Genomic DNA, 47,170 nt, shown 5'->3' with positions numbered 1-47,170 from the left:
AAGTACCTCCTCTGCTATTTTAATTAAGGGTCGTTAAGGGTCGACTTCAGTGACGACACCTCGTATATTAGCAGGAGGTACTTTTTTTATCATTCTTCATTTAAATTCATTACAGGAATGCTTCCTTTATAATCTATTCTTCTATATTTTAACACAAAGTCAAAAAAGACATTAAAACTTCTTTCAGTAAGGAAATAACCTTAACATAAAGAAAAGGAGGGCATTTAGGCCACTCCTTTTAAAAACTCTCTTAATTCTTCACCAGAAATTTTTTCACGTTCTAATAAATTATCTTTAAGATTTGGTACGATGTTACTATATGAGCTAAGAATTTGTTCAATTTGTTCTTCACTATCTATAGTCAGTTTTTGAGTTGTTTGATTAATTTCGTCTTGAGATAAGTTATCATAATTAACTATACCTAATGGTGACATTCCTGACTTAATTATTTCACGTGCAATTTGAAAAGCTTTATTCAAATCATCTTTGTTCCCTGTACTCCTATATCCTAAAAAATATTCTTCAAACTTACTACCTGCCAGTAAAAATGACAACTCTTGTTTTAAAGACTTACTCGTTTTTAAATAACTATCTTCCTGAGGACTTCTTCTAGTATAGCCTAAAGCTTTTCCCCTACTTGTAATAGCAATCTTTGAAACAGCATGTGGATTTAAAACCTCTATAACTAAGGCATGTCCAATTTCATGGTAAGCAATTCTTTCTAAATCTTGTTTTTTGGGCTTACGAGGTAATTCTTCACCCATTATAACCTTTTCGATAGAATCATAGAAATCATTCATTTTTAAAACATTTTGCTTTCGTCGCATAGCTAATATAGCAGCTTCATTAACCAAATTTTCAAGATGTGCTCCTGAAAACCCAAACGTTTCTGACGCAATGATACTTAGATCAACCTCTGATGAAAGTGGTTTATTTTGACAATGGATTTTTAGTATATGAAGTCGTCCTTCTTTATCAGGAGGTTCAACAGATACTATCCTATCAAACCTACCAGGTCGAGTCAGAGCATTATCTAAACTCTCTAATCTATTAGTTGCACCCATTATTAAAATATCTATATTATCTATTTCAGAATCAAGTCCATCCATTTCAACAAGCAATTGGTTTAAGGTTTGTTCATACTCCATATGGTTTCCATTTGAACCTCTTTTAGCACCTATAACATCTAATTCATCAATAAAAATAACAGCACTTGTTTTATTATTCTTGTGAGCTCTTTTCCTAGCATTTTTAAACATTTTTCTTACACGTTGTGCTCCAACTCCTGCATACATTTCAATAAATTCACTACCGGAAGTAGACATAAAAACAGAGTCAGTATATTTAGAAGCAGCTTTCGCAATTAATGTTTTACCATTTCCCGGAGGGCCTGATAATAACAACCCTTTTATAGGCCTAATACCTAGCTCTTTAGAGCTTTTCTTATCAAGCAAAAATTCTAACGCTTCTTTTACTTCATTGATTGCAGTTTTTTGACCACCTATTTCTTCGAATGTTACTTCTGGAATTGATTTATTTACAACTTTTCCAGGACTACTGCTACCAGACCCCTTCTTTGAATGGATCCATAAAAAGAAAGCAAAAATTACTCCAACAAAAATCAAAGGTTTTGGTGTTATACCTATTACTAATAAACTAATTATTACCGCTAAATAAATCCCTACACTAATTTCTAGTATCATTAGTACCATCACCTCCACCAGACGTAAGAGGTCGATCATAAACTTCAATCAACTCTGAATCATTATCCTTCATTTGAATAAAAAAGCCTTCATCTAATACAAAAACTTGTAAATGATCAAGAGAATGTTCTTGTTTTATTTTACTCAAATTATCTAACATATCATCATATTCATTACTTTGATAGTGATGCCATAAAATAAATTGTAATTCATAATAAGCTTCTTTTAATGAATTATTTCTTTCATCTTCAATTATGATTTTATAGTCTGTACTAACAGTTTTTTGTATCTCGTTAGTAATCTCGTGATAAGGATCAATTAAAAACGGTTCATAATCAAATTGTAAATAAATTTCTAAGTCATTTCCATCATCTTTAATTTTATATTCTTCAACTTGTTCATGATTATTTAAATAATCTTCTAATGGACCAATTACCTGTTGTTGTTTCCACAGAAAATATGCACCCAAAATTATAACTACACTTATAACAAAGGTTAAAATAACTATTAAAATTCGTTTTTTATTCAATTTAGGCATAATTATCACCTTTCTAGTTTACATAAAACAATTATAGCACATAGAAAAACCCTTATCAATTGATAAGGGTTCAGATTGTAGACAAATGGCCTTCTAATTTACTGTTAGGAGGCCATTTTCTTTCTGATGTTAGCTTTATTTTGCTTAAAAAATAAAAAAACGAACTGCCACTTTACTTTTCCCACGAAGTGTGGTCCATCGCAAACCATGCTTCTCTTTTAAATCACCAAATACTCTTTCAATTGATTTACGCTTTTCATAAATTTGTTTGTTGCAATATGTGTGTCTTAGGTGTTCTGCTTCATCTAAAGAATCTTGCCAGATATGTCTGGATATTACTATTAAAACCACTGGATCTATGTTTGGACGACTTGTATCTTTCGAATAATAATCTTCAACTAAATCATAGATGAAATCAAAATCAATAGTTTCATCTATTTTTCTCACCAAGTGATCTTTAGGCACCAAGTGATCTTTAGGCACCAAATCGTCAGCATTACTATTTCTGCTGCTTTACGTTTTTCTCTTTCTTGCTCGTTTAGCACCTTTATCACCTCGGATTATTTTTTTCGAAATTACTATTCTATAAAAAAAGCTTGTCGACCTGCCTATTTAATAGACTTTGTCGACAAGCTAAAACCTTATCAATTGATAAAGGTTTAGTTTCCTAATTTAATTAATTTATGGTTTTTGTAGAAATAATCCACTCCGGAAACTATCGTTATAATCACTGCTAAAGATAAACTAATAGTAACTAACGGTCCTAATGGAATATTTAGTAGTGGTATCCTGTCTAATCCAACTTGTAGCATTAAAGCCACTATAGCAACTATTTGTGTAATTGTCTTATATTTACCTAACTTACTTGCAGAAATCACAACACCTTCCGCTGCAGCAACAACTCGTAAACCAGTTACAGCAAATTCTCGACTTATTATAATAAAAGCTATCATTGCATGTAGTTTACCCATTCCTACTAATGTAATTAAAGCAGCTGTTATTAATAATTTATCAGCTAGGGGATCCAAAAATTTACCAAAGTTGGTAATCTGTTTACGAGTACGTGCAATATATCCATCTAATGCATCAGTAACTGATGCAATTATAAATATAGCACTTGCAATAAACTCTCCATATGGTATCCTAACTAGCAAAAAAACCATAAAAACAGGTGCTAATATTATTCGTCCTATAGTTATTTTATTCGCTAAGTTCATTTGTCATTTCCCCAATAAGATCATAGTCTAAAGCATGTATCACTTCAATATCAACAAACTCCCCAACTGACGCATTACAATTAGGTACGATAATACTCCCATCCACTTCAGGAGCATGCATTTTACCTCTTGCTACACTAGTAGTAGGTTCATCATCTAGTTTTTCATCAATCAGTACTTTTAAAAACTTACCTACTTTTTCTTCATTCTTTTGTCTAGTTATGCTTTGTTGAAGCTCCATAGTTCTCATATATCTATCCTCTTTTATCTCTTCAGAAACTTCTTGTTTCATTTCATAAGCTTTAGTATCTTCTTCTTTAGAATATCTAAAAACTCCTACATGGTCAAACTCCACTTCTTCTATAAAAGACAATAGTTTATTAAAGTCGTCTTCTGTTTCACCAGGAAATCCAACTATAAATGAAGTTCTTAAAGTTAAATTAGGAATTTGATCTCTTAGTTTATACACTAAGTCTCTTATCTGATTTTCATTTCCTCCTCGATTCATTCCTTTTAAGACATTATCACTTACATGTTGTAAAGGTATATCAAGATAAGAACATATTTTATCGTGTTTGTTAATTACCTCAATTAATTCATCTGTGATTCTAGTTGGATAACCATACAAGACTCTAACCCAAAAATCACCCTCTAGAGACGCAATCCGTTCTAATAGCTCAGCTAATTTATAAGATCCATATAAATCCTTTCCGTAATATGTGGTATCTTGAGCTATTAGATTTATTTCTTTAGCTCCTTTTTCAATAAAGCTAATTACTTCTTTTTCGATACCTTCAATGCTTCGACTCCTGTATTGACCTCTTATTATTGGAATTGCACAATAAGAACAATGATTATTACATCCTTCAGCAATCTTAACATATACACTATGAGAAAACGTATAAGGTTCTCTCGGCATTACTTTATCATTAATTTTTCTTCTTTCTAAATAACTCACAAATTCACCTTGTAAAACAGAAGAAATAACCTCTCCAATACGATCCATATTCTCTGTTCCAATTAAAGCATCAATTTCAGGGATTTCTTCTTTAATAGACTCTTGATATCTCTGTGAAAGACATCCTGCAACTATCAATGCTTTAATTTTACCTTGTGACCTTAATTTGGCAACTTCTAAAATATGATCTATTGATTCTTTTTTTGCATCATCAATAAAACCACACGTGTTTATAATAACTATATCTGCACTATAGTAGTCATCCGTCAATTGATATTTATTTTCTTTTAATACACCTTGCATTACCTCTGTATCTACCTGATTTTTAGCACAACCAAGTGATAAAATCCCTACTTCAATCAGTGTTCCCACCTCTTTCAATCTAATTTAAATAGTTGCCTTAAATAAGTATATTACATTCATATTATACTGTCAAAACATACTAGTTAATTATTTCAATTTCTACATATTCAGTCCCAGCAGTGTCTGGTACTTCTAATTCTTCATCATTAATAAAAAGTTCTACCCCAGCAGCATATCCAAATGTAAAGTTAATTTTATTTTCAAAAATTAAACTTTTTTCAGTTCCAGGAGTTAGTTCTCCATAATTCTCTAATGATTGAGTTTCTCCATCTAATATGATTTTTGTCCAACAAGTGTCAGTTATACTCAAATCTAAAGTAGCCTTCTCTGTCCCACTAATTTCATATTTAATTGGATCAGACGAAATTTTCTCAATACTTAATTCTGGCTCTATCTGCTCCTCTTTATTATTCTTTTCGTTATCTTCACTATTTTCACTGATTTCATTGTCATTTTCTGTTATTTCACCATTAGATTCATTTTCTACTTCTTCTGTACCTAAGTCAATGCCAGCTAAAAAATCATATCCACGGTATCCTCCAGAAACTAATAATCCAATTATAACTACCATAATTAAAGCCTTAGATATGTCTGGAAGTACCTTTTCAATAAAACCAGTTAACATTGTTTCTTTTACTTGACCTCCATTGTTCTCATTAAGTTGATCGTGATTTGAGGTTTCGCTTTTAGAAAAAATTGTTTCATAGTCATTCCATAACTCCTTAAAATCGTAATTAACGGTTTCAGCATAATTCTTTATCGCACCTTTAGCATAAACTTCACCAGGGAAAACAGAAAAATCGCCCTCTTCAATAGATCTAATATACTTCGATCTTAATTTTGTGATCTGCTGGATATCATAAATAGACAAACCTTGTGTTTGTCTAGCTTTTTTTAATTTATCGCCAATACCTTTTGCCGTACTTTCTATATCTTCTGTAGTTTTATCCTCATTTTCAGTCATAAAATACACCCTCCTTAACAACTGTTAAGTTTAATTGAATATACTCTAAATAAAAAATCCATGTATATTTTCAAAAAAACATAGTAGCCTTTAAAATTAGTTATTCTTTATTTATTGTAATAATCCTTCTAGAATAACAGAAAAGTAGGCATAAAGCCTACTTTAGGTTATCTAATAACTCGTTTATTTCCTGTTCACTCATAATAATTCTCCTAGGTTTACTTCCTTCATGCCCACCGATCACACCAAAAGCTTCTAGTTCATCAACTAATCTTGCAGCTCTTGTATACCCTACTCGTAAACGCCTCTGAACCAGTGAAATTGAAGCTTGTTCAGTATCTAAAACAAGTTCTACAGCTTTAGGTAACAATTCATCATAATCTTTCGTGTCATTTTGTTCAATATTATCTTGTATAAGCTCTTCTTGATATTCAGGTTGTGCTTGTGATTTAACTTCTGAAGCTAACTCATCTATCTCCTGATCAGAAATAAAAGCACCTTGTAATCTTACTGGTTTATTAGTGCCCATAGGTGTAAATAACATATCTCCTTGTCCTAAAAGTTTTTCTGCACCTCCCATATCTAATATAGTACGAGAGTCAGATTGTGATGTCACTGAAAAAGCTATTCTTGATGTTATATTTGATTTGATAACTCCTGTTATAACATCAACTGATGGTCGCTGTGTAGCCAGTACTAGATGGATACCTGCAGCTCTAGACATTTGAGCTAACCTAAAAATAGAATCTTCAACTTCTGTGGGTGCAACCATCATTAAATCAGCAAGTTCATCTATAATTACAACTATATAAGGTAATTTGTCCGGATAAGTATCATCAGGTTTTTCAGTTGCATTGTACCTAGAAATATCACGCACACCAGTTTCAGCAAATAGTTGATATCTATTTTCCATTTCAGTAACTATATTCTTTAAGGTACTTGCAGCATTTTTAGGGTTTGTCACTACAGGTGCTAACAAATGAGGTAAACCATCAAAAGATTTTAATTCAACTACCTTTGGATCAATTAATAATAGTTTAACTTCATCTGGTTTTGCTTTAAATAAAAAACTCGCTATTAATGAATTAATAGATACACTTTTCCCAGAACCGGTAGCACCTGCTATTAAAAGGTGAGGCATTTTTGCCAAATCTGCAACCACAGGTTCTCCAGCTATGTCCTTACCAATTGCTATAGAAAGTGGTGATTTACTTCCAGTAAAATTCTGACTTTCTAGTACTTCCCTCAAATAAACTGGTGATATTACGTTATTAGGAACTTCAATCCCAATGGCAGCTTTACCAGGTATTGGTGCCTCTATTCTTATTTCAGAAGCAGCTAAACTTAAAGCCAAATCATCAGATAGGTTAACTATTTTACTTACTTTGACACCTCTTTCAGGTTGTAATTCATATCTAGTAATGGTTGGTCCTCTTTGAACTTTTACTACTTTTGCTTGAACACCGAAAGATGAAAGTGTGCTTTCAAGTAAGCGAGCCTTATCAGTCAGTTCTTGTCTACTAGTCCTATCAGTTCCTTGTTGTGAAGATTTTTGTAATAAATCTAAAGAAGGAATTTTGTAGTCTTCATGAGATTTATCATTGGAATAAAAAGTATAAGAATAATCATTCTCGTTATCTTTTTTTTCAGATTCATTTTCAAATGTTGTTATTGAATTAGACTGAGGAGTTTGTGACTCTGTTGTCATAAAAGAATCAATAGCTTTTTTTTCATCTTCATTTTTATGCTGACTTTTTAGATTATCTTCGAAGTCTACTATAGGGTAGTCTACTTGTTCATCTTTTTTATTTTCCTTTTTATACTCATCAAATGATAAAACATTATTTTGTTCTTTCTCAGCATGTCCATTATCATCTTGTTCTATATTATCTGAATCAGATTCAAGTTTATCTTTTAAATTAATTAGTCTACAATATAAAGAATATATTTTTTCGTTTGTGACTAACAATAAATTCCAACACTTCATTAAAAACTTCTTAATAAAAGTTAACCCTTCAGTAAAAGTCGTATCTGTTAGTAACATAAAAGCCACTAAAGCTGATGAAATAAGTAAAATAAGCGTACCTAATTCTCCTAATATTAAAAGTGAAATCACAGAAAAAATAGCCCCTAAGAATCCACCACCAGAACCTTTAATAGCTAGATCAAAACCTAGCCTCATAATTTCCCCGCGACTCATCAGCTCTTCTTGTAAAACAAGTTCAATATGATGACCAACTATAATCAAAAATAAAACAGTACTTAACCCCCAAAATCTATTTGTTAACGGAATGTTTTTCCAATACAATAAATTACCGGCTATTATTGCAATAAAAATAGGAAGTGTCCAAGCTCTATCTCCTGCTAAATAACCAAATATGTAATTTAAAATTCTCCCTAAAAAACCAGTCTGATCAGTAAAAAATAAACTCGCTAAGGAAATCGCAGAAAAAAGTAAAAATAAGATTGCTTTAACTTCTATAACTCCATCCGTATTCTGACTTGATTTTTTCGTTTTTGTTTTGCTTGATTTTGACAACTGTATTCACCTCGATATTATTATACCAGTTAGTAAATCCGATGCCAAATTATTTTTAATTAAAAACTATCCATCTCACCAATTTTTCTATATATTTCCAAAATAACAACAATGCTATACAAGCAAATATATTAAACATAGTGTGGGCGTTAGCTACAAACCTTTCTGGAGATACTGATACATACCCAATCACGTCAAGAAAAATAGGAAATCCTACAAACAAAATTAGTGCACATAAACTATTATATACAAGTTGAAATACTGCCCCTAGTTTACCATTATTCGATAATCCTAAACTAGCAACTAATAAAGTTGTAGATGTACCAATATTTAAACCCATAACAGCTGCAGTTGCATACTCCGGTAATATAATTTGTTTACCAGTTAATAAAATTAAAATTCCAATAATTAAACTACTAGACTGACAAAATGCGGTTAAAATTGCACCTATTAAAAAGGCCTGAAATAACGAGTCAAATGTCTCAACTAATCGTACCAAATTTTCTCTATAATAAAGTGAAACACTTCCCATTATCTCTAATCCTATAAATATTAGAGAGAAAGATATCAAAGCTTTTCCGATATACTTCAATTTTCTAAGCTTAGTTGATAAAACTAGCATTATAGTTCCAAATAAAAAGCTTGGAATAATAAGTTTCTCAACGGATAATGCAAAAATTTGTCCGCTCACAGTTGTTCCAACATTACTACCAACTAAGAAAGAAGCTGCTTGTTTAAAAGATAAGAGTTCTTTATCAAGAAATATTAATATAATCACTCCTACTGCACTACTACTTTGCGTAAGTGCAGTTAATACAAAACCAATAAAACTTAATAGAACTATATTTTTAAAAGAAACATAATTAGTCCTATTCAAAGCTATAAAATGAGGGGTCATTGCTGATAATATTTTCACACCAACAAGAAAAAATAATAACCCAAAAATGGCTATAAGTATTTGCATTAACATCCCCCTACTGTTCAATATTTTAATCTATTAATATTTATATTTTACAATTTTAATATTAGTCATAAAAAAAGAGCCTAAATAGGCTCTTTTGAACTATATTCCTGCTATACTTATCATATTACCTGGTTGATACGTTGGATCTAAGAAATCGTTTGGGTCTGTACTAATTAAACGTACTACTTTTCCTTGAAAGGAATTTACCGGTTCAACAATCACAGTTCTACCTTTATGCTCAATTTCATGAAATTGTTGCTGATTATCAGATTGACCTTTGTGTACATCTTCTAATGCAACAGGAGTATACAAAATCATTACTCATCCCCCTTATCTTTTTTATTATAAAAATTTGGAGGTTGTAGTGGCTGGCCAGGATATGGCATAGGTGGATGATTTGGTGAAAATGTTGAAGGAGCATATCTACTTTGTTGGGGCACATTTGAATCAATCATTTCTCTTAATTTGCCTATTGCACTACCAATTCCTCCTACCTCACCAATAATGCCTTCTCTAACTGCATCTTCTCCGACTAAAACCGTTCCAATATCTCTGGCTAACTGACTTGAATTGAACATTAAATCTCTTAACCGTTCTGGATGAATCCTTGAATGTTCGGTTACAAAGGTCATTATTCTATCTTGCATTTTATCCAAATATTCATAAGTCTGAGGAACTCCAATAACTTGACCTGTCAATCTAATGGGATGTATTGTCATAGTTGCTGTATGGGCTATATATGAGTAATCAGTAGCAACAGAAATTGGAACACCTATACTATGACCTCCACCTAGTACCAGACTAACAGTTGGCTTTGACATAGAATCAATCATTTCAGCAATTGCAAGCCCTGCTTCTACATCACCACCAACTGTATTTAGAATCACTAATACTCCTTTTACATTAGGACTTTGTTCAGCTGCTACTAGTTGAGGTAACACATGTTCATATTTAGTTGTTTTATTTTGAGGCGGTAAGGCCATGTGTCCTTCAACTTGCCCAATGATTACTAAAGAGTGGATATCTGAATCTGGTTTAGGAATTTGTGTTTGACCATATTGTTTCACATTTTCAGCTGTTTGTTTACTAGAATCATTATTTCTTTTAGACTGTGTATTATTAGTAATATTATCATTTTGGTTTTGCATACTTTTCACTCCTTTTTAGATATTCTCTTTGTATTTTTTGTTTATTTAAGCTAATATATACAAAAAACCTCCGGTATTTTACCGAAGGTCTTTATAGTTCAAATTTTAAATTATACTTCCATAATAATCGGAAGAATCATTGGACGTCTTCTAGTTTTTTCCCATAAATATTGTCCTAGTACATCCTTAACTGAACTTTTTATAGCTTGCCACTCATTCATCTTACTCTTAGACATTTTATTTAAAGCTTTTACTACATGTTCACGTGCCTCATCTAATAATTCCTCAGATTCTCTGACATAAACAAAACCACGCGAAACTATATCTGGACCTGCGACCAACTCTTTGTTTTGCTTATCTACACTAATTACAACTATGAGAATTCCATCTTGACTCAATAATCTTCGATCACGTAAGACAATATTTCCAACATCACCTACACCTAGACCGTCAACAAGAACTTTTCCGGCAGGAACTTTTCCATTGACCCTACCGCGACCATTTTTAAATTCCATGACTTCACCATTCTCTGCTAAAAATATATTTTTACTAGGTAAACCAAGGTTTTCTGCTAAATTTTTATGGTTAACTTGCATTCTGTATTCTCCATGTATAGGTATCAAATGTTTTGGTTTTACTAGGTTTAACATTAACTTTAATTCTTCTTGACTTCCATGACCTGAGACATGTATGCCAGCAACTGATTTGTAAATTACATGGGCACCGCGTTTAAACAAGTTATCTATGCTTCTAGATACAAGTTTTTCATTACCTGGAATGGGAGTTGCTGCAATTACAACTGTATCTTGTGGCATAATTTGAACTTTTTTATGATCATCGGTTGCTATTCTGGTAAGGGCGCTCATTGGCTCCCCTTGACTTCCAGTTGTAAGTAAAACTGTTTTTTCCAAGGGAAGTTGGTTAACTTTTTCTATATCATCAATGACAACATTTTCTACATCACGTAAATACCCCAATTCAGACGCAGCCTCTATTACATTTACCATGCTGCGACCTACTACTCCTATTTTTTTACCATACTTCTTAGCTGCATTGATTACCTGTTGAATTCTGTAAATATTAGAAGCAAAGGTTGCTAAAATAATTCTTTTAGGAGCTTCGCGGAAAATTTCATCTATTGTTTCTCCAACAACTCTATCACTATTAGTATAACCAGGCTGTTCTGCATTAGTGCTATCAGACATTAAGCAAAGAACACCTTTTTTTCCAAGCTCTGCAAGTTTATGGTAGTCTGTTATCTCACCTGTCACAGGAGTATGGTCAAACTTGAAATCTCCAGAGTGAACTATTATTCCTTCTGGCGTATGTATAGCAATACCTATAGAATCAGCTATACTATGATTAGTGGAGAAAAATTCTAATTTAAAAGCTCCTAATTTCATTTGCTTACCAGGAGTTATCTGCTTTAAAGAAACAGATTTTCTAACAGGATGGTCTTTTAATTTACGCTCTGCTAAACCAATCGTTAATTTTGTTCCATAGACAGGTACGTCTATTTCTTTTAATAAGTATGGTAGCGCACCAATGTGGTCCTCGTGACCATGTGTTAAGAAAACACCCTTAATTTTGTCTCTATTTTCAAATAAATACGTCATATCAGGGATGACTATATCAACACCTAACATTTCTTCATCAGGAAATTTTAATCCAGAGTCAATTACTATCATTTCGTCTCCGTACCGGACAACAAACATATTTTTACCAATTTCACCGACTCCGCCCAATGGTATTACTTGAACTGATCCATTCGAAATTTTATTCGATTTTTGCGAAACCAATCAAACACCTCCTAATTTTTCAATATTGCAGTACCCGCTCCCTTACCATTAAACATTATTATACATTACTCGAAGGACAATAGCAAGAAAAAAGAAGCCGAAATCGGCTTCTTAAATATTTTTGACTCGAAGATACTCTTCTGTTATTATTTGCAGTTGACTCTCCTTTAATCCATATAATGGAGGTCTAAGTGGACCTACCGTCATCACATGCTTATTTACAGCTTCTTTTATTGGGATAGGATTAGTCTTCACACCTAATGCCTCAAATATTGGAAAAAGTTTTTGGAATATTTCTAATGCCTTTTTTGGATCTTTCTTATATACATTAATAAGTTCTTTAATTTCTTCACCTACTATTTGAGAAGCGACACTTACAACTCCTACTCCACCAACACTTAAAACTGGTAAAAGACTAACATCATCCCCACTATAAACTAAGAAATCATCTGGAGTTTTTTTAACGATATTGGTGATTTTATTGAAGTCTCCACTGGCTTCTTTTATACAAACAATATTATTGATTTGCGAGAGGTCAATAATAGTTTTTTCTTCTAAATCTACACCTGTTCTTTTGGGTACATTATACAGCATAATTGGTAAAGATGTTTCTTTCGCAACAGACTTGAAGTGGTTATACAGGTCTGGTTGTGTTGGTTTATTATAATAAGGAGTAACTAACATAATGCCATCTACTCCTATATCTTCAGCTTCTTTTGTTAGTTCAATGGTTTCTTTTGTATTATAAGAACCTGTTCCAGCTATTACCTTTCCCGCTCCATCTAGTCGATCTTTAACTACTTGAAACAGTGATAGTTTTTCTTCGAAACTTAATGTTGGTGATTCACCTGTAGTACCAGATACAACTAATCCGTCTGAACTCTTATTATTGACAAGTATCTCTGCTAAATCACCTGCTTTTTTTTCTGATAAACTACCATCTGTATTGAAAGGTGTCACCATAGCCGTTAATAATTCACCAAAATAATTCATACTCTACCTCCCCGTTATTAAAGATAAAACTTTTCATGTAAGAGTCTAAGAGCTCTCTCAGTATCAGACCCTTGTATAAGACATGAAATTGTAATATTAGAATCTGTTGTTTGTAAAACTTCAATCTTTTCTTTATTTAAAATATCAAGAGCTTTAGCCATAACTCCAGGTAATCCAGTCATTCCAGTACCAAATAAAGTGATTTTTGTACAATCAGTTTTTTTAGTAATGTCTCCAAAATCACCTTCTTTTAATAGTTCTATAGTACTTTTAGCATTAGCTTCTCTTACTGTAAAGGTTAATCTGTTTTCATAAACATTTATCATGTCAAGACTAATTTTAGCTTTTGCTATTTCATTAAATACAGCAACCTTTATGACTTGAGAACAATCGCTTTCAAAATCGAGGGTTATTTGGGTTACTTTTGGTAAATATCCTATACCAGTAATAATTTGACTTTTTTTAGTTTGTTTCCTAGCTACATTATGAGTTATCTTTGTGCCTTCATCATCATATGAGTTTTCAATATTTTTTATATATATAGGTACTGAATGTCTCATTGCATATTCTACTGCCCTTGGATGAATAACTTTTACCCCGTCTCTTGCCATTTGTAACACTTCATAAAATGTTATTACTTTTATTGGTTTTGCATCTGGAACAATTTTGGGATCAACAGTCATTAAACCATCTACATCTGTATAAATTTCAGCGCTATCAGCTTTAAGATGACTTGCTAGAGCAGTCGCCGTTGTATCACTTCCACCACGACCTAGTGTAACTGTTTCACCATCAGTAGAAACTCCTTGAAAACCTGCTACTACTACTATTTTATTCTGATCTAAATATTTATTAATCATAGAACAATCAATATCTAGAATTGTTCCGTTAGTGTAATTATTATCAGTCAAAATTCCTGCCTGTTTTCCTGTAAGCGCTACTGCATCATAACCATCCATGTTTAATAGAGAGGTTAGTAAAGCACTAGAGATAACCTCACCACAACTCACTGCTAAATCTAGTTCTCGATCCTTTACACCTTCACCCGCTTGCCCATTAAGAAAATCTATTAAAGAGTCTGTAGCATAAGGGTCTGGTTTTCTTCCCAAAGCACTCACTACTACTACAACTTTATTACCACTGTCTACTGATTGTTTGATGTGTTCAACTGCCTTTTCTCTTAGCTCTTTAGTCCGTAAAGACGAGCCACCAAACTTTTGAACTATAACATTATTAGTTGCCATAGGTTATTGCTCCTCTCTAGAAGTTAACAATGGCTGAATTTGTTCTCCTTCAAGAGCTTTTCTGATCGTGGGTATTATTTGATCTGTATGACTTACTACTGAATTTGGCTTATTTATTGGATTATCTTGAGTGAATGGCACGAAATAAACATACTTTGAATTTAATAAAGTACCAATATTTCTTGCATTTAAACCTAGAGCATCATTTGTAGAAATTGAAATAACAACAGGTTTTTGATTTCTTATTTGAGCTTTCGCAGCCATTGTGACAGCGGTATCTGTAATCCCATTTGCTAATTTGGCGATAGTATTACCAGTACAAGGTGCAATAACAATAACATCTATAAATCCTTGTGGTCCAATTGGTTCAGCAGAAACTATACTATTAATTATTTTATTACCAGTCATCTGTACAAGTTTTTGTTTCCACTCTATTGCTTCACCAAAACGAGTATTAGTTTTATCTACTCCCGGGGATATTATGGGATAAACTTCAACTCCTCCATCTACTAAATCCTTAATTTCCTTAAACACTGGTTCTAGGGTACAATGTGAACTCGTTACTGCAAAACCCACTTTTACACCAGCTAAACTCATAAAGTCACCCCCTTAAATGTGTTAAAAGCAGACGTGGATATACTTTACCTAAAATCTCCCCAGCTGTTTGAGGTGCAATCTTACCGGGTAGACCTGGTGCTAAAATACCTTTTATATTTTTTTCTCGACATGCTTTAAAATCTGTTCCTCCTTGACCTGAAGCTATATCAATAATTACAGCTTCAGGACTTAATTTATTGATTATATCCTCTTTTAATATTAAAGCTGGTATAGTATTAAATATAAGTTGAAAATCTTTAATATAGTTAGATAGCTCATTAATATAAATCGCACTAGCTCCTAATTCTTCAGCTCTAGCTAACTGAGCTGGTCTTCTTACAGCCACAGTAACATTTGAACTCATATTTTTTAATAATCGAGCCAAAGTAATGCCACATCTACCTAAACCTAAAACTAATGAATCGCTACTATGAATTGTTAGATTGGAATTTTTCAAAGCTTCAAAAATAGCGCCTTCGGCTGTAGGGATTGAATTGTAAATAGCTATATCATCTAAGTCTATTGTTTCAACTATACTTCCTCCACGTTTTTCTACAAGTGACTTAAAATCTTTTGACGCACTGCCAATTAAAATAAGTGGTAGTTCACTTAAATTCTTTGTTTCTTTCCAAAAATTTAATTTTTTTGTTGTATTACTAGCAGGCACATTTCCCTCTGAGTCTACACCTGCAAGCGGTAGGATAATTGCATTAATTTGTTCTTCTTCTATTTCATCCATAGTATATAGTACTGTTCCTTCAATTTTGTAGCCAACACGATCAAACCCAATAGCAAATACATCAATACCCGCTTGTTTCAAGTGTTTAATTAGGAAAATATCTCGCTCATCTCCTCCTAAAACAACTACTTTATGATTAACAGGACTTTTATTCATAGCCAGCCCTACCTCCCTTGAAAGCAGGATGATTGATTTTCAATATATGATATGAAAAAAACTACTCGGGTGTGAAAAAATAAAAACCGGACTGCCTTTTTGACAGTCCGGTAAAATGGAACTCAACTCATATTTACTTAGAATGAGCTTCTACATTATCTGCACCATATTCACTTATAATACTTTCAGCTTCATCTGCTTTTTCACTGCGTGTTTCAATTAATAATAGAACATCGCCTTCTTTTACTCTTGACTCATAATATTCTCCACGTTGTTCTGGAATACCATAGTCAATCAAACCACCAGCAACTCCGCCAGTTACTGCTCCAGTTAAAACACCTGCTATAGGTCCAGCAGCTATTATCGGGCCCAAACCTGGTATTACAAGGGCTCCGACTCCTGCCATTAAACCTGCTAAACCTCCTAAAACACCACCGGTAGCTGTTCCATCACCAAGATTTTGATTGTCATAGCTCATTGTTGTGGAACCATCACCCTGATCTGCTTCTCTGTTCTCATCCTTTGCAACTAGTGAAATTTCGTTATCTCCAAATCCTCGCTCTCTTAGACTATTAATACAGTTTTCTGCTCTGTCTGCAGAACTAAAAAGCCCTACTACTGTTTTAGACATAGTTTATATCTACCTCCTTAAACTATTTTGGAGCCTTTCTTAGCATTACCACAACAACATAAAATATTCAAAACAAAAAACCGGTGGTATATATATTGTTTACCACCGGTTATAATTCAAAACTGGTTTTAAATTCCAGTATGGCCAAAACCTTTAGTACCCCGATTAGTTTCATTTAGATCTTCAGTTAACGTAACTTCGACTTTTGTAAACTTAGAAATTACTAATTGTGCTATTCGCATCTTAGTAGTTATTTTGAATTGTTCTTTAGATAAATTAATTAAAGGAACTTTTATTTCACCTCTATAATCCGAATCTTAGTGTGACAAAACGTAAGTATAAAAATTTAATTTTAGAAAAATCGATGGGTTTGTTTCATTAAGCTATATATTGTTACTTTACACGCAAGTAGGTGTAAAGTATAATAAAACAATATTTGATAGTAGTCTTGTAGTGTAAACTAAATTTCTTTTAACTAACTAAATATGAAATTAATTTATCAATAAGGACAAGCCTAAAGGTAGATAATTTTTACTCAAATAAATAAGTTGACAGAGGTGATAAAAGTAAATGCACTATGATCTAATTGATTTAAACAAAGATAAAAATAATCCTGCTTATATGATATGCTACAAAGGAGTCCCTGTATATTTAGCAAATAGATACTTAAATAAATATATGAATCCAAAAACCATTGAAGATTATGCTCGAATTCTAATTAGGTTTTTCAATTATTTTGAGGATAAATATAACCTCCATGACTATAGAAAAATAAATCGACCTACTGCCCTAGATGATTATATGCGAGATAGGATTTACAAAAAACAGATCAAACGCAATGGTAAGATTATTTATTTGACAACTGATGAAACCAACATAACACAACAAACAGCCAAAAAAGAAATGACTGTCTTGCAAGGTTTTTTTATTTATCTCGATGCTTTATATCAATTTAACATAGATTCGATAGATCCTGAATTTATTAAAAGAGTTTTAGATACGTCTGATGCTAAAAACAAGCTTAAAAAGCACAAAGAATCTTACTATGGAGATATTTGGCGTATAAGAAAACTTAGTAAGCTCCCTTGTATAATTCAGGGTATAAAGTGGAAAGAAAAGAGCAAATATAGAAGGAGCTTTACACAGGAAGAAATCACTATACTTGAGTCTAACCTGTTTAGTATTCGGAACAAATGTATATTTTTATGTTCACTCGAAGTTGGAGCTAGAATTAGCGAAATCCTTACTGTAAAAAAGAAGGACTTTATTCAAAATAAACAAGAACACTGGGTTCTAAGAATATCAAAATCCAAATCTAATCCAAGATGGGTATTTATCCCCGAGTATCTAAGAAAGTTTATTCAGATGTATATTAATACCGAAAGAAAGCAAATCACCAATAACAGTAGCAAATATCCATATCTATTTGTAAGTACAAAAGGAAATACAAAAGGCGATAAAATTTCTTATTACACCTATAGAAACGCATTAAAAAAAAGTGCAGAAAACGGTTATCTTGATCCAAAAGATATCTGTACACACATGGCACGCGCTACTAAGTCTACTAGAATGAAAAAGGATCACAGAAGTAATGAAGAGATATTAAAGCAACTTGGTAATAAAACTGAGCTTAAGGCATATATCGATTTTGATAACCCAGATATGGTAATCCCAGTAGGCACATCTTTATATAATATAGATATTAAATAAATGAAGGGAGAATTATGTTAATGAAAGAAAAAGATGAGAATAAAAAGAAACGCGGAAACCCAAACAAAACCAATGAAAAAGAAGAAAAAGTTCATAAACTAGAGCAGATCTTGGCAGCACTAGTAAAAGCAAACCAACCTGTAGACAAAACAGCTATAGCAAAAGCTCTTGGCCTTAAAAGTAGACAGGCACTATATCAGCCCCATTACCAAGCGGTGTTTGACAAATACGGTATTGGTCAAGATGCTCAAGGAAGCAAAAAAGCTTCTCCCGAATATTTAAATAAAAAACTTAAAGAAAAGGACGTTGAAATTTCAAAACTTAATAAAAAAATTGAAAAACTACAAATAGAGTTAAATGATATGGAAGTTTACAATCAACGTCTATCGGAAGAAAAGAATTCGTATCAAAGGCTTTTGTCTAGATTCAGAATGACTTTTTACGACCAACTCGTTGTTTTTAATAACAAAAACAACTTTGAAATTCCGTTTGATATTTTTGACATTTTTGATTTCGAAACCGAGGAGAGCAAAACAATAAAGAGCGATGATACTAGTGAACAAGTTAAAAAATCAAATGTTATCCCGATAAATAAAGATCCAAATAAATATGGGAAAGAGTAATAAAGCCTTTCATTAAATATTAGAAAGATGGTTTAAAATAAATAATGATCAGAGGAGGTAGATCAAATGAGAAAATTTGAGCCAGTTTCAAAAAAGTTTATGAAACATAACGCTAAAGAAGCACAAATGCCTACAAGAGCAGATGCTAGAAGTGCTGGGTATGACTTTTATTCTCCTATAGAAACTATCATAAAGCCCAACTCTTCAATAATAATTTGGTCGAACATAAAAGCTGCTATGGAGGATGATGAAGTATTAAAAATTTATGTAAGAAGTTCAATGGGCATTAAGAAAAAAATAATGTTAGCCAATACGGTTGGTATAATAGATAGTTCATATTACGGAAATCCAAGTAATGACGGAAACATTGGAATAGCACTTTATAATTATGGTGATACTCCAGTAACCATCCAAGAAGGTGAGAGAATAGCTCAAGGGATATTCCATAAGTACCTCACCGTTGAAAACGACCACGTTATTAATAAAGAAAGAACTGGTGGTATAGGCTCAACTGAAAAATAGTGTGTTCACGTACAATAGTACTTATTCATGAAAAGGAGAAACACTTCAGAAGCGTTTCTCCTCTATTGTCAACCTTCAATCTTATCACGATTTCAGAAGCTTATATTAGTGTTCTATCTCACACTAATGCTAGTTTACACCTTGTTTACACATAGCACTCTTATCATCTTTGATGTAACTCCTACTCTTTACAGTAACCAGTATTAACTTGAACAGCAAAATGACAATGGTCACACTGATTATATTCTTCTCATTCATTTAAACTAGACACTCCAACTCTCAAATATATTTAATTTATTGTACCCTAGTCCCCTCTCGTTCTGGCTTCAAGCAATTGTTGAGTCAACTAAAAACAACAATTATATCGTTTATATTGCCTTTCCATGTTAATCTCCCTTTTCTTCTAGTGCTTCTTTCAATAACTCGATAGCACTTCCTTCTGTAGGGTCATTTGTACCTAATTCTCCCTTAAAAGCTTTAGAAAGGATTGAGTGTTTTATTAAATCACATTTTTCTTTCAAATCAATTATATTGTTCACTTTATACTCTTTATCTAAAATTACATCAAGCATTCTTACAATTTCTTCCTGTTCTTTTAAAGGGGGTAATGCGATAATATAGTTTTCTAAAAAATCCTTGGACACTCTTTGTTGTCCAACTGCACCAGTCATTACAGCTTTTGCCTTATTTCTAAAAGTTTTAGAGTGTATAAAATAATGTATAAATTTATTGTTTATATAGTTATTAGTTCGAAGAATATGAAATTCAGTAGAGCCAAAACCAAATCCATTTTTCAATCCTTTTACGATAGCTGACTTACCATTTTCCATACAAGGAGTGATTCGGGCAAAAATCACATCATCCTCTAATATAAATTTATATCCTTTTTTCACTTTTGAATAAGGTCTTTCCTCAATATTTTCTATTGTTCCATATTCTCCATCAACAGAAGTCATAGGTAAAAAGCTACAATTATACTCATCTGATATTTCATTTAACTTCTTTTTAGGTGGATTTATATCAACAACTTCGCCCATTCTTGTATAAATCCAACCACGAGGAAGCTCATGGCTTCTCTCTTGATAAATATTCCGTTTTAAACTTTTATTTTCATGAATTGTCTTAACTAATAACTCTGCTGATTCAACTTCCGGATTTTTTTCACGCCACTTCCTTGTCAATTCTCCTTTAAAAGCTTTATCTAGTAGAGCGGCTCGGCGTAGTTCAAAAGTTTCTTTTGCTTCTTCTATAAGATCTTTTGCTTTATCGATTTTATTTAATAGTCGATCAACTTTATTAGCGATTCTTTTTTGTTCATTCATTGGTGGTAAGGGGAAATATATCTTCTCCATAGTACTCTTTCGTATTGAAGGTATCGCAGAAGCTTGTGTATATTGATAAAAATCTGTTTTTAATGTCCAAAAAAATAAAAACATTATTTCTACAATATCTTCTTTGTTTTTTATTGCCATTAGGTTGTTATCTATGCAGCTATCATTAGGAAGCAGTCCTCTTCTGTTTAATTTAATAGCTTCACCTATTTTAGCAAAAACTATTGCACTCTTTGGAACAAGTTTAGCTTTGGTTTGCTTAATTATCTCATCATCAACAGTATTATCGCTTTTATTTAAGAAGTATTTTTTATCCACATATTTTAAATTTCCTACTTTATAAAAAGAATAAGTTAGGCCATGATTCCCTTGATACTTTTTTGGAAAAGCAGAGCCACTATAAAAATTCACAATATACTTTAATGGGATCCACACCCAACTATTAGGCACTTCATACGGTTGCTCATTATGTGGAACAATAGCTTCTTCTAATAATTCTTCTATGCTTTTACTTTTCTTTTTAGTCATTCTTATCCTCTCCTGATTCAGATATCGCAGTTTCTCTCAATTCATCAATGACTTCATTAAGTAATAAAATGGCTTCTTGAATGTTTCCTACTGCTTCTTCAGCCGACTCAATTGGATCTGGCAAGTTTTCATATATGGATAACGATTCATCCTGAATCAGACCTATATTTAAATCATCATTTTTCTTAGAAATATCTTCTCTTGTAAAACAATTAAACCTCTCATCCTTTATTTTAGTTCTATCTTCTGCTTTGTAAGCTTTAATAAAATCATCAAGATGTTCTTTTCTTAATGGATTTGTTTTACCTAGACTCTCCATATTGGTTCTTAAATCGTATACCCATACTACTTTAGTATTATCTTTGTCCTGTTTACCTCTAGTAAAGAATAGTACATTTGTTTTTACACTTTCTGCATAAAAGATACCTGTTGGTAAACGAAGTATAGTATGAAGGTTGCACTTGTCCATTAAATCTTTTCGGATTTTGGCTCCCGTTTTACCTTCATATAACACATTGTCAGGTAATACCACAGCTGCACGTGCCTTCCCATTTGGCCTTAAAGATCTATATATGTGTTGGAGAAAGTTTAACTGTTTATTAGTTGTAGTATAAGTTAAGTCATCCCTAGTTGGTCTTTCTCCACCTTTTTTAGTGCCAAAAGGAGGATTAGTCAGAACTACATCATAGTTTTTCAAGCTCTTACCTAACTCTGATAACGTGTCTCCAAGAATTATTTTTCCCTCTAGTTCGTGTAGCATTGCATTCATTAGTCCTAATCTGTGTACGTCCTTTACAAGCTCAGCTCCAGTAAAAGCTTCTTTTATTTGAAATTCAGCTTCTTTTTGGCTTAGAGAAAAATAATCATCTGTTTTCTTTCTAACGTGTCTATCAGCTGAAATCATAAACCCGAAAGTACCTGCAGCAGGGTCATTACATCTTTCGCCGGGTTCGGGATCAATTAATTCAACCATAGTATCAATAAGAGGGCGCGGTGTAAAATACTGTCCCGCTCCGGTTTTGGTCTCATTTGCGTTTTTTTCTAATAAACCTTCATAAAGTCCTCCAAGACCTTCCTCCCTTGCACTATACCAGTCTAACCTATCTATTGACTGGATAATTTTTTCAAGGTTTTTCGGCTCATCAATATAAGTTGTAGCATTCATATATATCTGACCTAGTAATTTATTTTTTGATTGACCAAGGTCAAGCAATAATTGTCTATAGTGATTATATAGTTCCATTCCGTGCTTTGAAGTTAATGAGTCCCAACGATACTCTTCAGGGATCACCTCTTCTGTTCCCTTTTCCTTCATCATCTTTAGAAATAGAATATAGGTGAGCTCTGTTACGTATTGATGATAAGTAACTCCATCATCTCTAAGTACATTACATAAGCTCCATAGTTTTTGTACGATTTCTTGATTATTCATTAAGCACGATCCCTTCCTTCCTGATTGAATAATTCTTCGTTAATTTTTTCTAAAACCATATCAAGTTCTCCATTAAAAATCTTATTAACTTTTTTGTAACCGCCTTCTCTTTTAAAAGGTTGTACTGCAAAAGCTGCCTCCGGGTCTGGTCCCAGGACTTTTTCTTCTAGAAGCTGTTTCTCGATCCTTTCAAGCCATTTTTTTTGAACAGGTGTCCATGCATTCATTCTATATATTTTTTTCATTGCATTTCTAACTCTTTCTTCGTGACTAACTAAAGCATCTCCTACTATTAACTGTCTAATAAAGCTTATAATATCAGCAGCTATATCTTCATTTTTAGCATCTCTCCAAGCAGCTTGAAGGTTTTTCTCACTGTAACCACGTTGATCTAATTCGATCTTTAATTTCTTTAGGTCTTCTCTAGTAAGTTCTTTTGGTCTCTGGCAAACTATTTTTAGTGCAGGGATACGATTAATATTTTCTTCAATGAACCGCTTAAACCCTTCTAAATAATCCTCTGGTTTATCGGCATTTCCGTACCCCCTAGTTGTCGATAAATGTTTATCTTTATGTTTTGAAATATACTGATAATGGGGGCGTTCACGATACTCATCAATATAGTTAATAACATTTTCGCTACTTTTTAGTTCTTCAACAACTTCCTTTGTATATGCTTCTTTCATCCATTCAATGTATTCGTCAACGGTTTTTCCACCGGTTAAAGCTTTGAAATCCTCTTTTTCCTCATCAGTCCAATGATTCTTTTTGCGCTGGATTTTAGTTCTAATTTGGTTTAAGTGGTGCTTTTGCTTATCGGTAGATTTAATTTGCTCAAGTTCGTTAACTAACTGTTTTACAGGAACTTTTGGATTTTTTACTACAGGTTTCATGTCGGTATAAGGTCTTAGTGCTTCATAGATTTCTACTGCATCAAATATGTTAAAATGGTCTTTATCGATTTCATCACATTTTCTTGTTGCCCTGCCAAGCATCTGCTCATAAAGGATACGCGACCGGATTCTTCTTAAAAAAACAAGGTTACAAATAGATGGTACATCCACTCCTGTTGTGAGAAGATCCACGGTCACTACAATATTAGGAAGTCGTTCATTTTTAAAAAGCTTAATAGCCTGAAGAGGACTTTTGATTGATCCGGTAATTTTCATTACAGCATTATCCTCAATAGGACCATATTGTTCCTCAAGTTCTTCTTTTAAAATTCTAACAACCATATCAGCATGATCATCATTTGCAGCAAAAATTAAAGTTTTACCTTCTAGATCGGGATGGATATATTTAACTAACTCTTTTAAAACTGTTCTATTAAAGCTTTCAGTTATAACCGCTTTATTAAATTTCGACACATCTATTTCAACTTCATCTTCCATTACTTCTTTTTTTATTTCCCCACTCTTCGCATCATAGACCTCAACTTCTTCTCCAGCTCGCCAATTAATACCTTCATCCTTCAATTTAGTGTTAATTTGATATGGGGGTTCATGATCTATAAGATACCCGTCAACAACAGCTTCTCGGTAAGAATAAGTATATATTGGGTTACCAAAAATCTCCACAGTATGGAGAGCAGGTGTCGCAGTAAGTCCTATTCGAATAGCATCAAAATAATCGAGTACCTGGCGGTATTTACTGACATAATCATTATGGTCCCTAAAATATATTTCTAGCTCACCCATTTCACTATCCAGAGTGTAGCCTCTGTGAGCTTCATCTACAACTATACAGTCATATTGGTCAACAGTGGGTTTGTCTTTTTCAGGGTCGTTGTAATAAACTCTTCGCAACATCCCTTGAACGGTTGTAATATGAACTTTTGTTTCTGGATTAGGAGTAGAATCATCTATGGACTGTAACTCAAATATTTCAGTAAAAGAGTGGTAGCTTTCTAGTTTAGAATCTTTAAATGCACTTTCTGCTTGTCTTCCTAGAGCTTTTCTGTCAACTAAAAAAAGAACTCTTTTAAACCTTTTTGATTTAATCAGTCGATATATTAGACCTATAGCCATCCTAGTCTTTCCTGTTCCTGTTGCCATTGCAACAAGTAGGTTACGTCTACCTTCTTTTAATCCCTCTTCAATTGCTTTAATAGCATCTTCTTGATAATATCTTAGCCCAAAGTAATCAAGGGGTTCCTCTTTTAATTCTTCAGTAGCTTCTTCTATATTTTGTTCTAATAAGTCTTTCAACCCTTCTGGCGAATACCAATCTTTTAAGGGACGAGGATGGTTAGTTTTCTTTCTTGCATCTAGAAACCAAATCCCTGATTTATGTTCTAATTGCTTTAAGTATGGACGACCATTAGTAACAAATAGAAATGGCACTTTATATTCATTCCATGGACCTAAAAGCTCTTCATCATCTATTTGGTAAACTCTTTTTGAATAGTCTTTAGCTTGTTGTATGTCAGATTGTATATTTTTGCTTTTTCGCTTGGCTTCTATTATTCCGAGAAAGTGTAGGCCAACAAACAAGGCATAATCTACAGAACCATTTTTTACAGGCCATTCGGCAATAGCAAGATTCCGCCCTTTTTCTGGACGTACACCTTTACTATAGCGAATATTCTCAGTATCTGCCTCCCAACCTGATGCCCATAGTTTATCATCGATGATCGTGCGTGTTTCAGCTTCAGTTAATTCAAAGCCTGCACCTAGTTGTCTGGCTTTTGTTTTACGTTCTTTATTTTCATCATCCTGACTAGCTTTACTTCTTAAACTATTTAATTCATTTTCTAGTTTTGCAACCTTCTTATCATAAGAAGATGCAATTTTCGCTAATCTTTCTCTTTCTTTTTCAAGCGATTCAAAATCTATTTTTTCAGGCTCAACATATGCAGGTGCTTCAAAATCCCATCTACCATAAACTTGCATAAACCAAACTGATATACGAAAAGTCATTCTTAAAAGAGTTTTTGCATAATCTATATTCCCATACCCATCATGGGCGGCCTTATTTCCTATTTTTCTAATTGTATGAAATAAATCTAGCAAGTCATCTGTAAGTAAATCTTCTTTTTTCAGTATGGCTAATCGAGATACTTGTTTCTGATCTTCAGGTTCTTCAAGGTTTTCTACAGCAAAAATAAACTTCACCAACGTTTCTGCAAACATTCGAAGTTTAATTATTGTCGTATTGGGATCAGTATGTAGGTTCTTTTCGGCAATTTCTCCTAATTCGGAAAGAATAGACCAATCACCTGTTAAGAAATCAAAATTACTCTTTTGCATGAAATCCCCCCTACAAGGGCTAAAATATATATTTATTATAACATATATTTACAATTCAAAAAACTAAAGCTGATAAACACATTACGATTTTAATATAACCCCCTAGACATTTGTCAGCACATGCCGCTTACTAGTGATTTTTGCGATTTCCCGGGAAAACCTAAACACACTTATGTATATTATTTTAAGAAGGTTACTAAAAACCTTTATTGATAATAAATCAATCTACTATAAATCAAATTCCTAAGAAGTATATATGTTGGTTAAACTAATTAATTATAACCAAACAACTCTTTAACGAATTCTTTCACTATTGGTTGTTTGTTGTTTAAATCTTCTTTTCTTTCACTATCTAAAGAATTAATAAGAGACGTAGTACGTTCACACAAATAATATTTTAAACCTTGGCTTTCAAAATCTAGAATTTCTTTGTGCGTATTCCTTTGAGGAACAATTTGAGTGATATATTTTAAAATATTTATCCTTTTATAACTAGCAGCAAAACGATTTTTTCTTTGGTGCTTTAAAAGTCCATAATAATCTTTATTTCTTAATATTTGTGTTGTAGCTTCAAAAATCAAATCAGAGTAGACCAAGTCCTCGATCTCATATTCCCAATTATCTTGATGATCATTGTCACATCTCTTAACATATTTAGGTTCTAGACTTAATTCAGAAGTTCTGTTTGCTTTATTTTTTAAAGTATCAAATTTGCTTTTTCCCGCCTCATCGTGATCTAGTAGACATACTATTCTTGGTTTGAAACTCAATTCTTTACTAAACTCTCTTACAAATTCAATATAACCCGGTATCTTATCTGCGCTACCAGCAACTAAAATATTCGGAACTTCTAAATTAAATAATTCTCCCAAAGATATCAGATATTCCTTATCAATTTCACCTTCAACTAATAAATTATATGGAACGATATACCAAGAATCATTCCTTTCAATTCCCATATGTTTTTTTATAGCTTCCACCTTTTTAGCTCCAGTTTTCTGGTTAACATATGTGTTATTTTTTATAAAAACTGTATCATTTTTTCTTTCATAAATTTTCTTTTCTTGTGAGGCATTAAATAAAAATGTATAATTAACATTTGATATGTCAACAAAATGAGGAGAATGGGTAGTTATTATTATATCAATGTTTTCTTTAACTAGTTTTTTTAATTCATTAAAAACCTTTTTTTGAAGGCTTGGCTGCAAAAAGGCTTCTGGTTCATCAATAGCCCAGATTACTTTTCCAGAGTATTTATTAGACACATAAGTGATCAGCGCGAGCAAAAGCATTCTTTGTATTCCACTACCCTTATGTTCTAGAGCTCTATCATTGGTGTCGTACAAAGTAAAGTTAATTAAATTAGAAATAGCCTCTCTTAAATAATTGAAATCAGGAAACACAATTTTAAATAACCACTCTTCTGAATTCATTCCATCTATATCATCGACATATTGCTTAAAGTAACTTGTAATATCATTTTCAATATTAGTTACAGCATTTTTTGATTTTGAAATGAAATCTTCTAAGACCCTTAATGGTTCATTTTGTCTTGATCTTAAACGGTCTAAGTCAGGTAAAACTTCTTCTTCAACAATTTTTGTTATTAACTCCGGTAAATCTATATTATTTGATTCAACTAAAAAAAATCTATTGCTCAATATAATATCTCTAGCAGTTTGATTGTCAATTTTTCGACTACTTTTATATCCTTTTAAATCTAAAACATTTTCTCCTTTACTTCTAGTGTAAGTAGTTGTAATTTTATACATAGAGCTGGTGTCTTCATCTTCAAAAGTAATTGTAACATCAGTTTTAAACCCTCTTCCCCTACTACCTTCTACAATATGATAGGGTATATCATTTTCGGCAGAAAATTTATTTGGGTCTAGACTAAAAAATAAATCTAATGCTCTAATAAAATTTGTTTTACCAACATTGTTTGCACCACATATAGTCATCAATTCATTTTCATTATAATCAATCGTCAATTCATTTATAGATCTGAAATTTTTAACTTTTATTTTCTTGATCTTATACCCCAAAAGCATTACCTCCAAACAAATTAAGACTTATATATTGATGTTCGAGATTGTTTTGGTAAATCCTTCGACAAATTGCAAATATTAACATAATAGTATTGGACTGTTTTTAAATAGGTTAAAGTTAATAACTAATTATTTTAATAAAGTCGCCTCCATATCCTTAACTTACAGCCACCACCTTTGCTGTTCAAGGCTTTCACCCTATCGATAATGTCTATGTCATGCACACTAACTATAATAGCCGCAGCGAATATCGCTGCGGCTATTATGCAAAAAAATGATTAACACTTTTTCACTCGATCAAACCTTTCATCTTATTTCGTCTTCAGAATAAAAATAATTAAGCAAATCCCAAGTTTTACTATTAGAAGGGCTCTTTATAATTTTGTAACCTGTTTCTGATGGCTTAATATACCCTTTTAAAACTAATTCTTCTATGTTTTTCACTATATCTTTTTTAGTCCATAAATCAGATAAAGCCTCGTAAATTTGATTTGAGTTCACACTAGTGTCATTTTTGTAGTCGCTATTAGCAACCATTATTTCAAGAATTGCTGCTTCAGGTATTTTTATATATTCTTCCATAATATCATTTAAGTAAGTAAATTTATTACATAATTTAGTATAAAACTCTTTATTAGCAACACCATCAATACGCTCCCCCTCTTCAACCATAGCTCTGCCATGAGGATTATAAGAATAACACATCTGAATGTATGCCATTAATAATAGAATTGATCCAGTGCTTTTTAACATTTGATAATTTTTTAAAAAAGAAGGAATCCTAAAATCTGGATTCTTTTTCTTCCATTTCTTTTTCTTTGACATAACCTCCCCTCCTTCTCTTCAAATTCGATTACCAATAATCAGAAAATTGGATTTTGATTATATAAATTTTTATTTTTGTAAATTTCTTTGTTCAGAAATATAGTAAGAATAGACAATCACCTCCTTAAGATCGTAAATAACAGGTATATAAAAGGATACAAGTTGTGCCATAAACTCACTCGTTATTTGCTAATATCCTCTCAAGCAGTTTTTCATAGATCGAAAGCCTATCCTTTGCAATTTTTCGGGATATCTTATTCCCTTTGTCTTTAAAGAACTCAATGTCACTCTTAAATCTTTCTATTGCTTTTTCTAAGTAAGTTACAGTCTCAGGATCTTCATTCTTGCAAAAGTCGCACTCAAGACACTGGAGTTCGTTCTTGATCTTTTTACATTTGTAATAGTCACCTGCACAGTTACCAAGAAGGACCCCACTAGAGGTAACAATAGGCATTTGACGATAAATTTCTTGATTCAATTCTAAAAGAATATCGTCCACTACCGTGCCTTGAAAGCTTGAGTCAGAAACACCTTCAAAATTAATATCGGAAATTTTTATCATGACTTCATCATTTGTGTTAGGCCCGTCGGTTTTAAATATAGGTTCAGATGGTTGAACAGATCTATCCGGACTAGATTGATAATAGCTATCCCATATAGTATTTGCTGAGTTTAACCCTGAAAGAAACATGACATCTTGTATTTTAAAACCATTGTCTAAACGATCACTAATCCCCTCGCCTCTAAGCTTATGGCTCGTGATGCGATGATTAGTTCCTTCTCTTTCGGCCTCTACAATATTGTGCAAAAGCTTATATTTGGGGGCATTTGATTCATCCATTACTTTAGAGGCATTTTTAATTAATGTCTTTAAAAAACTATTGAAAGATTCATCTGAGTATTTTTCAACATAAGTCATAGAATAAACGGTTTTCTTAATAGTAGAATGACCGTTTACTCTATGAGCCGTAAATAAAAACCCAGAAGGCCCTTTACCAATTAATTCAGATTGAAGACCTTTACTAATTTTAATTTGTTTATTAAACAAATTCAGCAAATGTTCTTCTACCGCTGATTTCCCTGTGAGGTATATCATTTTTGTTTTTATTTTATATAATGGGCTATTTTTGGGAACAGGTATGGTGACTATATATTTATCTCCTGTAGTTCTCAAACAAGTTTCTATTTTCATTTCTAAAACTTCATTAATACGCGATGGTATAAGCCGTAATATCCAATAAATAAGTTGTACATGAGTTGGTAAAGAATTAGTATAATCAACAAACACTTTATCGATTTCTCTAAAGACATCAGGATCAATATTGTCAACTATTTCAGGATTCTCTTTTTCTTTAAAGTCAGGATCGGGAGGGAATTGTATCTTTGGCACTTCCGGAAATACGCTCATAGTACCAAAAAATTGTTTTAATATCCTCCATAGATGTTCTTTTCTACCTTTAACAAGGTCTTTTTTTATCAAGTGAGCCTTATATTCTTCCAGTAGATAATATGAAACATCCCTTAAAGATTTAAGAGAAAAATTTTTTATAGAAAATTTCAAAAATTGGTTCATCATACTTATATAATTTTTATACGTAGAGTGACTTCTGCCTGAATTTCTAAGTATAAATAGTTTTAGAATTTCCCTAAAGGAGTTAGGGGTACTAAGAAAAGATAGGCTATATTCTTTCTTGTTGTAGCCATTATACCCGTCATAATTTTTACATATCCATACATCGTCAGAAAAAAACCCTTCGTGACCAATAATTTCGGATAATTTTAATTTTAATCCCTCTTTCCCCAATTTATCGATATCATCATAAACTTTAGCAATATTTTCAAGCATCTAATCCCTCCTAAATCAATACGCATCAATTGCGCTTATTACTTTAAGTGTTTTTAAATACCGGGTTTTGGTGGCTCGATATTGAGGTAGCTTGTCTAAGTCATTTTCCTTAAACTTATTATCTGCTATAAATTGTTTAAATAACTTTAGATTTTCTTCTTGCGTTTTCTTAAGCCTATCCCAGCCTTCTTTACATGATTTACTCGTCGCAAGATCGGCACAAGTAGAACACGGAAAATCATCAGTTGTTAAACTGTCTCTAATCTTATGTGGGCATTCCTGTTCATAATTGGAAGTACATATTCCAAGCATTTTTCGATTATAGTATACTTTTCTTGATTCAAAGCAAAATTGCTTGAAAAGCAATTTGAGTTCTTCAGCCGAGAACTTTTTCTTATCTTCTTTATTCGTAAAAAGCCTTTCATCAAATTCTTTCCTTAAATATTCTGAATTTGTATCTGCCAATAGAATCTCGCTAATTTCAGTATAGGATTTTTGTGTTGTGTTTTTATTTGTATGAAATAAAAGTTCTTGCAACTCTTCTAAACTAGCCCCATGAGCAACAGAAATATAGGAAGAAGTTTTTCTTGTTTGCCTTGGGTGAAAGTACCATAGAGTACCATCAGTATTACGAATATCATTCACCCTTATGAAAGTATTAATTCTTTGACTGAACATTTTTGGAGTGATGTACCTATAACCTTCTTTAGTGGATTCATCTTTTACAACAAACAATTTCTGAATTTTTATAATTCGATCTGAAGGTCTATTGGAGTTGATTTCATCTTCCAACTGTTTAACTTCTTTTTCTTGTTCTACAATTTCCCTGGCTACAATATAGTTAACTATCATATCCCTTGTATAATTGGAATAATCTAGGCCGTTTTCTTCTATAGTTGTGTTTTTATGTTTTTTGTGTTCTACAAAAGTGAGAATGAATTGTGGGTATCCCCCTTCATCATATTGTTGTTCCCCGTTTACAGTATATGGCATAATACAACCTCTATCTAGCTTTTGAATTTCATTATAACGTCGTGGATTGTTTAAAAGAATTAGTAGTAATCTTCGATAAATTCCGGGAGTCAGGTTATCAAGCTTATTTATGATTTCCTCTATCACCTTCTCTGGTATTATCTCTGTTTTATTGGTAGTAGCTTTTGTATTACTACCATTAATTTCAATGCTATAAAGTAAGGTAGTACTAGGTTTTTTCGTTTTTATTTCCTCCGCATTATCGATAACCCACGATATAAATGTTCTTATTTGATAGTAAACTTTCTCAACAAGCGCACTATTATTGGTGTTTTTTTGTTGACTTTTAAATTCACCATCCAATCTAGTCATATAAACCTTTTCCAATACATCGTTGAGAATGCTGACTGTTATATCAGCGGTTTGTTGAACCTTATACTTATTGGTGAGATAAGCGATTATCTTTTTTACTGTAAAAAATTGTTCGACATTTTTGGCCATACCTTTATCGCTCCTAATAGTATTTTTACTTATTAGGTCATGCTCAACTAGATGTTTATAATATAGTTTAAATTCTCGTTTAATTACTGATTGTTTTATTGAAGAGAAGTCAAACGAAAATTCCCTCAATCTTTTATTACACATACAGAAAAACTTCCAATAGTCTAAACTGATGTCAACATGGTTGCTGTTTAAGAGATAGTCTACTTGAGCCTTGGATTCGTAGACTAAGGTCTCCTTGAATAACTGTGTTAATATGTTAATGTAGGGTGACCTAAGTGCTTGATTTACCCGATTAATACTAATCGTGTCATTTTTCGACAATAGTAGAGCAAGATTGCTTTTTCCCCAAGCGTTGCTGGTAATTCCAACCCGAATTCTTTGCTCTGTTATTAATCTTAATCTAAACTTTAAATAAGCTATAAAAGCATCAGTACATACTTTAGAGTAAAGTTGTAGTATTCTTAATTCATCTACTTTTTTGAAATCAATAAGCTTATCGATCATATTATTAGTTATAATTTCATGAATATTATTAATAACGGTTATTATTATATTAGCCATTGAAGAAGTACTAGAAGAAATTTTGAGTCCCGCAAATATTTCTTGTTTTTGATCCCCGATCATCCAAATGTGCATATGATTTTCAATTCCTAAGTACGTTAAATCACCAATTGCTGTACCAAACTTTTCACCTACAAACTCTGCATAGTAATTTTTATTTTTTATTTGGCGTTTATCTATTGGACTAATACTAGTATTTAACTCAAAAGAATTAAGAAGTATTTGCTGCGTTTCTGGAACCGAATCTAAGTTCGCAATCCGGTTGAAACTACCATCTTTTTCAAAGTTATCAAGTTCGTAACTTGCCATAATTTTTAAACAATTTTTTCTGTTCACTCGATTTTTATCGGAATAGAAACTTTCAAGTTTCAATCTAATTCTATTTATATAATCTTTAACCAAATTTGGGTTTTTATTTGAAAAGTATTCTATTGCCTTAATACCTGACAACAAATCTTCGTATGAATCAAACTTAAGATTATTCAACAGAAGATGCTCAGTTTTATTTAACTCGTCTTCTAATTCTTTTATAGTTTTTACTTTGATATTACAATATTCTACCCCATCTATACTAAAAACACTTAAACTGTTTTTTTGCTCAACAAATTTAATGTCATAATCCACGCTAACACACCCTTTGCAAGATACTGTAACTATATTAACATGAAAGTCAAAAAATGTAAGTGGGAGAAAGTAGGAGGAAATATAAGCGAGTTCAATAGATATCGCTTTATGGTGTATTACCTAATTATGTATTTATTATTGTGATAGAACTAAAAATAACCCGTAAATTAAAAAAAGCAATTAAGCAAGAAGCGCTTAATTGCAATGTTTTTTAATTTACTTTACACATATTTAAAATATTTTTATCTCACTAAAGAATCTATAGTACCAGGAGAGTTCAAAACTGTAATACCATGCTTAACAGCTAAACCGCTTCTTGGCCTAACTTGTCCTTCATAACCTTCAGGTAATTCTATACCTATTCCTGTAGGTATTAAAACCCTCTCAAAAGGATCTAATATTACTGGATCACCTAATGCAGCCATTAAATCCAATCCTGAAGCACCGTCTGATTTATATTCAGGAATAGGTAATTCATTTTTACCAAAATATACAACTTTAACTTTAATCTTTTCAAGTACCATATAACATCATCCTTTATTATATTATTTACTATTTTAGTTGATAAATTTCAGAGACAGGTCCAATAACCGCATTTGACATATTATCTTTATTAAATATATCATCTGCTAATTTAACTAGATCATTTTCAGTTGTTTGGTCAATTTTTTGGATGATTTCATCTGTTGTTAAAATTTTCTCCTTAATTAATTCATCCCTACCTAGACGAGCCATTCTATTGCTTGTACTTTCTAATCCCATTAAAATATTACCCTTAACTTGTTCTTTAGAACGTTCTAATTCTTCCTTAGTAATATCACCATTTTTAACATTATTTAATATTTCCCATATTAAATCACAAGACTCATAATAGTTATCTTCTGCTACACCAGCATAAATAATAAATAATCCAGAGTCTAAAAAATTTAGGTAATAAGAAAAAACTGCATAACATAGACCTCTTTCTTCTCTAAGTTCTTGAAAAAGTTTAGAACTCATCCCACCACCGATTATATTATTTAAAAGATTTAATTGATATAATCTTTCATCATTTACATGTAAACTCGAAAAAGCTATACATTTATGGATCTGTTCAGTATCTTTTGTTTTTAAAATATTATTTTGTTTAAAATTAGGAATACTAAGACTATCATTACTTTGAGAGTTTTTCTCTTTAAATACATTAAAATATTTAGCAATACTTGATACGGCTTGTGAGCGATCTATATTACCACTAACAGAAACAACCGTTTTATCAGCAGTAAAGTAAGTGTTATAATGATCGTTTAAATCATCAAGCAGTATATCATTTACGGATTTTCTATCACCTAAGATATTATGTGCTAGTTCATGTCCTTCATAACTTCCTTCTAAAACTAAATCATGAACATATTCGTCAGGTGTATCCTCATACATCTTAATTTCTTCTAGTATAACTTGTTTTTCTTTTTTTAACTCTTCTTCTGTGAATTTTGAATTAAAGTACATATCAGATAAAATATCAAGAGCAATATCAAAATGAGTATCAATTACCTTCAAATAAATACAAGTATATTCTTTACTAGTAAATGCGTTCATATGTCCACCGATACTATCTACTCTTTCAGCAATATCTCTAGCACTCATTTTATCTGTACCCTTAAATAACATATGTTCTAAAAGATGGGAGATACCTTGAGTTTTCTCACTCTCAAATCTACTACCACTTTTAATCCAAACCCCTACTGTTATAGAACGTACATTTTCCATAGGTTCTATCAGTATACGTAGACCATTGTTTAATATATCTTTGTAAAACATCTATTTTCCTCCTTATTGAATACTTAATTACAAATAGATTGTATTATTTATATAATTGAAAAGCAAGTGGTTCATCAGATGCATAAATACTTATGTTCACTATCCCACCTGTCACATCACCTGTAATCAAAACGAGATTTTTCGTGTTATTTTTAAATTTTAAATCAAGATAATCTCCAGCAATTGTTGCATCTCTTCCAGGTGGTACATAATCCACAGGTTCACCATGAGGATGTCTTTCTATTACTTCTAGATCTGCATTTAATACAGCATTATATAAGGTTGAAGATACTTGACATACACCTCCTCCTATACCATCTACAACAGCATTTCCAACTATAATAGGTGCAAATCTATACCCTCTTTCCCAAGTTCTAGGTAATGTTTCCTGATTAAAAGAAAAAATTTGCCCAGGAAAAACAATAGTATTATTTATATCTTTAGTTGCAAGTTCTATATTTGTGTTCCTGCCCTCATGATTATCTAACAGACCCGTTGAAAACTCACCGATTGGTTTGTAGATTGATTTTAACATTTCTTCTGTTATTTGAGGATATAAAGGCATATATATTAACTCTTGCTCAGTATCTGAAGGAGATTCCATTATCTTTTTAACAGTTTTATTTACAAGAACTTTTCTACCTTGTTTTTCTGGTTGGATTTCACCAGTCTCTGGATCAAGCTTCGCATTTTTATAGGGTTGATCTTTTTCATCAGCTGATTTTTCTACTAAATCTTTCACCTCATGCTCATACCATCTTTCAATATTATACCCTTCTATAATAACATTCTTTTCAACTCCATAAAAATATCTTTTAACCATATCTATAACATCAAAGTTAACTTGAATAATTACAAAAACAAGTAGTACTAATATCAATAATATAGACGGCTTTTTGAAGGGATTTTTACCTGACATAACAGGACCTCCCTTTTCTATTAGTACTCAGATATTAATTCTGATACGGTAACAATCTCGTAACCTTTCTCGTTCAACTCAGTAATAATCTGATCGACTGCTTTGATAGTATCTTCTGTAGGATGTATTAAGATCAAAGCTCCAGGATGTATATTATCCACTATCTTATCAACCATGTAATTAACACCAGGTTCAGTCCAGTCAACTGTATCTAGACTCCATAGTATTGTTCTCATATCTAATTTACTCGCTTCTTCTAAAACATCATCATCAAAATCTCCCGCAGGAGGACCAAATAACTTGGGTTTTTCTTCTACTATTTCCTCGATAACTTCATTAGTTTGTGTAATTTCTTCTCTTATAGTTTTTCGATCAATTTCACTCATTAAGTAATGACTATAGGCATGATTTTCAAGTTCATGGCCATCAGCATAGATTTCTATAACTTCATCTTGGTTATTGTTAGCCCATCTACCCTCAAGAAAAAAAGATATTTCAACCTGATGGTCTTTTAAAACTTTTAACATTGAATCAATATATTCAGTTCCCCAAGCAACATTACAAATAAACGCAGCTTCTTTTTTCTCTGGATTACCTTGGTAAATTGGTGCAGCTGGATAATCTTCTATTGTCTTTTCAGGAGGTATTTTATTATATTCTGGTTCAACATGTTCACCTTGTTCTGCGTTTAATATCTTTGAAACAGTTGTGTCGACATCAAGCTCTTTTCCAGCTAATCCTGGTATAACACCCTTTGAAACTGGATCAAGGTAAGTATCTTGAGGTTTTTGATATAATTTGCTTTCATACTCTTTTACAATTTCTATTATTTCTGTCACTTCTTTTTGCCCTAAGTCGCGTTCCATGAACTTCACTCGATCCTCTGATATATTTTTTTGTTGAGTAGAATCGTCATTAAAATTAGCTATTAATAAAAAAGCAATAACAACTAATATTAAAATAATCACACTTAAAATAGACATTTTCTTTAACCCAAATGAATGAAATGAAATCGACATATTTTACCTACCCCCACTAAAAATACCCACTAAAAAGTGGGCATTATTGTTTATTCAATACTATGTTTCTAAGAGTAAAGAATATGTCAAAAAACTTTAAGAAATAAAAAAAACATAAACCCTCAGGGTTTATGTTCTCTATAACTTATTTTTATCATTTTCCTCAGTTGAGTCATTAAGAGCTTTTTTACGAGACAGATTTAATCTCCCTTTTTCATCGATCTTAACAACTTTGACCATAATCTCATCTCCAACTTTTACTACATCTTCAGTTTTACCTACTCGTTCTTCAGCTAATTCGGAAATGTGAACTAACCCCTCTTTACCAGGTAATATTTCTACAAAAGCACCATATTTTTCAGTTCTTTTCACTTTACCTAAGTAAATATCTCCAGGTTCAGGTTCCTGAATTAATTTGTCGATAGTTTTAATAGCTTCTTCTGCCTGTTCCGAATCTGAAGCTGAGATCAATATTTTACCATCAGATTCAATATCAATCTTAACTCCGGTTTCATCAATAATTTTATTGATCATCTTTCCACCCGGACCAATTACATCTCTAATTTTTTCAGGATCGATTTGCTTAGTTATCACCCTTGGTGCAAGTGATGAAAGTTCAGCCCTTGGTTCACTAATAGCTTCTTTCATAAAGTTAAGTATATGTAGATAGCCATCTTTACCATGGTTTATTGCTTTAGATAAGATTTCACGATCGATACCTGTAATTTTTATATCCATCTGTAGTGCTGTGATCCCATCTTCTGTTCCTGCAACTTTAAAGTCCATATCACCGAGAAAATCCTCGATACCTTGAATATCACTAAGAATAGCTAAGTTTTCTCCTTCTTTAATTAGACCCATAGCTATACCAGAAACCGGTTTTTTAATTGGTACTCCAGCATCCATTAATGATAAGGAGCTAGCACAAACACTTCCCATAGAAGTAGAACCATTTGATTCAAGAACTTCACTAACTAATCTAATAGTGTACGGGAATTCTTTCTCGGAAGGTATCATAGGTTTAACAGCTCTCTCTGCTAAAGCACCATGACCAATTTCTCTCCTACTCGGACCTCTCATAAAACCAGCTTCTCCAACACTATATGGTGGAAAATTGTAGTGATGCATATAACGTTTAGACTCTTCCATTCCCAGGCCATCAATTATTTGTACATCACCTAATGCTCCTAATGTACATACATTTAAAACTTGAGTTTGACCACGAGTGAAGAGTCCGGAACCATGTGTATTAGGTAATAAATTCACTTCAGACGAAATAGGTCGAATTTCATTTTGTTTTCTTCCATCAACTCTAACATTTTCATTTAATATCTTTGATCGCATCTCACGTTTAAGTAGTTTTTCAAAAGCAGCTTTCAAATGTTTCTCTTGAACGTGTTCTTCTGGATCAGAATCATCCGTGTTATATTTTTCTAGCATACTTTTAATAGCTTCTTTTCTTGTTTCATCAATAGCATCTTCTCGTTCTTGTTTATCAAAGATCTTTAAAGCTTCTTTAAGATTATCAATAGCCAGATTTTCAACCTCTGTAACCAACTCTTCACTAGGTAAATCTAGTTTTACTTCCATTTTTTCTTGACCAACTTCTGCTACTAATTTCTCTTGCATAGCAATGATCTTTTTGATAGTTTCATGACCTGTCATAATAGCTTCTAACATTTCATTTTCAGGGACTTCATTTGCGCCAGCTTCCACCATCATAATAGCATCCTTAGTTCCCGCTACTATTAAATCAAGGTCTCCATTTTCCATCTGATCAACATCAGGTAAAACTACTAAACCATCTTGTTGAGTTTTTCCTACCATTACAGAAGCAATAGGTCCATCAAAAGGAATATCTGAAATTGAAAGTGCTGCAGAAGCTCCTATAATACTAGCTACTTCTGGGGGGCAATTTTGATCGACACTTAACACCGTTGACACAACATGGACTGGATTTCTAAAGCCATCAGGAAATAATGGTCTTATAGGTCTATCAGTTAATCGAGCAGTGAGAGTAGCCTTTTCTGTTGGTTTTCCTTCACGTTTTATAAACCCACCCGGAATCTTACCTACTGCATATAACCGCTCTTCATAGTCAACTGTTAATGGAAAAAAGTCAAGCTCTTCCTTGGGTTCTTTAGAAGCAGTTGCTGTTACTAAAACCACTGTATTACCGTATGTAACCTTCACAGCGCCATTAGCCTGTTTTGCTAGTTTACCAGTTTCTATAGATAGTTCTTTACCTGCAATATTCTCTGAAACTGTTACCATACATTTACCTCCTTATTCAATTATTACTAAAAATTCTAAATTTAAAGAAAAGCGGGGTCTCCCCCGCTTAGTATAATCCAATTTACTTTCTTAATCCTAGTTTTTTAATAATTTCCAGATATCGGTCAGCTGATTTACCTTTTAAGTAATTTAACAGACCTTTTCGCTTACCAACCATTTTCAATAGTCCTCTACGAGAATGATGATCTTGTTTATGAATCTTCAAGTGCTCATTCAAGTGCTGAATCTTTTCAGTTAAGATTGCAATTTGTACTTCAGGAGAACCAGTATCATGGTCATGAAGCTTGTACTTCTCAATGATTCCTTGTTTCTGTTCTTTGTTTAGTGCCATTTTATTTCACCTCCATATAATTTTACCCCCAAAAGCCAAGAATACGCCGGAGGAACGTTATTCTGAGCATTTGGTTGCTTTTTAAATTTTAACACATACATTTTTTAATGTAAAGTTTAACTAAATATAATTCATGAAAGAAGTGAACGAGCATAATTTAAATCTTTATTTAACTGATGTGTAAGTGATTGTGCACTATGAAATTTTTTCTCTTCACGTATAAAATTAAAAAACTCTACCTCTATTTCAAGATTATACAAATCTCTTTGACAATCAAAAATATAAGTTTCTGCTACTACATTTTTACCGTCAAAAGTAGGCTTATTTCCAACGTTACAAATACCCCAACTGGTTGCATCTTCAAAGTTTACCCTTACTAAATAAACCCCTTTTTTCGGTATGACTTTTTCTACTGGTATTTCAATATTTGCTGTAGGAAATCCTAGGTTTCTACCCCTTCCGTCCCCTTTCATAACTTGCCCACGTATACTATAAGGTGATGAAAGCATTTTATTTGCTTTTTCTATTTTACCTTCTTCAATATACGTTCTACATAAATTACTACTCACTACTGTATTATTCTCAACTTTAATCGATTCTATAATAGAAACTTCTAACCCACAGCTCTCACCAAAATATTTAAGATCACTTGAAGAACCTAAACCTCTATAACCAAAACTATAATCAAATCCAACAGAAACACCTTTTACTTGAAGATCATGCTTTAACCATGAAACAAATTTTTGTGGGGTTATTTTTGCAAATTCATTATCAAATACTTTTAATATTCCAAGCTCTACTCCTATTTCGGATATTTTTTGGACTTTTTCTTCCATAGTAGTTAATAAAAAGTTTTTTTTGTTAAAAAATTTTATTTCTGGGTGTGGTTCTAAAAGTAAAACACCTGGGATACAATTATATTTTTCTGCATTAAGTACAGTATCTTTTAATAATTTTTGATGTGCTATATGAACACCATCGAAATTACCTAAGCTGAGCCAGATATTTCGGTTTTGTGGCAACCATTTTTGTAACTCGTTAGCTTTCATTATCCTCAATGTTATCACCTAGCTAATTTAATTAATAACCTTTTCTGGTTTCACTTTATTATTAGAAATAACTTTTCCTAATCCTAAAAAATCATTCTGTGAGTTATAAACACGTAAAGTCTCATTTTTGGTATGATGATTTGAAACAAATGAAACATTACCATTTCTAAATTTACGAATTTCTTTATCATCTGAAATCACTAAAGACGGGAAATCATTTAAAGGTATATCTATTGGTTGAATCAATGATTGTAACTCTTCACTTTTTTTAATAAGTGTTTCTAAAGAAATACTTGAATTTAAATCAAAATCTCCTGACTTACTACGTAAAAGAAACGATACATGACCCTCACCACAACCCGAAAGTTTAGCTAAATCATGCCCTAAGGTTCTTATATAAGTGCCTTTTGAACAATTAACTTCAAATAAAAAGCGTGTTTTACCTTTAAAAACATAGTGATCGATTAGGGTGAGAGAATATATTTTAATTTGTCTGGCAGGACGTTCTACCTCTTGTCCTTCTCTTGCTAACTCATATAATTTTTTTCCCTTTTGTTTTATAGCTGAATACATAGGGGGTACCTGAGAAATCTCTCCAGTTAACTCACTGAAATTTTCTATTAAATTATTAATATGTTCTTGAGTTACTTCAGATTGATTTGTAACAACTCCTTGAGCATCTAAAGTATCTGTCGTTTCTCCTAGGATTAGTTCAAATCGATATTTCTTTTCTTGATTAATAATATACTCAGCAAACTTAGTAGCTCTACCTATTGCAATGGGTAGTACTCCAGCAGCACCTGGATCTAAAGTACCTAAATGACCAACTTTTTTTATTTTAAATGACTTTCTAACATGACTAACAACATCATGTGATGTCATTCCTGGTGGTTTCAAAATATTTAAAAAGCCATTCATGATAAATCTCTCCTTCATACCCTAATCAGACCGTTTATGCTTCAACTCATCTTTAAGTCTTTGTAAAACTTGTTCTTTTGCATTTTCAATGTCTTTTTCGATCAAACAACCCGCAGCTCTATTATGGCCTCCACCACCAAATTCAAAAGCTATTTTAGAAACATCCTTTGTTTTAGACCTTAATCCAACTTTAGTATTGCCATCTTCGGTCTCTCTAAATAAAATTGCAAATTCCACTGGTTGTAATTTTTTAGCATAATTAATTAGCCCATCAATTTCATTATCGTTTAAATTATATTTACCTAAAAGTTCTCTTTCACATTTTATCCAAGCTATTCGATTATCTGCATCAAGCTTTAAATTATTCAATACTTCTCTAGTAAAATAAAATAAGTTTAAAGACATATTTTCATTAATCTCACGGGCGATTAAGTGAGGTTTCACATCATACTCGACTAACTCCTTAACGACTTCAAAAGTAAATTGTGATACATTCTCGTAATTAAAAGAACCCGTATCAGTAAAAATCCCAGTATATAAATTTTTAGCAATATCTTTAGTTATTGGATTGTCTAATTCTTTAAGGATAGAATAAACTAATTCACAAGTTGAAGACATTGTTTCATCCACTATATTTATATCTGCAAATTCAGTATTAGTTGGATGATGATCAATACTTAATAATTGATAGTATTCAACATCATCCAAAACTCTAGATACTCTATCATATGAGCTAGAATCCACTACTAAAACACCTTCTGCTGAAACATTTTCTAAATATCCGTTAGTATATTCATGTACTCTTTTGGGTTTAGGTAAAAAATCTAACTTACTTGAAATACTTTCAGGATAGATCATAAGGACTTCTTTACCTAATGCCTCAAGAAAGAGGGCTAGGGCATTAGAAGAGCCAAGAGCATCACCATCAGCATTTTCATGGCAAGTAATGACAAAACTTTGATATTCACTGATAAATGATTGAAATTTTTGAATGAAATTATCCTTATCTTTCATCTTTATCTTCATCCTCATTTTCATGTAACTGTTTTAGCAACTTATTAATATGATCACCATGCTCTATTGACTCATCAAATTTAAAAACAAGTTCTGGAACATGCCTTAACCTGATTCGCTTACCAAGTTCAGATCTAACAAAACCTGTTGCTTTTTCTAAAGCGTGTAATGATTCTGCTTGCTTTTCTTTATCATCAAAAATACTCACAAAAACTTTAGCATGTCTTAAATCTCCAGATAATTCTACTGAAGTAACAGTAACAAAACCAACTGATGGGTCTTTAATTTCTCGTTGTAAAATATCACTAATTATCTTTTTAATTTCTCCTTGAATACGTTCTCTTCTTGAACCATTCATTGACCTCACCATCCAAACAAGTTTTTTCTTATTATTCTACAACTTTAGGTTTTAATTCTTCATAGTTATAAGCTTCAAAGATATCTCCTTCTTTTAGATCATTAAACTTCTCTAAAAGTATACCGCATTCATATCCTTGTTGTACTTCTTTAACATCCTCTTTAAATCGCTTTAAGGTTCTTATTTCACCTTCATGAATAACTTTTCCATCTCTAATAACTCGAATATATGAGTCATTTTTAACGTGTCCGTTTGTAACATAACATCCTGCAATAGTTCCTATTCTAGACACCTTAAATAATTGCCTAACTTCAACTTGCCCAAGAACCACTTCTTTATATTCAGGATCTAAAAGTCCTGACATTGCCGCTTTCACATCTTCAATAGCTTCATATATTACTCGATACATACGCATATCTATGTTTTCTTGTTCTGCGGCTTTTTTAGCATTATTTTCTGGTCTAACATTAAAACCAATTATGATTGCATTTGAAGCTACAGCAAGCATGATATCACTTTCAGAGATAGTACCTACTCCAGCGTGTACAACTTTTACTTTTATTCCATATTCGTTGTCATTTAACTTTAATAAGCTTTCTTTTAAAGCTTCAACTGACCCTCGAACATCACCTTTAAGTATAATATTTAACTCTTTGTGTTCGCCCTCTTGCATTTGCTCAAAAAAGTTGTCAAGTGAAACAGCTTGATTCTTTCTTAATTTTTCTTCTCGTTCTTTTTCTTTCTTTTGTTCAGCAATCTGTCGTGCTTGTTTTTCATCTGGTACAACCTGGAATGTATCACCTGCATTTGGTATATCTTCTAAACCTAAGATTTCTACTGGAGTAACAGGAGTGGCTTTATTTATTCGTTTTCCAATATCACTAACCATAGCCCGTACATTTCCAAATGTATTGCCACATAAGACTGCATCCCCGACATTTAAAGAACCATCTTCTACTAAAACTGTAGCTACTGGCCCTCTGCCTTTTTCTAATTTAGCTTCTATTACAGTTCCTTTTCCAGTGTTTTCAGGATATGCTTGTAATTCATTCATTTCAGATACCAAAGTTACCATTTCTAATAGTTCGTCAATTCCATCTTTACTTATCGCACTAACTGGAACACAAATAGTGTCTCCTCCCCATTCTTCGGATACTAGATTATGCTCAGTCAATTCTTGTTTAACTCTATCTGGGTTAGCCTCTGGTTTATCCATTTTGTTTATAGCAACAATTATTGGTACATCAGCAGATTTAGCATGGTTTATTGCTTCTACAGTTTGTGGCATAACACCATCATCTGCAGCTACAACTAATATAGATATATCTGTAACATGAGCTCCACGAGCTCTCATTTCTGTGAAGGCCTCATGACCTGGTGTATCTAAAAATACAATAGTATTATCATTGTAAACAACTCTTGAAGCCCCGATATGCTGAGTTATACCACCAGCTTCTGACTCTAAACTTTTAGTTTCCCTTATGGCATCTAAAATCGAAGTTTTTCCATGGTCCACATGTCCCATGACAGTAACTATTGGTGCCCTTTCAGCAGAGTCACCTTTTGGTTCGTCTTTAAGTATTTCCTCAATTATTTTTTCCTCTTCATTAGAATCTTCTTCGTCTTCTTGTGATTCGTCTCCTATAACAAAATCAAACTCACTAGCTAAATCAGAAAGGATTTGTTCGTTTAGATTTTGATTTATGCTTGCCATTATACCTTTAGAAATCAATTTAGTAATAATAGATGTCGAATCGATTTCTAATTTTTCAGCTAATTCTCCAACTGTAACTGGCGGAACTACAGTAAGTTTTTGTTCAGAATCCTCTTGTTTTTCATCTGTTGGCTCTTTATCTACAAATAGTTCCTTAACCGTTTCTGCTTCTTCTTCAGTTATAGTACTCATATGATTTTTTGCTTCAATATCAAGTTCATTTAAAGTATCAACTAATTCTTTATTATCCACACCTAAATCTTTTGCTAATTGATAAATTCTAACCTTACTCATGTTACAACACCTCCATTTTAATGCCCTCCTCAGTTGATAACAGTTTAAAAGTTAAAAAACTTAATCCTCACCGGTTATCAACTTCGCAATTTTACTTGCGAATCCAACATCCGTGATTCCAACAACACTGATTTCTGTCATACCTAAGCTATTTGCAAGCTCATATTTAGTACTCCAACATACAATAGGTATATTATAATAATTACACTTATTATAAATTGTTTTATATGTCCTGTAACTAGCATCTTTTGTTACTATAACAAAATGACAATGCTGTTTTCTCACTTCTTCAATCACATCTTCACTACCAATGTCAAGTTTTTTTGCTTTTCGTGCTAACCCTAATAATTGATAAATATGTGTATTATTCATCTTCTTTCACATGTTCCCATTGTTCTTTTAACCTTTCTTTATCTTCATCGGTCACATTATATTTTAATGCTTTTTTTAATCGATCTTTTTTCAAAGCTTTATCTAAACAATCCGAGGCGGGACAGATATATGTACCCCGGCCATTTGCTTTCCCTGTATGGTCTAGATCAATATCTCCCACAGGTGTTCTAACAATTCTTATCAATTCTCTTTTTTGTTTCTTATCTTGACATCCTAGACAAGTTCTAACTGGGACCTTTTTCTTTTGAGCCATAACTATCTCCCCCCTCGAAAATCATTCATATCTAATCTGATATATCATTGTCTCTCTCTTCTGCTTGTGATTCACTTAAAATATCAATTTTCCAATTAGTTAATTTAGCAGCTAGTCGTGCATTTTGTCCTTCACGACCAATGGCTAAAGAGAGTTGATGATCGGGTACTATAGCACGTACTTTGTGTTCTTCTTCATCAATCACAGTAACATTAGTCGCCTTTGCCGGACTAAGTGAGTTACTAATAAAAACTGATGGGTCAGAAGACCAAGTTATAACATCAATATTCTCACCATTTAACTCTTCTACAATTGATTGAATTCTACTACCTTTATTTCCGACACAACTACCCACTGGATCTACTTCTTGTTCATTTGAATAAACGGCAACCTTAGAACGATAACCAGCTTCTCGAGCTATTCCTTTTATTTCAACAATCCCATCGTATATTTCAGGTACCTCTAATTCTAGTAACCTTTTAATTAATCCTGGATGAGTTCTAGATAAAATCACCTGTGGCTCTTTAGTCGTTTTTTTAACTTCTACAACATAAGATTTTAACCTATCTCCTTGGTTATATTTATCAGTTGCCATTTGTTCAGGGGGTGGTAAAATAGCTTCTACCTTCCCTAAGTCAACAATCACATTATTTTGTTCAAACCTTTGAACTTTCCCATTTATGATATCATCTTGTTTATGTACAAATTCTTCATAAATAAGTTCTCTTTCAGCTTCTCTTATTCTTTGGATCACTACTTGTTTGGCAGTCTGTGCTGCAATGCGCCCAAAGTTTTTTGGAGTAACTTCTTCGTCTACAACATCATCTAATTGATATTCAGGAGAAATCCTTCTAGCATCCTCTAAACTTATTTCTTCTCTAGGGTCAGTTGCTTCTTCTACAACTTTGCGCTGATTAAAAACCTTTACATCTCCTGTTTCTCTTTCCATAATTACTTTAACATTTTTATCTGAATCGAAGTTACGCTTATAAGCTGAAATTAAAGCAGCTTCTATTGCTTCAAATAATATGTCTTTGTCCACACCTTTATTTTGCTCAATTTCTTCTATGGCTTCAATGAATTCACGATTCAAATTTTCGCCCTCCCCTCATTTAAAAATCTAATAGTAGATTCGCTTTCGCAATCTTTTCTAATGGGATTTTTACCTCCCCATCATTGTAAGTATCAACAATTACGTCATCTCCATCTAAGCCTATTAATTTGCCTTTAAAGTTTTTACGTCCATCTAACTTCATATAAGTTTTCACTTGAATACTCTTCCCTGCAAAGTAAATAAAATCCTTCTTCTTTCTTAATGGACGTTCAGCTCCTGGTGATGAAACTTCTAAAACATAACTATGTGGTATCGGATCATGTTCATCTAACAATTCGTCTAGACTGTTACTAACAGTCTCACAATCATCTAGAGTAATTCCACCTTCTGTATCTATGTAGACTCGTAAAACAGCTCTTTGGTTCTCAGTAG

At 32.4% G+C, this 47,170-nt stretch carries 39 protein-coding genes and 4 pseudogenes (1 of these 43 running past the window's edge); 3 read left to right on the top strand and 40 right to left on the bottom strand.

Annotated elements, in window-relative coordinates; translation table 11 throughout:
- Window positions 1-224: 224 nt before the first annotated feature.
- The 18 genes and pseudogenes from CDO51_RS04430 to CDO51_RS04350 form a co-directional block, all read right to left on the bottom strand.
- On the bottom strand, window positions 225-1,703 hold the full coding sequence (locus CDO51_RS04430; RefSeq protein ID WP_089023095.1) for an AAA family ATPase: 1,479 nt from the start codon (window positions 1,701-1,703) through the stop codon (window positions 225-227).
- Complete coding sequence (locus CDO51_RS04425; protein ID WP_089023094.1) at window positions 1,687-2,241, bottom strand: hypothetical protein; 555 nt, start codon at window positions 2,239-2,241, stop codon at window positions 1,687-1,689. The genes CDO51_RS04430 and CDO51_RS04425 overlap by 17 nt, the downstream gene beginning before the upstream one ends.
- Before the next feature lie 144 nt (window positions 2,242-2,385).
- A pseudogene (locus CDO51_RS04420) lies at window positions 2,386-2,580 on the bottom strand (transposase); the annotation flags it as partial.
- Window positions 2,581-2,727: pseudogene (locus CDO51_RS14590) on the bottom strand (transposase); the annotation flags it as partial.
- A 173-nt stretch (window positions 2,728-2,900) separates the two neighbouring features.
- Entirely contained in the window at window positions 2,901-3,458 is a 558-nt protein-coding gene (gene pgsA / locus CDO51_RS04415; protein WP_089023093.1) for a CDP-diacylglycerol--glycerol-3-phosphate 3-phosphatidyltransferase, read from the bottom strand.
- Entirely contained in the window at window positions 3,442-4,788 is a 1,347-nt protein-coding gene (rimO, locus tag CDO51_RS04410; protein WP_240503487.1) for a 30S ribosomal protein S12 methylthiotransferase RimO, read from the bottom strand. The genes pgsA and rimO overlap by 17 nt, the downstream gene beginning before the upstream one ends.
- A gap of 70 nt (window positions 4,789-4,858) precedes the next feature.
- A complete protein-coding gene (locus CDO51_RS04405; protein WP_089023092.1) occupies window positions 4,859-5,743 on the bottom strand; it encodes a helix-turn-helix domain-containing protein in 885 nt (294 codons plus the stop codon).
- A 157-nt stretch (window positions 5,744-5,900) separates the two neighbouring features.
- Window positions 5,901-8,282, bottom strand: coding sequence for a DNA translocase FtsK (locus CDO51_RS04400; RefSeq protein WP_205842101.1), 2,382 nt, complete (start codon window positions 8,280-8,282; stop codon window positions 5,901-5,903).
- A gap of 55 nt (window positions 8,283-8,337) precedes the next feature.
- Window positions 8,338-9,246, bottom strand: a complete 909-nt coding sequence (locus CDO51_RS04395; protein ID WP_158212318.1) for a Na/Pi symporter — start codon at window positions 9,244-9,246, stop codon at window positions 8,338-8,340.
- Window positions 9,247-9,345: 99 nt separating this feature from the next.
- Window positions 9,346-9,564, bottom strand: coding sequence for a YlzJ-like family protein (locus CDO51_RS04390; protein ID WP_089023090.1), 219 nt, complete (start codon window positions 9,562-9,564; stop codon window positions 9,346-9,348).
- Window positions 9,564-10,394 carry a ClpP family protease gene (locus CDO51_RS04385; RefSeq protein WP_089023089.1) on the bottom strand — a complete coding sequence of 277 codons (831 nt, stop codon included), beginning with the start codon at window positions 10,392-10,394 and terminating at the stop codon, window positions 9,564-9,566. The genes CDO51_RS04390 and CDO51_RS04385 overlap by 1 nt, the downstream gene beginning before the upstream one ends.
- A gap of 110 nt (window positions 10,395-10,504) precedes the next feature.
- Entirely contained in the window at window positions 10,505-12,193 is a 1,689-nt protein-coding gene (locus CDO51_RS04380; RefSeq protein ID WP_089023088.1) for a ribonuclease J, read from the bottom strand.
- Between the two features lie 111 nt (window positions 12,194-12,304).
- A complete protein-coding gene (gene dapA / locus CDO51_RS04375) occupies window positions 12,305-13,186 on the bottom strand; it encodes a 4-hydroxy-tetrahydrodipicolinate synthase (protein ID WP_089023087.1) in 882 nt (293 codons plus the stop codon).
- 17 nt (window positions 13,187-13,203) lie between these two features.
- Entirely contained in the window at window positions 13,204-14,430 is a 1,227-nt protein-coding gene (gene dapG, locus CDO51_RS04370) for an aspartate kinase (protein ID WP_089023086.1), read from the bottom strand.
- A gap of 3 nt (window positions 14,431-14,433) precedes the next feature.
- Window positions 14,434-15,027: a dipicolinate synthase subunit B gene (locus tag CDO51_RS04365; protein WP_089023085.1), complete on the bottom strand. Its 594-nt coding sequence runs from the start codon at window positions 15,025-15,027 to the stop codon at window positions 14,434-14,436.
- A gap of 4 nt (window positions 15,028-15,031) precedes the next feature.
- A complete protein-coding gene (dpsA, locus tag CDO51_RS04360) occupies window positions 15,032-15,922 on the bottom strand; it encodes a dipicolinate synthase subunit DpsA (protein WP_089023084.1) in 891 nt (296 codons plus the stop codon).
- A 133-nt stretch (window positions 15,923-16,055) separates the two neighbouring features.
- Window positions 16,056-16,553, bottom strand: a complete 498-nt coding sequence (locus CDO51_RS04355; protein WP_089023083.1) for a general stress protein — start codon at window positions 16,551-16,553, stop codon at window positions 16,056-16,058.
- A 128-nt stretch (window positions 16,554-16,681) separates the two neighbouring features.
- Window positions 16,682-16,858 (bottom strand): annotated as a pseudogene (locus CDO51_RS04350) (dUTP diphosphatase); the annotation flags it as partial.
- A gap of 373 nt (window positions 16,859-17,231) precedes the next feature.
- Between CDO51_RS04350 and CDO51_RS04345 the strand changes: the two are divergent.
- The 3 genes from CDO51_RS04345 to CDO51_RS04335 all read left to right on the top strand — a co-directional run bounded on the left by CDO51_RS04345 (window position 17,232) and on the right by CDO51_RS04335 (window position 19,408).
- Window positions 17,232-18,263 carry a tyrosine-type recombinase/integrase gene (locus CDO51_RS04345; protein ID WP_158212317.1) on the top strand — a complete coding sequence of 344 codons (1,032 nt, stop codon included), beginning with the start codon at window positions 17,232-17,234 and terminating at the stop codon, window positions 18,261-18,263.
- Window positions 18,264-18,283: 20 nt separating this feature from the next.
- On the top strand, window positions 18,284-18,886 hold the full coding sequence (locus CDO51_RS04340) for a hypothetical protein (protein ID WP_089023080.1): 603 nt from the start codon (window positions 18,284-18,286) through the stop codon (window positions 18,884-18,886).
- A gap of 66 nt (window positions 18,887-18,952) precedes the next feature.
- The gene (locus CDO51_RS04335) at window positions 18,953-19,408 is read left to right on the top strand and encodes a dCTP deaminase/dUTPase family protein (protein WP_089023079.1); all 456 of its coding nucleotides are present in this window, start codon (window positions 18,953-18,955) and stop codon (window positions 19,406-19,408) included.
- 386 nt (window positions 19,409-19,794) lie between these two features.
- Here the strand turns inward: CDO51_RS04335 and CDO51_RS04330 are convergent, their stop codons facing one another.
- From CDO51_RS04330 to CDO51_RS04225, 22 genes and pseudogenes are all read right to left on the bottom strand, one after another.
- Window positions 19,795-21,267, bottom strand: a complete 1,473-nt coding sequence (locus CDO51_RS04330) for a restriction endonuclease subunit S (protein WP_089023078.1) — start codon at window positions 21,265-21,267, stop codon at window positions 19,795-19,797.
- Complete coding sequence (locus tag CDO51_RS04325; protein ID WP_089023077.1) at window positions 21,260-22,699, bottom strand: class I SAM-dependent DNA methyltransferase; 1,440 nt, start codon at window positions 22,697-22,699, stop codon at window positions 21,260-21,262. Before CDO51_RS04325 ends, CDO51_RS04330 begins: the two co-directional genes overlap by 8 nt.
- A complete protein-coding gene (hsdR, locus tag CDO51_RS04320; RefSeq protein WP_089023076.1) occupies window positions 22,699-25,947 on the bottom strand; it encodes a type I restriction-modification system endonuclease in 3,249 nt (1,082 codons plus the stop codon). Before hsdR ends, CDO51_RS04325 begins: the two co-directional genes overlap by 1 nt.
- Window positions 25,948-26,219: 272 nt before the next feature.
- Window positions 26,220-27,992, bottom strand: coding sequence for an ATP-dependent nuclease (locus tag CDO51_RS04315; RefSeq protein ID WP_158212316.1), 1,773 nt, complete (start codon window positions 27,990-27,992; stop codon window positions 26,220-26,222).
- Between the two features lie 309 nt (window positions 27,993-28,301).
- Window positions 28,302-28,820 (bottom strand): hypothetical protein, encoded by a 519-nt coding sequence (locus tag CDO51_RS04310; protein ID WP_089023074.1) that lies wholly within the window; start codon window positions 28,818-28,820, stop codon window positions 28,302-28,304.
- Between the two features lie 175 nt (window positions 28,821-28,995).
- Entirely contained in the window at window positions 28,996-30,666 is a 1,671-nt protein-coding gene (locus CDO51_RS04305; protein WP_089023073.1) for a hypothetical protein, read from the bottom strand.
- Between the two features lie 15 nt (window positions 30,667-30,681).
- Window positions 30,682-33,327: a hypothetical protein gene (locus CDO51_RS04300; protein WP_089023072.1), complete on the bottom strand. Its 2,646-nt coding sequence runs from the start codon at window positions 33,325-33,327 to the stop codon at window positions 30,682-30,684.
- Between the two features lie 254 nt (window positions 33,328-33,581).
- Window positions 33,582-33,851 (bottom strand): annotated as a pseudogene (gene dut, locus CDO51_RS04295) (dUTP diphosphatase); the annotation flags it as partial.
- Window positions 33,852-33,879: 28 nt separating this feature from the next.
- Window positions 33,880-35,127, bottom strand: a complete 1,248-nt coding sequence (locus CDO51_RS04290; protein WP_089023070.1) for a M16 family metallopeptidase — start codon at window positions 35,125-35,127, stop codon at window positions 33,880-33,882.
- 43 nt (window positions 35,128-35,170) lie between these two features.
- On the bottom strand, window positions 35,171-36,046 hold the full coding sequence (locus CDO51_RS04285) for a VanW family protein (protein WP_089023069.1): 876 nt from the start codon (window positions 36,044-36,046) through the stop codon (window positions 35,171-35,173).
- A 20-nt stretch (window positions 36,047-36,066) separates the two neighbouring features.
- Window positions 36,067-37,065, bottom strand: coding sequence for a polysaccharide deacetylase family protein (locus tag CDO51_RS04280; RefSeq protein WP_089023068.1), 999 nt, complete (start codon window positions 37,063-37,065; stop codon window positions 36,067-36,069).
- A 138-nt stretch (window positions 37,066-37,203) separates the two neighbouring features.
- Window positions 37,204-39,339 (bottom strand): polyribonucleotide nucleotidyltransferase, encoded by a 2,136-nt coding sequence (locus tag CDO51_RS04275; protein WP_089023067.1) that lies wholly within the window; start codon window positions 39,337-39,339, stop codon window positions 37,204-37,206.
- Between the two features lie 82 nt (window positions 39,340-39,421).
- A complete protein-coding gene (gene rpsO, locus CDO51_RS04270) occupies window positions 39,422-39,691 on the bottom strand; it encodes a 30S ribosomal protein S15 (RefSeq protein WP_089023066.1) in 270 nt (89 codons plus the stop codon).
- 131 nt (window positions 39,692-39,822) lie between these two features.
- A complete protein-coding gene (locus tag CDO51_RS04265; RefSeq protein WP_143824677.1) occupies window positions 39,823-40,740 on the bottom strand; it encodes a bifunctional riboflavin kinase/FAD synthetase in 918 nt (305 codons plus the stop codon).
- A 27-nt stretch (window positions 40,741-40,767) separates the two neighbouring features.
- Window positions 40,768-41,658 (bottom strand): tRNA pseudouridine(55) synthase TruB, encoded by an 891-nt coding sequence (truB, locus tag CDO51_RS04260; protein WP_158212315.1) that lies wholly within the window; start codon window positions 41,656-41,658, stop codon window positions 40,768-40,770.
- Between the two features lie 21 nt (window positions 41,659-41,679).
- Window positions 41,680-42,672 carry a DHH family phosphoesterase gene (locus CDO51_RS04255; RefSeq protein ID WP_158212314.1) on the bottom strand — a complete coding sequence of 331 codons (993 nt, stop codon included), beginning with the start codon at window positions 42,670-42,672 and terminating at the stop codon, window positions 41,680-41,682.
- Window positions 42,662-43,030, bottom strand: coding sequence for a 30S ribosome-binding factor RbfA (gene rbfA, locus CDO51_RS04250; protein ID WP_089023062.1), 369 nt, complete (start codon window positions 43,028-43,030; stop codon window positions 42,662-42,664). Before rbfA ends, CDO51_RS04255 begins: the two co-directional genes overlap by 11 nt.
- A gap of 31 nt (window positions 43,031-43,061) precedes the next feature.
- A complete protein-coding gene (gene infB, locus CDO51_RS04245) occupies window positions 43,062-45,038 on the bottom strand; it encodes a translation initiation factor IF-2 (RefSeq protein WP_089023061.1) in 1,977 nt (658 codons plus the stop codon).
- A 60-nt stretch (window positions 45,039-45,098) separates the two neighbouring features.
- Window positions 45,099-45,410 carry a L7Ae/L30e/S12e/Gadd45 family ribosomal protein gene (locus CDO51_RS04240; protein WP_089023060.1) on the bottom strand — a complete coding sequence of 104 codons (312 nt, stop codon included), beginning with the start codon at window positions 45,408-45,410 and terminating at the stop codon, window positions 45,099-45,101.
- Complete coding sequence (gene rnpM, locus CDO51_RS04235; RefSeq protein ID WP_089023059.1) at window positions 45,403-45,684, bottom strand: RNase P modulator RnpM; 282 nt, start codon at window positions 45,682-45,684, stop codon at window positions 45,403-45,405. The genes CDO51_RS04240 and rnpM overlap by 8 nt, the downstream gene beginning before the upstream one ends.
- A gap of 31 nt (window positions 45,685-45,715) precedes the next feature.
- Window positions 45,716-46,777, bottom strand: coding sequence for a transcription termination factor NusA (gene nusA, locus CDO51_RS04230; RefSeq protein WP_089023058.1), 1,062 nt, complete (start codon window positions 46,775-46,777; stop codon window positions 45,716-45,718).
- A 19-nt stretch (window positions 46,778-46,796) separates the two neighbouring features.
- Window positions 46,797-47,170 carry the 3' portion of a ribosome maturation factor RimP gene (locus CDO51_RS04225; RefSeq protein WP_089023057.1) on the bottom strand. It continues 82 nt past the right edge of the window, so the window shows 374 of its 456 coding nt (coding positions 83-456); its start codon lies beyond the right edge, outside the window; it ends in the stop codon at window positions 46,797-46,799.

Source organism: Natranaerobius trueperi, assembly GCF_002216005.1.
GTDB lineage: Bacteria > Bacillota > Natranaerobiia > Natranaerobiales > Natranaerobiaceae > Natranaerobius_A > Natranaerobius_A trueperi.
This window is presented reverse-complemented; position numbering and strand designations above follow the sequence as displayed.

Excerpts from the sequence above, each read along its gene's own strand:
- truB (WP_158212315.1), bottom strand. The coding sequence starts at position 41,658 with ATGAATGGCTTTTTAAATATTTTGAAACCACCAGGAATGACATCACAT.
- CDO51_RS04285 (WP_089023069.1), bottom strand. The coding sequence starts at position 36,046 with ATGTCAGGTAAAAATCCCTTCAAAAAGCCGTCTATATTATTGATATTA.
- CDO51_RS04340 (WP_089023080.1), top strand. The coding sequence starts at position 18,284 with ATGAAAGAAAAAGATGAGAATAAAAAGAAACGCGGAAACCCAAACAAA.
- CDO51_RS04265 (WP_143824677.1), bottom strand. The coding sequence starts at position 40,740 with ATGAAAGCTAACGAGTTACAAAAATGGTTGCCACAAAACCGAAATATC.
- CDO51_RS04395 (WP_158212318.1), bottom strand. The coding sequence starts at position 9,246 with ATGCAAATACTTATAGCCATTTTTGGGTTATTATTTTTTCTTGTTGGT.
- CDO51_RS04345 (WP_158212317.1), top strand. The coding sequence starts at position 17,232 with ATGAATCCAAAAACCATTGAAGATTATGCTCGAATTCTAATTAGGTTT.
- rbfA (WP_089023062.1), bottom strand. The coding sequence starts at position 43,030 with ATGAATGGTTCAAGAAGAGAACGTATTCAAGGAGAAATTAAAAAGATA.
- CDO51_RS04275 (WP_089023067.1), bottom strand. The coding sequence starts at position 39,339 with ATGGTAACAGTTTCAGAGAATATTGCAGGTAAAGAACTATCTATAGAA.
- CDO51_RS04310 (WP_089023074.1), bottom strand. The coding sequence starts at position 28,820 with ATGTCAAAGAAAAAGAAATGGAAGAAAAAGAATCCAGATTTTAGGATT.
- infB (WP_089023061.1), bottom strand. The coding sequence starts at position 45,038 with ATGAGTAAGGTTAGAATTTATCAATTAGCAAAAGATTTAGGTGTGGAT.
- CDO51_RS04355 (WP_089023083.1), bottom strand. The coding sequence starts at position 16,553 with ATGTCTAAAACAGTAGTAGGGCTTTTTAGTTCTGCAGACAGAGCAGAA.
- CDO51_RS04255 (WP_158212314.1), bottom strand. The coding sequence starts at position 42,672 with ATGAAAGATAAGGATAATTTCATTCAAAAATTTCAATCATTTATCAGT.
- hsdR (WP_089023076.1), bottom strand. The coding sequence starts at position 25,947 with ATGCAAAAGAGTAATTTTGATTTCTTAACAGGTGATTGGTCTATTCTT.
- CDO51_RS04430 (WP_089023095.1), bottom strand. The coding sequence starts at position 1,703 with ATGATACTAGAAATTAGTGTAGGGATTTATTTAGCGGTAATAATTAGT.
- pgsA (WP_089023093.1), bottom strand. The coding sequence starts at position 3,458 with ATGAACTTAGCGAATAAAATAACTATAGGACGAATAATATTAGCACCT.
- CDO51_RS04365 (WP_089023085.1), bottom strand. The coding sequence starts at position 15,027 with ATGAGTTTAGCTGGTGTAAAAGTGGGTTTTGCAGTAACGAGTTCACAT.
- CDO51_RS04305 (WP_089023073.1), bottom strand. The coding sequence starts at position 30,666 with ATGCTTGAAAATATTGCTAAAGTTTATGATGATATCGATAAATTGGGG.
- rnpM (WP_089023059.1), bottom strand. The coding sequence starts at position 45,684 with ATGGCTCAAAAGAAAAAGGTCCCAGTTAGAACTTGTCTAGGATGTCAA.
- CDO51_RS04425 (WP_089023094.1), bottom strand. The coding sequence starts at position 2,241 with ATGCCTAAATTGAATAAAAAACGAATTTTAATAGTTATTTTAACCTTT.
- dapA (WP_089023087.1), bottom strand. The coding sequence starts at position 13,186 with ATGAATTATTTTGGTGAATTATTAACGGCTATGGTGACACCTTTCAAT.
- rpsO (WP_089023066.1), bottom strand. The coding sequence starts at position 39,691 with ATGGCACTAAACAAAGAACAGAAACAAGGAATCATTGAGAAGTACAAG.
- CDO51_RS04405 (WP_089023092.1), bottom strand. The coding sequence starts at position 5,743 with ATGACTGAAAATGAGGATAAAACTACAGAAGATATAGAAAGTACGGCA.
- CDO51_RS04325 (WP_089023077.1), bottom strand. The coding sequence starts at position 22,699 with ATGAATAATCAAGAAATCGTACAAAAACTATGGAGCTTATGTAATGTA.
- CDO51_RS04330 (WP_089023078.1), bottom strand. The coding sequence starts at position 21,267 with ATGACTAAAAAGAAAAGTAAAAGCATAGAAGAATTATTAGAAGAAGCT.
- CDO51_RS04290 (WP_089023070.1), bottom strand. The coding sequence starts at position 35,127 with ATGTTTTACAAAGATATATTAAACAATGGTCTACGTATACTGATAGAA.
- CDO51_RS04280 (WP_089023068.1), bottom strand. The coding sequence starts at position 37,065 with ATGTCGATTTCATTTCATTCATTTGGGTTAAAGAAAATGTCTATTTTA.
- dapG (WP_089023086.1), bottom strand. The coding sequence starts at position 14,430 with ATGGCAACTAATAATGTTATAGTTCAAAAGTTTGGTGGCTCGTCTTTA.
- CDO51_RS04385 (WP_089023089.1), bottom strand. The coding sequence starts at position 10,394 with ATGCAAAACCAAAATGATAATATTACTAATAATACACAGTCTAAAAGA.
- CDO51_RS04335 (WP_089023079.1), top strand. The coding sequence starts at position 18,953 with ATGAGAAAATTTGAGCCAGTTTCAAAAAAGTTTATGAAACATAACGCT.
- CDO51_RS04390 (WP_089023090.1), bottom strand. The coding sequence starts at position 9,564 with ATGATTTTGTATACTCCTGTTGCATTAGAAGATGTACACAAAGGTCAA.
- CDO51_RS04240 (WP_089023060.1), bottom strand. The coding sequence starts at position 45,410 with ATGAATAATACACATATTTATCAATTATTAGGGTTAGCACGAAAAGCA.
- dpsA (WP_089023084.1), bottom strand. The coding sequence starts at position 15,922 with ATGAATAAAAGTCCTGTTAATCATAAAGTAGTTGTTTTAGGAGGAGAT.